Origin of the sequence: Pseudonocardia nigra (assembly GCF_019396355.1) — a bacterium.
GTDB classification, from domain to species: Bacteria; Actinomycetota; Actinomycetes; order Mycobacteriales; family Pseudonocardiaceae; genus Pseudonocardia; species Pseudonocardia nigra.
This window is the reverse complement of sequence record NZ_JAHKRK010000047.1, coordinates 1-42,870: the sequence shown is the minus strand read 5'-3', so window position 1 is coordinate 42,870 and position 42,870 is coordinate 1. Positions and strand designations below refer to the sequence as shown.

41 protein-coding genes and 1 pseudogene are annotated in these 42,870 nt (G+C 72.9%); 29 read left to right on the top strand and 13 right to left on the bottom strand.

Annotated elements, in window-relative coordinates; translation table 11 throughout:
- Positions 1-33 precede the first annotated feature (33 nt).
- Positions 34-2,466 (bottom strand): (Fe-S)-binding protein, encoded by a 2,433-nt coding sequence (locus KME75_RS14710; RefSeq protein ID WP_372452600.1) that lies wholly within the window; start codon positions 2,464-2,466, stop codon positions 34-36.
- A 455-nt stretch (positions 2,467-2,921) separates the two neighbouring features.
- Between KME75_RS14710 and KME75_RS14705 the strand changes: the two genes are divergently transcribed.
- From KME75_RS14705 to KME75_RS14645, 13 genes are all read left to right on the top strand, one after another.
- Positions 2,922-3,182: a hypothetical protein gene (locus KME75_RS14705; RefSeq protein ID WP_219415194.1), complete on the top strand. Its 261-nt coding sequence runs from the start codon at positions 2,922-2,924 to the stop codon at positions 3,180-3,182.
- 3 nt (positions 3,183-3,185) lie between these two features.
- Complete coding sequence (locus tag KME75_RS14700) at positions 3,186-3,662, top strand: hypothetical protein (RefSeq protein WP_219415193.1); 477 nt, start codon at positions 3,186-3,188, stop codon at positions 3,660-3,662.
- A complete protein-coding gene (locus KME75_RS14695) occupies positions 3,649-6,714 on the top strand; it encodes an ATP-binding protein (RefSeq protein WP_219415192.1) in 3,066 nt (1,021 codons plus the stop codon). Before KME75_RS14700 ends, KME75_RS14695 begins: the two co-directional genes overlap by 14 nt.
- Positions 6,714-8,633 carry a hypothetical protein gene (locus tag KME75_RS14690; RefSeq protein ID WP_219415191.1) on the top strand — a complete coding sequence of 640 codons (1,920 nt, stop codon included), beginning with the start codon at positions 6,714-6,716 and terminating at the stop codon, positions 8,631-8,633. The genes KME75_RS14695 and KME75_RS14690 overlap by 1 nt, the downstream gene beginning before the upstream one ends.
- Entirely contained in the window at positions 8,623-9,231 is a 609-nt protein-coding gene (locus tag KME75_RS14685; RefSeq protein WP_219415190.1) for a hypothetical protein, read from the top strand. Before KME75_RS14690 ends, KME75_RS14685 begins: the two co-directional genes overlap by 11 nt.
- A 5-nt stretch (positions 9,232-9,236) precedes the next feature.
- Entirely contained in the window at positions 9,237-10,253 is a 1,017-nt protein-coding gene (locus KME75_RS14680) for a C40 family peptidase (protein ID WP_219415189.1), read from the top strand.
- A 60-nt stretch (positions 10,254-10,313) separates the two neighbouring features.
- Positions 10,314-10,742 carry a hypothetical protein gene (locus KME75_RS14675; protein WP_219415188.1) on the top strand — a complete coding sequence of 143 codons (429 nt, stop codon included), beginning with the start codon at positions 10,314-10,316 and terminating at the stop codon, positions 10,740-10,742.
- A 314-nt stretch (positions 10,743-11,056) separates the two neighbouring features.
- Positions 11,057-12,916, top strand: a complete 1,860-nt coding sequence (gene dnaK / locus KME75_RS14670) for a molecular chaperone DnaK (RefSeq protein WP_219415187.1) — start codon at positions 11,057-11,059, stop codon at positions 12,914-12,916.
- A complete protein-coding gene (gene grpE / locus KME75_RS14665; RefSeq protein ID WP_219415186.1) occupies positions 12,913-13,593 on the top strand; it encodes a nucleotide exchange factor GrpE in 681 nt (226 codons plus the stop codon). Before dnaK ends, grpE begins: the two co-directional genes overlap by 4 nt.
- A 19-nt stretch (positions 13,594-13,612) precedes the next feature.
- Positions 13,613-14,812, top strand: coding sequence for a molecular chaperone DnaJ (gene dnaJ, locus KME75_RS14660; protein ID WP_219415185.1), 1,200 nt, complete (start codon positions 13,613-13,615; stop codon positions 14,810-14,812).
- A complete protein-coding gene (locus KME75_RS14655) occupies positions 14,809-15,246 on the top strand; it encodes a heat shock protein transcriptional repressor HspR (RefSeq protein ID WP_219415184.1) in 438 nt (145 codons plus the stop codon). The genes dnaJ and KME75_RS14655 overlap by 4 nt, the downstream gene beginning before the upstream one ends.
- A 49-nt stretch (positions 15,247-15,295) precedes the next feature.
- Positions 15,296-15,619 carry a hypothetical protein gene (locus KME75_RS14650; protein ID WP_219415183.1) on the top strand — a complete coding sequence of 108 codons (324 nt, stop codon included), beginning with the start codon at positions 15,296-15,298 and terminating at the stop codon, positions 15,617-15,619.
- Complete coding sequence (locus KME75_RS14645) at positions 15,616-16,050, top strand: type II toxin-antitoxin system VapC family toxin (protein WP_219415182.1); 435 nt, start codon at positions 15,616-15,618, stop codon at positions 16,048-16,050. Before KME75_RS14650 ends, KME75_RS14645 begins: the two co-directional genes overlap by 4 nt.
- A 301-nt stretch (positions 16,051-16,351) precedes the next feature.
- Here KME75_RS14645 and KME75_RS14640 read toward each other — a convergent pair whose 3' ends face one another.
- Positions 16,352-17,521 (bottom strand): globin domain-containing protein, encoded by a 1,170-nt coding sequence (locus KME75_RS14640; protein WP_219415181.1) that lies wholly within the window; start codon positions 17,519-17,521, stop codon positions 16,352-16,354.
- Between the two features lie 312 nt (positions 17,522-17,833).
- On the opposite strand from KME75_RS14640, the gene KME75_RS14635 reads away from it, so the two are divergent.
- From KME75_RS14635 to KME75_RS14610, 6 genes are all read left to right on the top strand, one after another.
- A complete protein-coding gene (locus tag KME75_RS14635) occupies positions 17,834-18,445 on the top strand; it encodes a pyridoxamine 5'-phosphate oxidase family protein (protein WP_308282784.1) in 612 nt (203 codons plus the stop codon).
- Positions 18,446-18,545: 100 nt separating this feature from the next.
- The gene (clpB, locus tag KME75_RS14630) at positions 18,546-21,158 is read left to right on the top strand and encodes an ATP-dependent chaperone ClpB (protein ID WP_219415179.1); all 2,613 of its coding nucleotides are present in this window, start codon (positions 18,546-18,548) and stop codon (positions 21,156-21,158) included.
- Positions 21,159-21,304: 146 nt separating this feature from the next.
- The gene (locus KME75_RS14625; protein WP_219415178.1) at positions 21,305-21,961 is read left to right on the top strand and encodes a TtfA family protein; all 657 of its coding nucleotides are present in this window, start codon (positions 21,305-21,307) and stop codon (positions 21,959-21,961) included.
- Positions 21,962-21,990: 29 nt separating this feature from the next.
- On the top strand, positions 21,991-22,758 hold the full coding sequence (locus tag KME75_RS14620) for an SDR family NAD(P)-dependent oxidoreductase (protein ID WP_219415177.1): 768 nt from the start codon (positions 21,991-21,993) through the stop codon (positions 22,756-22,758).
- Positions 22,759-22,789: 31 nt separating this feature from the next.
- Positions 22,790-23,359 (top strand): orotate phosphoribosyltransferase, encoded by a 570-nt coding sequence (gene pyrE / locus KME75_RS14615; RefSeq protein ID WP_219415176.1) that lies wholly within the window; start codon positions 22,790-22,792, stop codon positions 23,357-23,359.
- A gap of 14 nt (positions 23,360-23,373) precedes the next feature.
- Positions 23,374-24,048: a TrmH family RNA methyltransferase gene (locus KME75_RS14610; protein WP_308282783.1), complete on the top strand. Its 675-nt coding sequence runs from the start codon at positions 23,374-23,376 to the stop codon at positions 24,046-24,048.
- 9 nt (positions 24,049-24,057) lie between these two features.
- Here KME75_RS14610 and KME75_RS14605 read toward each other — a convergent pair whose 3' ends face one another.
- Both KME75_RS14605 and KME75_RS44915 read right to left on the bottom strand, forming a co-directional pair.
- Positions 24,058-24,504, bottom strand: coding sequence for a DUF4262 domain-containing protein (locus KME75_RS14605; RefSeq protein ID WP_219415175.1), 447 nt, complete (start codon positions 24,502-24,504; stop codon positions 24,058-24,060).
- A 314-nt stretch (positions 24,505-24,818) separates the two neighbouring features.
- The gene (locus KME75_RS44915; protein ID WP_281424522.1) at positions 24,819-24,947 is read right to left on the bottom strand and encodes a hypothetical protein; all 129 of its coding nucleotides are present in this window, start codon (positions 24,945-24,947) and stop codon (positions 24,819-24,821) included.
- Between the two features lie 681 nt (positions 24,948-25,628).
- Between KME75_RS44915 and KME75_RS14600 the strand changes: the two genes are divergently transcribed.
- From KME75_RS14600 to KME75_RS14590, 3 genes are all read left to right on the top strand, one after another.
- A complete protein-coding gene (locus KME75_RS14600) occupies positions 25,629-25,928 on the top strand; it encodes a hypothetical protein (RefSeq protein ID WP_219415174.1) in 300 nt (99 codons plus the stop codon).
- An 81-nt stretch (positions 25,929-26,009) separates the two neighbouring features.
- Positions 26,010-26,714 (top strand): HAD family hydrolase, encoded by a 705-nt coding sequence (locus KME75_RS14595; protein WP_219415173.1) that lies wholly within the window; start codon positions 26,010-26,012, stop codon positions 26,712-26,714.
- Positions 26,714-27,043, top strand: coding sequence for an NUDIX hydrolase (locus KME75_RS14590; RefSeq protein WP_219415172.1), 330 nt, complete (start codon positions 26,714-26,716; stop codon positions 27,041-27,043). The genes KME75_RS14595 and KME75_RS14590 overlap by 1 nt, the downstream gene beginning before the upstream one ends.
- A 318-nt stretch (positions 27,044-27,361) precedes the next feature.
- Here KME75_RS14590 and KME75_RS14585 read toward each other — a convergent pair whose 3' ends face one another.
- A complete protein-coding gene (locus KME75_RS14585; protein ID WP_219415171.1) occupies positions 27,362-28,000 on the bottom strand; it encodes a DJ-1/PfpI family protein in 639 nt (212 codons plus the stop codon).
- A gap of 1 nt (position 28,001) precedes the next feature.
- Positions 28,002-28,991, bottom strand: coding sequence for a GlxA family transcriptional regulator (locus tag KME75_RS14580; RefSeq protein ID WP_308282782.1), 990 nt, complete (start codon positions 28,989-28,991; stop codon positions 28,002-28,004).
- 79 nt (positions 28,992-29,070) lie between these two features.
- Here KME75_RS14580 and KME75_RS14575 point away from each other — a divergent pair, with 79 nt between their 5' ends.
- Entirely contained in the window at positions 29,071-30,141 is a 1,071-nt protein-coding gene (locus tag KME75_RS14575) for a glycoside hydrolase family 76 protein (protein WP_219415169.1), read from the top strand.
- Between the two features lie 6 nt (positions 30,142-30,147).
- Here KME75_RS14575 and KME75_RS14570 read toward each other — a convergent pair whose 3' ends face one another.
- From KME75_RS14570 to KME75_RS14560, 3 genes are read right to left on the bottom strand one after another with little or no spacing between them, the layout of a single operon-like run.
- Positions 30,148-30,792, bottom strand: a complete 645-nt coding sequence (locus KME75_RS14570; protein ID WP_308282781.1) for a DedA family protein — start codon at positions 30,790-30,792, stop codon at positions 30,148-30,150.
- Between the two features lie 28 nt (positions 30,793-30,820).
- Positions 30,821-31,060, bottom strand: coding sequence for a hypothetical protein (locus tag KME75_RS14565; protein WP_219415168.1), 240 nt, complete (start codon positions 31,058-31,060; stop codon positions 30,821-30,823).
- Positions 31,061-31,065: 5 nt separating this feature from the next.
- Positions 31,066-31,644, bottom strand: coding sequence for an RNA polymerase sigma factor (locus tag KME75_RS14560; protein ID WP_219415167.1), 579 nt, complete (start codon positions 31,642-31,644; stop codon positions 31,066-31,068).
- A 103-nt stretch (positions 31,645-31,747) separates the two neighbouring features.
- On the opposite strand from KME75_RS14560, the gene fbaA reads away from it, so the two are divergent.
- From fbaA to KME75_RS14545, 3 genes are all read left to right on the top strand, one after another.
- The gene (gene fbaA / locus KME75_RS14555; protein WP_219415166.1) at positions 31,748-32,779 is read left to right on the top strand and encodes a class II fructose-bisphosphate aldolase; all 1,032 of its coding nucleotides are present in this window, start codon (positions 31,748-31,750) and stop codon (positions 32,777-32,779) included.
- 66 nt (positions 32,780-32,845) lie between these two features.
- Positions 32,846-33,259: a DUF3151 domain-containing protein gene (locus tag KME75_RS14550; RefSeq protein ID WP_219415165.1), complete on the top strand. Its 414-nt coding sequence runs from the start codon at positions 32,846-32,848 to the stop codon at positions 33,257-33,259.
- Positions 33,260-33,272: 13 nt separating this feature from the next.
- Complete coding sequence (locus KME75_RS14545; protein WP_308282780.1) at positions 33,273-34,388, top strand: FUSC family protein; 1,116 nt, start codon at positions 33,273-33,275, stop codon at positions 34,386-34,388.
- Positions 34,389-34,570: 182 nt separating this feature from the next.
- Here the strand turns inward: KME75_RS14545 and KME75_RS14540 are convergent.
- A pseudogene (locus KME75_RS14540) lies at positions 34,571-36,176 on the bottom strand (ABC-F family ATP-binding cassette domain-containing protein).
- 169 nt (positions 36,177-36,345) lie between these two features.
- Here KME75_RS14540 and KME75_RS14535 point away from each other — a divergent pair.
- Positions 36,346-37,008 (top strand): lysophospholipid acyltransferase family protein, encoded by a 663-nt coding sequence (locus KME75_RS14535; RefSeq protein WP_219415164.1) that lies wholly within the window; start codon positions 36,346-36,348, stop codon positions 37,006-37,008.
- On the opposite strand, the gene KME75_RS14530 is transcribed toward KME75_RS14535, so the two are convergent.
- Complete coding sequence (locus tag KME75_RS14530; protein WP_308282779.1) at positions 36,904-38,292, bottom strand: reverse transcriptase family protein; 1,389 nt, start codon at positions 38,290-38,292, stop codon at positions 36,904-36,906. The two genes, KME75_RS14535 and KME75_RS14530, sit on opposite strands and share 105 nt — an antisense overlap.
- A gap of 222 nt (positions 38,293-38,514) precedes the next feature.
- Positions 38,515-39,321, bottom strand: a complete 807-nt coding sequence (locus tag KME75_RS14525) for a glycosyltransferase (protein WP_219415163.1) — start codon at positions 39,319-39,321, stop codon at positions 38,515-38,517.
- 556 nt (positions 39,322-39,877) lie between these two features.
- Here KME75_RS14525 and KME75_RS46750 point away from each other — a divergent pair.
- Positions 39,878-40,636, top strand: a complete 759-nt coding sequence (locus KME75_RS46750) for a TetR/AcrR family transcriptional regulator C-terminal domain-containing protein (protein ID WP_372452599.1) — start codon at positions 39,878-39,880, stop codon at positions 40,634-40,636.
- Between the two features lie 34 nt (positions 40,637-40,670).
- On the opposite strand, the gene KME75_RS14515 is transcribed toward KME75_RS46750, so the two are convergent.
- Positions 40,671-41,393, bottom strand: coding sequence for a hypothetical protein (locus KME75_RS14515; RefSeq protein WP_308282778.1), 723 nt, complete (start codon positions 41,391-41,393; stop codon positions 40,671-40,673).
- 80 nt (positions 41,394-41,473) lie between these two features.
- Here KME75_RS14515 and KME75_RS14510 point away from each other — a divergent pair, with 80 nt between their 5' ends.
- Positions 41,474-42,754: an adenylosuccinate synthase gene (locus KME75_RS14510; RefSeq protein ID WP_219415161.1), complete on the top strand. Its 1,281-nt coding sequence runs from the start codon at positions 41,474-41,476 to the stop codon at positions 42,752-42,754.
- Positions 42,755-42,870: the final 116 nt, after the last annotated feature.

Genomic DNA, 42,870 nt, shown 5'->3' with positions numbered 1-42,870 from the left:
CCGGCATCTGCCGGGCGGGCCTCTCGCATGTGATCACTCCCCCCCGAGGCGCTCGTCCTGCGAGGTGGCGCCGTCGGGCCGGGCGCCCTTCGGCTCGGCGCCGCCGGTGCTCGCGCCGCCGACGGAGACGTCGCCGGCGGGATCGGCGTTGGTCGCCGTCTCGTCACCGGGGCCGTTGTCCTGCGTGCCGCTGGTCGGGGTGGTGTCGGCGGTGTGCGGCGAGCCCGAGCCCACCGCGTCGACCTTGCCGTCCGCGGCGTGGCCGTTGCTCGCGGCATCGCCGCGGCGCACCGAGGCGAGGAGCATCTGGGACACGTCGAGGATCTCGACGTCCGTTCCCTTGTCCTCGCTCTGGCGCTGCGTCAGGCCGTCGGAGAACATCACGCGGCAGAACGGACAGCCGGTGGCGATCTTCTCCGCGCCGGTTCCGAGTGCCTCGTCGATGCGCTCGAGGTTGACCCGCTTGCCGATCTTCTCTTCCATCCACATCCGGGCGCCGCCGGCGCCGCAGCAGAAGGACCGGTCGGCGTGCCGGGGCATCTCGGTGAGCTTGACCCCGGCGGCTCCGACGAGCTCGCGCGGCTCCTCGTACACCTCGTTGTGCCGGCCCAGGTAGCACGGGTCGTGGTAGGTGACGTCGGTCATCGCGTCCGGCGCCGAGACCGGCACGAGCTTGCCCTCCCGCACCAGCTTGTTGAGCAGCTGCGTGTGGTGCACGACCTCGTAGTGCCCGTCGAGCTGCGGGTACTCCCGGCCCAGTGTGTTGAAACAGTGCGGGCAGGTCGTCACGATCTTGCGGGTGCCCGGTTCCCGGCCCTCGAAGACGGTGTTGAGGACCTCGACGTTCTGCTGCGCGAGCATCTGGAACAGGAACTCGTTGCCCGACCGGCGGGCGGGGTCGCCGTTGCAGGTCTCCTCGGACCCGAGGACGACGTAGCCCACGCCGGCGCGGTGCAGCAGCTCCGCGGTGGCTCGCACGGTCTTCTTGGCGTTGTCGTCGAATGCGCCGGCGCAGCCGATCCAGTACAGGTACTCGGTGTCGTCGGACAGCTCTCCGTCGTAGACCGGGACCTCGAAGTCGAGGCCCTTCGTCCAATCCAGGCGCTCCTTGGCGTTCTGGCCCCAGGGGTTGCCCTTGTTCTCCAGGTTCTTGAACAGCACCCCGAGCTCCGAGGGGAACTCCGACTCGATGAGCACCTGGTGGCGCCGCATGTCGACGATGTGGTCGACGTGCTCGATGTCCACCGGGCACTGCTCGACGCAGGCGCCGCAGGTGGTGCACGACCACAGGACGTCGGGGTCGATCACGCCACCCTGTTCGAGGGTGCCCACGAGCGGCCGGTTGGCCTGCTCGGGACCGGACCCGGTGATGCGTCCGAAGCCGGACTCCGGCACGTGGTGGCCGTTGCCGCCGGCCTGGTCGTGGGCGCCGGCCGAGGCGACGGCCGCCTGCTCGTCGGCCACCTGGCCGCCGGTGATGTACGGCGCCTTGGCGAGCAGGTGGTCGCGCAGGTCCATAATGACGAGCTTCGGGTTGAGCGGCTTTCCGGTGTTCCACGCCGGGCACTGGCTCTGGCAGCGACCGCACTCGGTGCAGGTCGCCATGTCGAGCATGCCCTTCCAGGTGAAGTCCTCGATCTTCCCCCGGCCGAACGCGGCGTCCTCCGGCGGATCCTCGAAGTCGATCGGCTTGCCCTCGTGCTCGATCGGGGGCAGCGGGCCGAGCGCCTTGGGCAGTCGCTTGGCCGAGACGTTGATCGGTGCCGTGAAGATGTGCAGGTGCTTGCTGTAGGCGATGATCACCGTGAACACGAGCATCACGCCGATGTGCAGCAGCAGCCCCAGTGTCTCGAGCACCTCCAGGGTGCCGACCGACAGCCCGTCGAGCAGGTTGCCCACGCCGATCGACGCCCACGCGCCGGACTCGTACGGGAACACGCCCAGCGCCGAACCCGCACCGCGGAACAGGAACATTGTCCACAGCACGTTGAAGATCATGAAGAGGATCAGCCACGCGCCGCCCGTGTGCGAGCCGTAGAAGCGCGAGGCGCGCGCCGCGCGCTCCGGCGCGTTGCGGATCCGGATCACGCTGAAGACGCCGAGCGAGATCAGTGCGAGCACGGCGATCGTGTCCTGCAGGAACCCGAGCACGGGCCAGCGGCCGATCAGCGGGATGTGGAAGTCGTGGTCGAACAGGGCGCCGTACGCCTCGAGGTAGACCGTGATGAGGATGACGAACGCCCAGAACGTGAAGAAGTGGGCGAGCCCGGGCACCGACCAGCGCAGTAGCTTGCGCTGCCCGAAGACCTCGACGAACTGCGCACGGATCCGCTCGCCCAGCCCCTCGGTCCGGTCGTTGGCCGGCTGCCCCGATTTGATCAGCTTGTACAGCCAGAAGGCGCGACGGCCGGTGACGGCTACGGCGACCGCCGTCATCCCCAGTCCGATGACCAGTCGTACAACCACGGGCATTCCTCCCAGGCCTGGTCCGCGAGTGGTGGGTCGCGGGCCGGTGTGGAGCAGGGTAGACCGACGTCCGCCTCGGCCGCCGAGCGTGTTCCGCCGGATCGGGTCGTGAAACTACTCGCCAGTAACAGCGGAGCGGGATGTGACCCTAACCCGCCGTCCGCGGTCTTGCCCTCGGGTGACGGAGGTGGTGTTCGCGTCTCGACCGGTACAGAAGAGCGCTCGAGGCGAGGATCGGAGTCGCGTGCGCCTCACTCCACCGGGCGTCGCTGGTGACTCGCCGTGTTGCGCCGTGTCTGCTGGGTGGGCGACCATCTATGTTGCAGCTTGGTTGGCAGCTGGTCAGCATGCTCTACTCGACGACGGATGGCCGAGGAGATGGGTCGGGTGTCTACCAGCCTGAGGGGGCGGTGTACGGCAACCTGGGTTGGCATACCCACGAGGAGGAGCCGTAAATGACCGCACCCGAGGTCCTCGCGCTGTATGCGCAGGGCCTGAGCACCGACGGTCTCCAGGGCTGGATCCAGGACAACGTCGTACCGCTCATCCTGCTGGGAATTGCGATCATCCTGCTGTGGATCGGCGGGCGGGGTGACAACGCGGGTGTCGCGCGCCGGAGTGTGGGCCTGATCGTCGGCCTGATCGCGCTGGGCATCGCGGTGTCCGGCAACGGCCCGGAGATCGGCAGCTTCCTGGCCAGTCTCATCACGGGGTGACGCGTGCTCGTCCGCACGGATGACGAGGTGTACCGGGTCGACTCCGTCTGGCTCGGTCCGCCGCGCGCCACGTTCCCGTGGCGCGCCCGGTATGTCAGCTATGGGCTCGGGCTCCTCGTCATGATTATGATCATGTTCGTGCAGCGCCGGCTCGGGATCGGCTTGGACTTCTTCTCCGTCGCGTGGGCCCTCGTGCTCACGGTCGTCGTCACGCGCTTCGTCGGCAACCGCATCGACTACGAGAGGCCGTTCGGGCAGGTCGTGGAGCTCTTCCGGCACGAGATCACCGGGCCGCGGGCGCGCACCGCGGTCGCCGGCGGGCAGGTCCGCTCGGGTCACGTCCGGGTCGGCCCCGTCGTGCGGGGTCGTGTGGGCCGCAAGGCGACCGCCCGGGGTCGGGGGCCCGCGATCACGCCCCGTCCGGCGCAGGCCGCGGCCGTCAGCGGGCGCCGAAAGGGGGCGTCGCGTGCCACGTGGTGACGCCGGCCGCGGCGCGGCGCCGTCATCGGACAAGCGCGGCAGGCGGCGTGGACGCGCGCTCGCGGGCGAGACCAACCTGCCGAAGTACGTCCCGGACATCGCGCTGCGCTCGATCGAAGGCCACCTGACCCGCACGGGCAGCCAGGTCGTGGCCTGGTACCGGCTCGCGGCGCAGGCCTGGAGCTTCCGCAGCGACTCCCAGCGGGAGGTGCTGATCCGGCAGATCGCCGCGCAGCTGGGCGAGCTGCAGGGGCGGTGGCTGCACCTGCGCGTCACCACCCGGCCCTACCCGGTCCACATGTGGGCGGAGTCGTTCGACCACAACGCGCTCGGCCGGATGCCCGACGTCGCTGGGGCCCTCGGGTGGGACGGGTTCCTGGAGGGCGAACAGCGCCACCTGATGGGCCTGTCGATGTCGGACAAGGAGGTCTTCCTCGGCATCGAGGTCTCCGGGCGCAAGATGCTCGACCGGTGGGTGGAGCGGGCGGCGCCGGTGCTCGGCAAGGTGGCCCCCGCCGCCGTCCGGGCCGAGCTGGCCGCGCTCTCCTCCGAGATCGGGCACCTCGACTCGCTCGTCGCGGGCAGTGGGCTGGACGCCGTGCCCGCCACGACCGACGACCTGGCGTGGTTGATGCACCGCTCGTGTGCACTCGGGCTGCCCGCCCCGCGCACGTTGACCGTCGTGCCCAGCGGTGTGCGCCGGTGGGAGGCGGAGGACCTCGCGGCGTTCACCGACGGCGTCGAGATGTACCAGGAGCCCTACGCCCCCACGGTCCGCGTGGTCGGGCGCCTGCGCGCGCAGACGGTCTCCCGGAACGTGGCCGTGCTGTCGGTCGGGTTGATGGACGGCCTGCGCATCCCCGAGGTCGACGACCCGTGGATGCAACACTCCGACCGACTGCCGTTCCCCGTGGAGTGGTCGGCCCGGATGTACATCCGTCGTCCCGAGGAGGTGGCCGGGGAGCTGCAGCGCCAGATGGGCAAGGTGCGCAGCCAGATCCGGCACTACACGCACGATCACGACCTCGACCCGCCGATGTCGCTGGCGCGGCAGGCCGAACGCGTCCTGGAGGTCGAGGACGAGCTGACCTCTGGGCTCACGCAGCTCAACACCCGGCTCTACGGCTGGTGGCGGATCGCGGTGTCCGGGAAGGACGAGGCGGAGGCGATCAGCCGGGCCCAGCAGGTGCTGGACGTCTACCGGCCGAAGGTGCAGATCGAGCACCCCGAGGCGCAGTACCGCTACGCCCGCGAGTTCATCCCGGGCGAGCCGCTGGCGTCCACGGCGTACCGGCGGCGCGGTTCGGTGACGTGGGCGGCGTCCGCGGTGCCCGCGGCCACGGCGTCCGTCGGAGACCGCCGCGGGATCATGCTCGGCGAGACCTGCACGGCCACCCGCAGGCCGGTGGCCTGGGACCCATGGCTCGCGCAGGAGGTCCGCCGGGCGTCCGGGCTCACCGCCGTCGTCGGCGGGCTGGGGTCCGGCAAGTCGTTCCTGACCGGCCTCATCGTCTACAAGACGCTGCGGGCAGGCGCCCGGTGGACCGTGCTGGACCCGTCCGGCCCGCTCGCCGAGCTCACGCGCCTGCCCGAGCTGGCCCCGTTCTCGCGGCACATCAACCTGCTGCGGGCCGATCCCGGGATCCTCAACCCGTACCGGGTGGTCGCCGAGCCGCGCCCGGAGCATTTCGCCGACGAGGACGACCCGGAGCGCGCGTGGCGCCGGGAGCGGTCCCTGGCGGGGGCCACCCGGCGCCGGCTCGTGCTCGACGTGCTCACCGGGCTCCTGCCCTACGACGTCTCCCGGATGCCGCACACCCGGATCGTGCTGCTGCGGGCCGTGCGCGAGGTCGGCGGTTCCGCCGACCGCCACCCCGGCCAGGTGATCGACGCGCTGCGCAGGCACGCGCGCGACGGTGAGGAGCACGCCGGGGTCGTCGCCGACTTCCTGGAGGAGCGCCGGGAGCTGCCCCAGGCCGCGCTGCTGTTCCCGGACGCCTCCCGGGACGACCCGTGGCAGGCCGACCGCGACTACCGCCTCACGGTGCTGACGATGCAGGGGATGACGTTGCCCCGCCCCGGCAGCCCGCGCGAGGAGTGGACCGACGGCGAGTCGCTGGCCGTCGAGCTGCTCAACCTGGCGTCCTGGCTCACCCAGCGCACGATCTACGACGCCGACCGCAACCTCCGCAAGGGTGTGGCGCTCGACGAGACGCACTTCCTCTCGCAGGTACCCACGGGCAAGGTTCTCATCGACCGGCTGGCCCGCGACTCGCGCAAGTTCAACGTCCGGGCGCTCTTCGCCTCGCAGCTGGCAGGCGACCTGCTGCGGGTGTCCGGGTTCGCGTCGCTGGTCAACGCCGTGTTCGTGGGGCGCACCGACGACGAGGAGGCGCAGCGCGACGCCCTGCGGTTGCTGAAGGTGCCCACCGGCGTGGGCTACGAGCAGATGCTGGGCACGCTGTCGCCGCGACCGCGCCACGACGACCGGCCCGACGACACCCCCCGGCAGTTCATCTTCGCCGACGGGCACGGAGGCGTCGAGAAGATCCGCATCGACCTCGAGGCCCCGCATCTCGAGCACGTGCAGGAAGCGCTCGACACCAACCCGGACGCCAGGCGCGTCGCGGTCCGCGGCGTACCGACGGCCGGTGCCCCTGCCGTCCGGGCCCCCGACGAGCCGATGCCGCGCATACCCGTCACGATGCCGCCCCACCGCGCCGCTGATCACGCCGGCTACGCCGGTGCCGTCCTCGACGAGGACCTCGACGAGTTCGCCGAGCTCGACGACCCGGACGTTCTCCTCGCCGCCCGCGGCGGGAACGGCGCGGCACCGGTGCACAACGCCCACGTCCGGGCCGGTCCGGCCGTGCCCGACGCGGTCGAGCTGCTGGACGACGAGGAGCTCGACCTGCTCGGCGACGTCGACACCGGCGTCGACCTCGACGACGACGCCGTTCCCTCCGGTCCGGGCGCCGAGGACCGATCGTCCGACCGCACCACCGACCGCACCGCAGACCGAGTGTACCGGGCGGGGGAGGCCGTGCGGTGATGCCCGGAGGCCTACCGGCGGCGGCCGGTCTGCTGTCGGCCGCCCTGCTGCTGGCCGTCGCGGTCGTGGTCGCCGTGCGGCGGCGCCGCGCGCGGGCCCTACCCGGGGAGAAGCCGCGGCGTCGGGTGGCGCTGCTCGTCGTGGCCGGGCTCGTCGGCGGCTCGGTGCTGATCGGGCAGCCCGCCTTCGCGCAGCCGTTCGACTGCAAGGAGTCCCCCGAGCCGGACCGGCCGGGCACCGGCCTCGTCGGCTCGCTGGATCCGCCCACGCTGAGCGCGGGCGAGCCCGGGAGCGTATACAACGAGGTCGGTTATGCAGGCCTCGTCTGGCACAACTACGACCTCGGGTGCGCCGGGTCGGCGCTGAACCCGGCGAGCACCACGGACACCTGGCTGGGGAACCAGGCCCTCAACGTGGCGAAGTTCATCGTGGGCGGCGTCAACTGGGCGCACTACCTGATCGCCGACGGTGGCGAGCTGCTCTCCCCGCTCGACGACCTGATCAGCGACGGCACCCGGGCGATGTACGACGCGGTGTTCACCACCTGGGTCGGCCCGGCGCTGCTCGTCCTCGCCGTCGTGCTCCTGGTGCTCGCCCTGCGCGGCGACCTCGCCCGGCAGACCCAGCGCGCCGGGTTCGCGGTGCTCGCGCTGGTGGTCGGGTCCGCGGCCTACCTCGCCCCCGTCGACTGGGCCAAGGCCGCCGACGGCCTGCTCCTGGGCGGTGTCACCGAGATGCAGGAGGGCTTCCTCGGCCAGGTCGGGCTCGGCAACCGGGACACGCTGCCGACGGTGCTCGTCGAGAACGTCATCTACCAGAACTGGCTGCGCGGCGAGTTCGGCTCGCCGGACGTGCCGCAGGCCCAGGAGCTGGGTCGTGACCTGCTCCGCGCCCAGACGTTCACCAAGCCGGAGGTGGCGGAGGGACGCGACACGCTCGAGCTGGCCGAGCAGAAGAAGGCCGAGTTCGCCGCGCTCGCCGACCGGATGGGCGACCGGTACCCCTACTTCCAGGGCGAGGCCGGCAGCCGGGTCGGCGCGGGGATCCTCGCGGTGGTGCAGGCGCTGTGCATCGCCCTGTTCCAGCTGCTGTCCAAGGTGCTCGTGCTGGTGGCGATGCTGCTGCTGCGGCTGCTCGTGATGACCGCGCCCGCCGTTGCCGTCGTCGCCATCCTCAAGCCGGACATCCTGCCCGCCCTGCTGCGGGTGGCGGGGGCCGCGATCGTCAACACCCTCGTCGTCGGTGCGCTCGCCGGGCTGCACGCGCTGTTGGTCGTGTCGCTGTTCCGCCCGGGAGCGGGAATCGACCTGTGGTTGGCGCTGCTCGTCACGGGGGTCGTCACCGTGGTGTTGTGGGCCGTGGCGCGGCCGTTCCGGCGGCTCGTCTCGATGGTGTCGCTCACCCGTGAGCAGTTCGGCGTGATCGTCCCGGGCATCGGCGGCGGACCGATGGCGGGGATGTGGCAGCGGGTGCGCGGGGCGCAGCCCGAGGACCGCCAGACCCGGTGGTGGGACGAACGGCGCGGTGCTACGGAGCAGGCCGGGTGGCCCGACGTCGCCCGCCCCGAGGCGGAGCCGGTCCGCCGGGTCGCCCCCGAACCCCCGGCCCGGCCGGGGCGGCGGCGCACCGAGGTCGAGGCACCCGCTCCGCCTGCGGTCGTGCCCGCGGCCCGCAGGCCCGCCCTGCCCAGCGGCCCGGAGGGCGTGGGCGTCGGTGCCGGTCCCCGGCCGAGTTGGGGCGATCCGAGCGAGGTCGACGAGCGCGTGATCTACCGGAGGCCGGACGCCGTGCCGCTGCGTCCCGGTGCGGCTCGCCCGGTGCAGGCTGAGCTCGTCGACGGCGTGGCGGTCTACCGCATCTACCGCCCGCGCTCCCCCCAGGTCGCCTACGGTCCGAGCGGGTCCGACGGTGCCGATTAGGTCCCCGCGCGGGCGGGCCGCCGCCTACCGCGCACTCTGGCAGTGGCCGTTGCGATCCCCGGCCCGCCTCGCCGTCACCTCGGTGGTCGTCGCCGCGCTGGCGGTCGGGGTGAGCTTCGCGGTCGCGGCCACGGCGAGCGACCGGGACGGCGGCACGACCGCCGCGTCACCCACGTCCACCGACCCGTCGGGGCGCTCCTCGCCCCGCTCATCGGGTCGGTCGGCCACGCCAACCCCGACGATGCTGCCGCCGGTGCCCGAGCTGGAGCCGACGACGCTGCCGCTGTCGCAGGCCCCCGCCGCGGCGCTGGACGTGGCGGCCCGCTGGGCGGCGGCATGGCTGCGTCCGGCGGAGGGCACGACCGCCCAGCAGTGGGTGGAGGGCCTGCGGCCGACCACCACCGAGGAGTACCTCGGGGTGCTCAGCGGCGTCGACCCGGGCAACATCCCGGCCACCCGGGTGACCGGTGAGCCGCGGCCGGTGCGGGTCGCCGCGAACTCCGTGCAGGTCGACGTGCCGACCGACGCGCTGACGCTGCGCGTGCTCGTGGTGCAGACCGAGGAAGGCTGGCGCGTCTCCGGCTACGACCGGGTGTGAGCGCGATGTTCCTCCTGCGACCGCTGCGCCTGCTGGTGCCCTTCATCGCGATCGGGGCGGCGCTGGCGCTCTTCCTCGGGCTCGGGTTCATCGCGTTCAACACCGGCGGCGATGGTGGCGGGCAGGCGACGACGCGCCAGGACTGTGACGCCGGGCTGCGCTCGCCCGCCGCGCCGTTCGCCCGTGGCCTGGCGAGCACGCGTGCCGGTGACCTCACCGAGGAGCAGCTCCGGAACGCCGCCACGATCATCGCCGTCGCGCGGGACATGGGTGCGCCCCCGCGTGCCTGGCTGGTCGCGCTCGCCACCGCGATGCAGGAGTCGACCCTGCGCAACATCCACTACGGCGACCGGGACTCGCTCGGGCTGTTCCAGCAGCGGCCGTCGCAGGGGTGGGGGTCGCCCGCCGAGGTCACCGACCCGGTGTACAGCACGCGGATCTTCATCGATCGGTTGCTGGAGGTCCCCGGCTGGGAGGACATGCCGGTGACGGTGGCCGCGCAGACCGTGCAGCGCTCGGCGTTCCCGGATGCGTACGCGAAGTGGGAGGGCCTCGCGGCGGAGCTCGTGCGGCAGCTCGCCGACGTGGCCGACCCCGCCGGGTGCGGCCGGGTGGCGGTGCTCGCCGACGACGTGGCCCGGACCGCGATCGAGTTCGCCCTCGGCGAGCTCGGCAAGCCCTACGTCTGGGGCGGGACGGGCCCCAACACCTACGACTGCTCGGGGCTGATGCTGCGCGCGTTCCAGGCCGCGGGGATCAACCTGCCGCGCGTGTCCCGCCAGCAGTTCTACGCGGGCGGGCTCGTCCCGATCGAGCAGGCACAGCCCGGTGACCTGCTGTTCTACGCCACCGACCCGTCGGATCCGGCCACGATCCACCACGTCACGCTGTACATGGGCGACGGGATGATGGTGGAGGCGCCCTACAGCGGGGAGTCGGTCCGGGTGCGTCCGGTGCCGTGGGACTATGAGGAGCTCGTGCCGCTTGCCACCCGTCCGGGCACCACGCCCAACCGGCTCTAGGTGCCCTGAGGAACCAGCCTCGCGATCGGCCTCCACGTACGAGCAGGAGTAGTACGCACTATGCGCCCCGAAGCCTCCGTCCCGGCGTCCACGACGCCGGTGCAGGACTACCTCGACCGGCCCGCTCGCGGGGCCACCGAGGACCACCTGGTGGTACCCCGGTCACTGGCCCAGTCGATGCCGTTGCGCTGGCAGCAGGTGTTCGTCGGGCTGCTCGCCGACCTGCACGACGCGTACGGGCACCTGCCGTGGCCGGAGTACCAGGTCGTGCCGAGCCGGTGGGAGCTGCTCGTCGACCTGGACGAGGACCAGCTGGCGTCGGCGGGGTACGTCGTGGAGCTCGGGCCGGACGGGGAGCTGGAGTACCGCGACGCGTCGGACAACGTCGTGGCCGACCCGGAGCACCAGCGGGTGCTGGCGCCGGTGGACGACCCGCTGCCGCCCGCGTCCGCAGGCCGGGTGGAGCCGCGGCCGGCCGCCCCGCTGTAGGCAGCGGCCCACTTCTCACCCGAGTGACGGCAAGGTGGCGTTGCTGCCACTGGACGGCAGCATCGCCACCTTGCCGGCATCACGTGACGAGCAGGTGGACGCGCCCTGCAGCGGTGCCGACGCTATGACGAAGACCACGCTCCACCGGTCGGTTCGACGGAGTTCCGGGAACACGATCGCCAGGTGGTGCGTTGGACCGGTCGAGCAAGTTGAGCGCGGCCGACTCAAGGGAGGCGCCACCTCCCGACACCGGCCGTGGCAGACTTGAGCGAACCGAACTCAAGCTACGCAGTACTACCTCGGAGGCAACCACCATGGCTCGTGCGGTCGGCATCGACCTCGGGACCACCAACTCCGTCGTGTCCGTCCTGGAGGGTGGCGAGCCGACGGTCATCGCCAACTCGGAGGGCGCGCGGACCACGCCGTCCGTCGTCGCGTTCGCCCGCAACGGCGAGGTGCTCGTCGGGCAGTCGGCGAAGAACCAGGCCGTCACCAACGTGGACCGCACCATCCGGTCGGTCAAGCGGCACATCGGCACCAACTGGAAGACCGGTGACGTCGACGGCAAGCAGTACTCCGCGCAGGAAATCAGCGCGCGCGTGCTGCAGAAGCTCAAGCGCGACGCGGAGTCCTACCTGGGCGAGGAGATCACCGACGCCGTAATCACCGTCCCCGCCTACTTCGAGGACGCGCAGCGCCAGGCCACCAAGGAGGCCGGCCAGATCGCGGGCCTCAACGTGCTCCGCATCGTCAACGAGCCCACCGCGGCCGCCCTGGCCTACGGGCTCGACAAGGGCGAGAAGGAGCAGACGATCCTCGTCTTCGACCTCGGCGGTGGCACGTTCGACGTGTCGCTGCTGGAGATCGGTGAGGGCGTCGTCGAGGTGAAGGCCACCAACGGCGACAACCACCTCGGTGGCGACGACTGGGACGAGCGGATCATCACCTGGCTCGTCGACAAGTTCAAGAACAGCCACGGCATCGACCTCACCAAGGACAAGATGGCGATGCAGCGGCTGCGTGAGGCCGCGGAGAAGGCGAAGATCGAGCTGTCGAGCTCGTCGAGCGCCACGATCAACCTGCCGTACATCACGGTCGACGCGGACAAGAACCCGCTGTTCCTCGACGAGACGCTCTCGCGTGCGGAGTTCCAGCGGATCACCTCCGACCTGCTCGACCGCACCCGTGCCCCGTTCAACCAGGTGATCAAGGACGCCGGCATCTCCGTCGGCCAGATCGACCACGTGGTGCTCGTCGGCGGCTCCACCCGCATGCCCGCCGTTACCGACCTGGTGAAGGAGCTCACCGGCGGCAAGGAGCCCAACAAGGGCGTCAACCCGGACGAGGTCGTCGCCGTCGGCGCGGCCCTGCAGGCCGGTGTGCTGCGCGGTGAGGTCAAGGACGTCCTGCTGCTCGACGTCACCCCGCTGTCCCTGGGCATCGAGACCAAGGGCGGCGTGATGACCAAGCTCATCGAGCGCAACACCACGATCCCCACCAAGCGGTCGGAGATCTTCACCACGGCCGACGACAACCAGCCGTCCGTGCAGATCCAGGTGTTCCAGGGCGAGCGCGAGATCGCGGCCTACAACAAGAAGCTCGGCATGTTCGAGCTGACCGGCCTGCCGCCCGCCCCGCGGGGTGTGCCGCAGATCGAGGTCGCCTTCGACATCGACGCCAACGGCATCGTGCACGTCTCGGCGAAGGACCTGGGCACCGGCAAGAGCCAGGCCATGACGATCACCGGTGGCTCCGCCCTCGGCAAGGACGAGATCGACCGGATGATGCGCGAGGCCGAGCAGCACGCCGAGGAGGACAAGAAGCGGCGTGAGGAGGCCGAGGTTCGCAACCAGGCCGAGACGCTCGTCTACCAGACGGAGAAGTTCGTCAAGGAGAACGACGAGAAGCTCCCGGCCGACGTGAAGGACAGCGTAAACGCCGCCCTCGGCGAGGCGCAGTCGGCGCTGAAGGGCACCGACATCGACGCGATCAAGTCGTCGATGGAGAAGCTCGCCACCGAGTCCCAGAAGATGGGGTCGGCGCTGTACCAGCAGCCGGGTGCCGAGGGCGCCACTCCGGGCGCCGACGCCGGCCAGCAGGCCCAGGGCGGCGACGCCGGTGCCGACGACGTCGTGGACGCCGAGATCGTCGACGAGGAGAAGGACAAGAAGTGACGAACCCGGACAACCACAGCGAGCGCACCGAGAACGGTGACGAGCGGGTCGTGGTCCGGGACCGGCGCCGGATCGACCCGGTGACCGGTGAGGTGCGCGCCCCGGCCGACGAGCCGGCCGGGGCCGCCCCCGCGGCCGAGGACACCGCTCCGGAGAACGGCGCGGAGTCCGTCGCGGCCGCCGAGCTCGCCGCCCAGGTGGCCGAGCGCACCGCCGACCTGCAGCGGGTCACCGCCGAGTACGCCAACTACCGGCGCCGGGTCGACCGCGACCGCGAGGCAGTGCTCGTCGGGGCGCGGGTGCAGTTCGTGTCCGACCTGCTCACCGTGCTCGACGACCTGGATCGCGCCGAGGCGCACGGCGACCTCACCGGCCCGTTCAAGTCGGTGGGCGACAAGTTGGTGGCCGTGGTGCAGAAGCTCGGCCTCGAAGCGTTCGGGTCCGACGGCGAGCCCTTCGACCCGTCTGTGCACGAGGCGGTGCAGCACGAGGCCGCCGAGGTCGACGGCCCCACCGTCACCGTGGTCTCCACGGTGCTGCGGCGCGGGTACCGCATCGCCGACCGGGTGCTCCGGCCGGCCATGGTGACGGTCACCGAGCGCGCCGACGACGGCACCGCCGCCGAACCGGCGGAGGCGGCCCCCATCACCGAATCCGATCCGGCCGAACGGCCCTGAGAAGACGCGAGGAGGCGGAGTGACCCAGCGGGACTGGATCGAGAAGGACTTCTACCGCAAGCTGGGCGTCGCCTCCGGCGCGTCGGCCGACGAGATCAAGAAGGCGTACCGGAAGCTCGCCCGCGAGCTGCACCCGGACGCCAACCCCGGCGACGCCAAGGCCGAGGCCCGATTCAAGGCCGTGTCCGAGGCGTACGGGGTGCTCTCGGACGAGAAGAAGCGCCGTGAGTACGACGAGACGCGCGCCCTGTTCGCAGGCGGCGGCGGGTTCGGCGGCGGCGCCGGCTTCCCGGGCGGCTTCGGCGCCGGTGCCGCCGGGCAGGGGTTCGACCTGAACGACCTGTTCGCGCGGGCCGGTGCCGGGGCGCCCGGCGCCGGTGGGGCCGGTGGGCTCGGCGACATCCTCGGCGGGATCTTCGGCAACCGCGCCGGGGCCGGGCCGACCACGGCCAACCGGGCGCAGCGCGGCGCCGACGTCGAGAGCGAACTGCGTATCGACTTCGTCGACGCCGTCCGCGGCGCCGAGGTGCAGCTGCGGCTCACCTCGCCCGGGCGCTGCGAGCGCTGCGGCGGCACCGGGGCGCGGCCGGGCAGCATGCCGCGGCAGTGCCCCACGTGCAACGGCGTCGGGCTGGTGAGCCGCAGCCAGGGCGCGTTCGCGTTCTCCGAGCCGTGCCGCGACTGCCGCGGCACGGGTCGGATCATCGACGACCCCTGCCCGGAGTGCGGCGGTGACGGCGTGAGCGCGCGCACCCGCGCGCTCACCGTGCGGGTCCCGGCGGGCGTCACCGACGGGCAGCAGGTGCGGCTCAAGGGGCAGGGCGAACCCGGCAGGGGCGGCGCCCCGGCGGGCGACCTCTACGTCAAGGTGCACGTCACCCCGCACCGGCTCTTCGGCCGGTCGGAGCGCAATCCCGACGACCTCACGCTGACCGTGCCGGTCACGTACCCCGAGCTGGTGCTCGGCAGCACGCTGACCGTCCCCACGCTCGACTCCACGGTGTCGCTGAAGATCCCGGCGGGCACCACGAGCGGCCGCACGTTCCGCGTGCGCGGCCGTGGTGTGCAGCGCCGGGGCAAGGCGGGCGACCTGCTCGTCACCGTCGAGGTGGCGGTGCCGGCCAAGCTGGACGACGCGGCCACGGAGGCACTGCAGGCGTACTCCGAGGCCACGAAGGAGTTCGACCCGAGGGCTGACCTGCTCAGGGGCGCGCGATGAATCCCGGCGGCCCGGCGCTGCCCCCGGGCACCAACCCGGACACGCCGATGTTCGTCATCTCGGTGGCGGCCGAGCTCGCCGGCCTGCACGCGCAGACGCTGCGCAGCTACGACCGGCTGGGGCTGGTGAGCCCCGGCCGGTCGGCAGGCGGCGGGCGCCGCTACTCCGCTCGGGACATCGCGCTGCTGCGCGAGGTGCAGCGGCTCTCCCAGGAGGAGGGCGTGAACCTGGCGGGTATCAAGCGGATCATCGAGCTGGAGCAGCTCGTCGACGAGCTCAGGTCGCGCCTGGACGAGATGGCGCAGGAGCTGCTCGCCGCCCGGGCCGCCGCGGAGCAGGCCGCGGCGTCCGTGCACGCGTCGTACCGGCGCGACCTGGTGCCGGTCGACCGGCGGCAGGCCCTGGTCGTGTGGCGGCCGAAGCGGAGCCGCTAGCCGACCGACAGCTGGTCGGTGTGACCGACGGCTGGGTAAACTGTGTGACATGAGTGCTGCTGGGCCAGTCCCCGCGCCGCGGAAACCGGAACGAGAGGTCGGTATCCGCGAGCTGCGCAACGCCGGAAAGGTCGTCGCGGAGCTGGCTGCCGCAGGCGCCATCGGTCGGGTGACGAGCGGTGGGCGCCTCGTCGGCTGGCTGCTTCCGGCAAGCCCGGACGAGCAGCTGGTCGAGGAGCTGACGGCCAGTGGCCGGTTGCAGCCTGCTGCCCGCCCTGGCGGCCTCGCCCACCGGCGGCCGCTACCCCGGCGGGCCGACGTTCCCCCGCTGAGCGAGACACTGGAGCGGCTTCGGGCCGAAGAGGGACGTTGATCTACCTCGATTCGTGCGTCCTCGTGAAGCTGATCCGTGCGGAGGCCGAATCGGAGGCACTCCAGGCCTGGCTCGACGAGCGGCCCGACGAGCTGCTGGTTACCTCGGAGCTGGCGCACGCGGAGGTGCTCCGCGTGGTGCGCCGTAACAATCATACCGATCAAGGTGCGCTGATCGACGCAGCGCAGCTCACAACGGATCTCGCGGAGGCCGCCTTCGTGCTGGACGGCCTGCAGCACATCACGGTCGATCGGGAACTTCTGGAACGCGCCGGGGCTGTCGAAGCGCCCATGCTGCGGACTCTGGACGCCATCCACCTCGTGTCAGCCCTGGAGCTCGCGAAACTGGATCCGGAAGTCGTCACCTACGATCGTCGCCTCGCGGAGATCGCCCGAACCGCAGGCCTCCGCGCCGTCGCCCCCGGCACCTGACTCTCTCCCGGGGACGGCGGGCGCGGCACACATGGTCCGTGGGCGGCACACAGCGCCGGCGGTGTGTGCGGATGCGAGACGGTATGTGCGGCGGTGGGGAGCCCGGCGTCGGTCGACGGCCAAGGTCGCGCCAGGCATTCGTGGACGCGAAGCGACAAGAAGCACCACAGCCGCTGCGGCCCGGGCACAACCCTGGCGGCGGCGACTCACTTATCGGGCCATGCCGACAGCATCAGCTCGAAGATCGTGCCTGTGGCCTGAATCGATGAGTGGCACTCGTAGGAGCAGCAGTAGACCGCGCTCAGTCCATCGTGAACGGGTCGTACTTGATGCGGTCGAGCGGCGTGCCCGCCACCAGCATCCGCGACACCGTGGCGCGGATCATCGCCGGCGAGCCGCAGACCAGCACGTCGTGGTCGGCCCACGCGCCGTACCGGGTGACGACGTCGGCGAGCGTGCCCCGCTCGGCGCCGGACGCCGCGTCCTCGTCCTCGACTACGGGGACGGCGTCGAGCCAGGTGTTGCTGTAGGAGAGCTTGCGCAGGGACCCGAAGTCGTACAGGTCGTCCCAGCTGCGGCCGCCGACGAACACCTGGGTGCGGGGCTGCTCCGGGCGCTGGGCGATGTCCTCGAGCAGCGCCTTGATGGGGGCCATGCCGGTGCCGCCGGTGACCATGAGCAGGTCGCGCCCCGACTCGGGGTCGACGTGCATGCGGCCCATCGGGGGCCCGATCCGCCAGGTGTCGCCCACGTGGGCGTGGGCGACGAGGGCTCGGCTGACCCAGCCGCTGTCGACGGCCCGCACGTGGAACTCGAGGATCCCATCGGGGCGCGGGGCGTTGGCGGGCGACAGGTAGCGCCACAGGCGAGGGCGCTGGGGGGTCTCGACGCTCAGGTACTGGCCCGCGCGGTACGGGATCGGCTCGCTCGTCTGCACCGTGATGATCGCGAGGTCCCACCCGATGCGCTTGTGGTCGACCACTCGGCCGAGCCAGGAGGCGGGGCCGCGTTCGGCGTCGGCCGCGACGTGCATGGCCTCGGCGACGACCCCGTAGGCCTGGGTCCAGGCCTTCTCGAGCTCCGGGGTCCACGTGTCCTCGGAGAACTCCTTGATCGCGGTGATCAACGCGGTGCCGACGGCGTCGTAGTGCTCGGTGAGGACGCCGAACTTGCGGTGGTCGCGGCCGAGCTGCTGGAGGAAGGGGACGAGCTCGTCCCACTCGTCGACCATCTGCGTGACGTGCACGAGGGCGCGCAGCAGGCGGCTGCGCTGCACCTCCATGTTGACCGGGAACAGCTCCCGCGTCTCGGGGGCGAGCCGGAAGAGCGTGCCGTAGAAGTACCGGCCCATGTCGTCGGCGCGGTGTTCCACTGCCGCCCAGCTCGAACGGAGGGTCTCGGCCAGCCCGGACTGCTCGCTGCGGGACGCACCGACGGGAAGACCGGCGGTGAGCAACTGTTCAGCGGTCATGGATGGCCGGCACTCCCTGCTCGTCGGACATTGCACCGATGGCGGGTCACCCGGTCGAGTGGACCGCGGACCCGCCGGGCCAGCGTAGCGCGACGAAACACCCTGATGACTGAACCAGCGGTGGGATGGCACGGTGGTGCGGTGGCTACCCGTAACCCGCCCCTCACCCGGGCGCTGACGACCGTTCGGCGCTCGCTGGCTCCGCAGGAGGCCGAGTGCGACGTCGTTCGGAGGCCCGGATCGGCTGGTGAGCACGCTCTGCAATGCGCTTACGGGACACAGGCGCGCGCCGACCGATTCTACACGGACCAGGTGCGGGACCGGCTGCTCCCCGCGATGGTCACGTTCGTCGAGCGGATGGAGATGGCGTTCGTCGCCACCGCCGATGCGAACGGGGAGTGTGATGCGTCACTGCGGGCGGGCCCTCCCGGGTTCCTCCAGGTGCTCGACGACCGCACGATCGCCTACCCCGAGTACCGCGGCAACGGCGTCCACGCGAGCCTGGGCAACATCACCGAGAACCCGCACGTCGGGATGCTGATGGTCGACTTCGTGCAGGATCTGATCGGCCTGCACGTCAACGGCATCGCGCGGATCGTCGAGGAGCCCGCGTTCCATCGGATGTTCCCGCGCGTCCCTCGGGACGACGAGCGCGGCAGGCGCGCCGAGCGCTGGGTGGTGATCGAGGTGGAGGAGGCCTACGTGCACTGCCGCAAGCACATCCCCCGGATGGAGCGGGTGACGGAGCGGCGGTCGTGGGGCACCGACGACCCGGGCCGCAAGGGCGGTGACTACTTCGGTGCCCGCGGCACCCCTGTGCGGTCGGCCGCCCGGCGCTCGTCGACCGGGCGCCGTTCGGTCTTCCCGAGCACCACGCACCTCAGCCGAGGCGTGGCCCGGTCGCTGCGGCGCCGCACCGAGTGACCGCGGCACGGACCTGAGCGGAACAGACTCAACTTTCCTGACGTTGGTCCTCTCGACCGGCACGCTGGTGCCCAGGCGACATCGCAGGAGGAACGCGGGGATGGACTCCTTCAACCCCACCACGAAGACACAGCAGGCCATCTCGGCCGCCGCGCAGGCGGCCGCGCTCGCCGGCAACCCCGACGTCGGTCCGACGCACCTGCTGGGGGCGCTGCTCGCGCAGGGCGACGGGATCGCCGCACCACTGCTGGCCGCCGTGGGCGCCGACGCCGCGGCCGTCCGCACCGAGCTCACCCAGCTCGGCGACCGGCTGCCCTCGGCCGCGGGCGCCACGGTGAGCGCGCCGCAGCTGTCCCGGGACTCGCTGGCCGCGATCACGGCGGCGCAGCAGCTCGCCACGGAGATGGGCGACGAGTACGTCTCCACCGAGCACCTGCTCGTCGGGCTCGCCTCTGCGCGCAGCCAGGTCGCCGACCTGTTGCGCAGGCACGGCGCAACGCCCGACGCGCTGCGCGACGCGTTCGCCAAGGTCCGCGGCTCGACCCGGGTGACGAGCCCGGATCCCGAAGGCACGTACCAGGCGCTGGAGAAGTTCGGCGTCGACCTCACCGAGCGGGCCCGCAAGGGCGAGCTCGACCCGGTGATCGGGCGCGACACCGAGATCCGCCGCGTCGTGCAGGTGCTGTCGCGGCGCACCAAGAACAACCCCGTGCTGATCGGCGAGCCGGGCGTGGGCAAGACCGCCATCGTCGAGGGCCTCGCCCAGCGGGTGGTGGCCGGTGACGTGCCGGAGTCGCTGCGCGGCAAGCGCGTCGTCTCGCTCGACCTCGGGTCGATGGTGGCGGGCGCGAAGTACCGCGGCGAGTTCGAGGAGCGGCTGAAGGCCGTCCTCAAGGAGATCACCGACTCGGCGGGCCAGATCATCACGTTCATCGACGAGCTGCACACGATCGTCGGGGCCGGCGCCACCGGCGAGGGCGCGATGGACGCCGGCAACATGATCAAGCCGATGCTCGCCCGCGGTGAGCTGCGGCTGGTCGGCGCCACCACGCTCGACGAGTACCGCCAGCGCATCGAGAAGGACCCGGCGCTGGAGCGCCGCTTCCAGCAGGTGCTGGTCGGCGAGCCGTCGGTGGAGGACACCGTCGGCATCCTGCGCGGGCTCAAGGAGCGCTACGAGGTGCACCACGGCGTGCGGATCACCGACGCCGCGCTGGTGGCCGCCGCTGCGCTCTCCGACCGCTACATCACCGCGCGCTTCCTGCCGGACAAGGCCATCGACCTGGTCGACGAGGCCGCGTCCCGGCTCCGCATGGAGATCGACTCCCGGCCGGTCGAGATCGACTCGGTCGAGCGGGCCGTGCGCCGGCTGGAGATCGAGGAGATGGCGCTCGCCAAGGAGGACGACGTGCCGTCGCGGGAGCGGCTCGAGGCGCTGCGGGCCGAGCTGGCCGAGAAGCGCGAGGAGCTCGCGGCGCTCACCGCCCGGTGGCAGAACGAGAAGGGGGCCATCGAGTCCGTGCGCGGGCTCAAGGAGCAGCTCGAGGCGCTGCGCGGAGAGTCCGAGCGCGCCGAGCGCGACGGCGACCTCGGCCGGGCCGCCGAGCTGCGCTACGGCAAGATCCCGCAGCTGGAGAAGCAGCTCGACGAGGCCACCGCGGCCACCACGAGCGCGGCCGAGGTGATGCTCAAGGAGGAGGTCGGCCCGGACGACGTGGCCGATGTGGTCTCCGCATGGACCGGCATCCCGGCAGGCCGCATGCTCGAGGGCGAGACGGCCAAGCTGTTGCGCATGGAGGACGAGCTGCGCAAGCGCGTGGTCGGCCAGGCGGAGGCGGTGCGCGCGGTCTCCGACGCCGTGCGTCGCGCGCGGGCGGGCATCGCCGACGAGGACCGACCCACCGGCTCCTTCCTGTTCCTCGGCCCCACGGGCGTGGGCAAGACGGAGCTGGCCAAGGCGCTCGCGGAGTTCCTGTTCGACGACGAGCGGGCGATGGTCCGCATCGACATGAGCGAGTACTCCGAGAAGCACTCGGTGGCCCGGCTCGTCGGGGCGCCGCCCGGCTACGTCGGCTACGACCAGGGCGGGCAGCTCACCGAGGCCGTGCGGCGCCGCCCGTACACGGTGGTGCTGTTCGACGAGGTGGAGAAGGCGCACCCGGACGTGTTCGACACGCTGCTGCAGGTGCTCGACGACGGTCGGCTGACCGACGGCCAGGGCCGCACGGTCGACTTCCGCAACACGATCCTGGTGCTCACCTCGAACCTGGGGTCGCAGGCGATCGCCGACCCGGGCCTGGACGACAGAGGCCGCCGCGACGCGGTGATGGCGGTCGTGCAGCGGCACTTCAAGCCGGAGTTCCTCAACCGGCTCGACGACGTCGTGGTCTTCCACGCACTGTCCACCGAGGAGCTCACCGCGATCGTCGACATCCAGCTCGACGTGCTGCGCCGCAGGCTCGCCAAGCGCAGGCTCATGCTCGAGGTGTCCGACGCCGGCCGCGAGTGGCTCGCGATGAACGGGTTCGACCCGGTCTACGGGGCGCGGCCCCTGCGCAGGCTGGTGCAGTCGGCCATCGGCGACCAGCTCGCCAGGGCGCTGCTCGCCGGGGACGTCCGCGAGGGCGACACGGTGCGCGTCGACCTCGACCCGACCGCCGAGGGCGGCACCGGCGGCCTGATCGTCGGCCGCGGCCTGCCGGTCACTGCCTGACGTCAGGAAACCGAGGTCAGGAAAGTCACGTTCCTGTCGTTGAACGTCAGGAACGTGGCTTTCCTGTCATTTCGGAAGCGGTGGCCACGGCTGGGTGATCGTGGCGTTCCCCCACTCGCCGTGAAATCGGGGCTACGCTCGCGGCCGTGGGCCTCTCGTCGACGGTGTGGTTCGTCATCGCCGTGATCGCGCTGCTGCTCGGCGCCGCGCTGCTGTTCGCCGATAACCGCGGCGGTGGCAGCGGGGTGAAGGAGCGGAAGCGGTGGGCCGCGCTGCGCGGCTGGGAGTACCTCGACACCGATCCGGTCCTGCCGAGCCGGTGGCGCTACGGGACCATCCACCAGGGCGGGCCCGGCGTGGCCCGGAACCTGATGAGCGGGCCGGTCCCCACCCCGGCGGGCCCCCGCCAGGCCTACGTCTTCGACCACGAGCAGGCGGGCAGGCTCAACTCCGTGCTCGTCGCGGTGCAGGTGCAGGAGCAGCTGCCGGCGGCCGTCGAGCTGCGGCTGCCGTCGGCCCCGCTGCCCGACGACGCCGGCCTCGACCTCCTGGAGCCGGTGGGCGAGCGGTACGCGTTCGTCTCCGATGCCGACACCGTGCGCCCGCTGCTGACCTCCCGCCTCGCGTCAGCGAGCGACGCGGTCGGCGACGACGTCGAGCTGCTGTGGGCCGAGGAGTCCTGGGTGCTGGCCACGGCACCGCTGGGCTCCGATCCGGAACGCGTGCAGGACCTGCTCGCCGATCTCGCCGAGGTGGCCACCGCACTGGAGCAGGGTCTGGGCGCCAAGTACCTCGGCAAGTGACCCGCGGTTGGTGCTCGTAGGGTCACGGCGTGCCCACCGCCCTGATCACCGGAGCCACGGCCGGGATCGGTGCCGCGTTCGCGGCCCGGCTCGCCCGCGACGGCCGTGACCTCGTGCTCGTCGCCCGCGACGTCGAACGCCTAGAGGCGGCCGCGGCCCGGCACCGGACCACGGGCGTCGGCGTCGTGGTGCTCGCGGCCGATCTGGCCGTCGCCGCGGACCGCGAGCGGGTGGCCGCCCGCCTGTCGGACGCCGCGGCGCCGGTCGACCTGCTGGTCAACAACGCCGGGCTCGGGTTGGCGCCCGACTTCCTCGAGCTCGAGGTGGACGCGCTCGCCCGTCAGCACGACGTCAACGTCACGGCTGTGCTGCGGCTGACCAGGGCCGTCCTGCCCGGCATGGTCGAGCGCGGCCGCGGGGCGGTGGTCAACGTGGCGAGCGTGGCGGCGTTCCTCGCCGGAGGATCCACCTACAACGCCGACAAGGCGTGGGTGACCACGTTCACCGAGGGAGTCGCCGGGTCGCTCGCGGGCACCGGTGTCCGCGCGCTCGTGCTGTGCCCCGGCTTCGTACGCACCGAGTTCCACGAGCGGGCGGGGATCGACGTCGGCGCGCGGCGGGGGCCGCTGTGGCTGGACGCCCACCGCGTGGTCGAGGAGTGCCTCGCCGACCTGGCGAAGGGCAAGGTCGTGTCGGTGCCGAGCCCGCAGTACAAGGCGATCGTCGCCCTGCTGGACCAGCTGCCCCGCCCCGTGCTGCGCCGGGTGCTGGCCAGGTTCGAGAGGGGCCGCGCATGAGTAGCCCGTGCGCGGTTGTCAGGATGACGGCATGAACCCCGACGCCGAGCGCGAGGAGCTCGCCGCACTGGTCCGCGAGCTGGGCGTGGTGCACGAGCGCGTCACCCTGTCCTCGGGTGCCGAGGCCGACTACTACGTCGACCTCCGCCGCGTCACGCTGGAGCACCGGGCCGCACCGCTGGTCGGACGCCTGCTGCGCACGCTCACCGCCGACTGGGACTACGCCGCCGTCGGGGGGCTCACCCTCGGCGCCGACCCGGTGGCCGACGCGGTGCTGCACGCCGCGGCCGCGGAGCGCGCCGCCGACCCGGACACGCCATCGGTCGACGCGTTCGTCGTCCGGAAGGCCACCAAGCAGCACGGGATGCAGCGGCTCATCGAGGGACCGGACGTCGCGGGCCGCCGGGTACTGGTCGTCGAGGACACCTCCACCACCGGCTCGTCGGTGCTCACCGCGGTGCGCGCGGTGCGGGAGGCGGGCGCCACCGTGGTCGGCGTCGCCACGGTCGTCGACCGCGACACGGGCGCCCGCGAGGCGATCGAGGCCGAGGACGTGCCGTACCGGGCGCTGCTCGAGCTGGCCGACCTCGGGCTCGCCTGACCCCTCGCACCGGTGTGACGGCATCCCCCGGCGACGACCCCGTCGGCCCGAGCGAATGGGCCGTGCCGGGGCAGGTCGGCGTGGGGCCGTGGCCGGGCGGGCCCGAGGCGTGGCCGCGGGACGAGCGGTACGACCCCGAGCTGCTCGAGCACGGCGACGCCCGCAACGTCGTGGACGCCTACCGGTACTGGCGGCGCGACGCGGTGGCCGCCGAGCTCGCCGCCAGGGCGCACCCGTTCCACGTGGCGATCGAGAACTTCGGGCACGACCACAACATCGGCACGGTGGTGCGCACGGCCAACGCGTTCGCCGCGGCGGGCGTGCACATCGTTGGGCGCCGGCGGTGGAACCGTCGGGGGGCGATGGTGACCGACCGCTACCTGCAGGTGCACCACCACGACACGGTGGCCGGCCTCGCCGCGTTCGCCGCCGAGCACGCGCTGACGGTGGTGGCCGTCGACAACACCCCGGGCGCCCAGCGGCTGGAGACCGTGGAGCTGCCGCGGCACTGCATGCTGCTGTTCGGGCAGGAGGGCCCCGGTGTCACCGGGGAAGGGCACGCCGCCGCGGCGCTGACGGTGTCGATCGCGCAGTTCGGCTCGACCCGGTCGATCAACGCCGGGGTGGCGGCCGGCATCGCGATGCACGCGTGGGTCCGGAGGCACGCGGACCTCTCCGGGGCCTGGTGAGCGGGGCCGTCAAGAGGAGCAGAAGGCACACGGGAGGTCCTCCCCCGGAGTGGGCACCAGCCCGTCCTCCGGGATCACCAACAGGGCGGGTACGGGTGGCCCACCGGGCAGCCGGTACAGGTCGTCGGCGCAGAGCAGCCAGTGCTCGGACTCCGGGAAGTCCAGCAGCCGCACGTCGCCGGAGCGCAGCCGGAGTAGCTCACCGTGGGCCAGGGTGTGCCCGGCCCTGACCAGCTCACCCAGATCGTTGAGGACCGTGGCGGCGGTGGCCTGCGAGGTGGCGAACAGGATGAGTTCGGGGTGCCCGAAGCCGGACAGCCCCACCGTATAGACGAACGGTGGATCCTCCTCGTCGCCGAGCACCGCCTGTAAGGCCCAGCCGTGGCGTCGGATCGTCTCCCGCTGCCACGCGTCGTACTGGTCGACCTGGTGGATGAAGTGCTCGGGTGTGTCCATGGGACGGAAGCTACGCCCGGGGTCCGACGATCCGGGGCGCTCGAAAATCGCCGCGAGAACGCGCAGCAGGTTCCTAGACTCCTGCCGTGCCCCGTGATCGGCAAACCCTCGTGTTCGACACCGACGACGCGGTGTGAACACTCGGGTGGGCGCGAAGGGCGGCACGGAGTCATGCCCGTTCTGCACAATGCTGATCTCTCGCGGGCCGGTCTACTCCGAGGCGGACTAGGCCGGTCTCGATACTGACTCGATCACGGCGTTCGGCCTAGTTGATCCGGTCGTGATCAAGTGTTCGAGCGCTGTTCGAGCGCCGACTAGTGCGGCCGCGAGCAGTCGAACGGGGCCATCGGGTAGGCGTAGACCTCTACCGGCCAGCCGTCGCGGATCGGGATCCCTCCGCCCGCGGGCGTGGTCGGGCACGTCGTCAGAACCCACCACGTCACCCGAGCTGCTTCCTCCCAACCGTCCCGGGTATCCCAGCACCGGCGGCGCTCTGCTGCTGCCGGATCAGTCGCTCGGCCGGTAGCGGCTGCTCGCTGCTCGGTGGTCCAGCGCAGCGCCTCGCGAGGATCGTCGGTGGTCCCGTCCGAGGCGGACCGGCGTAGTTGCTCGATCCGCTCGCCGTTGAACCGGCCCGGGGCGGTCGCGCCGTACTCCGACAGGCTCAGGTGTCAGTGCGTCACCGGCGGGGGACGCTCGCCAGGATGCTCGGTGGTGATCCGCTCGACCAGGTCCGGGATCTCGGACGGTTCCGGTACATACCCTGTCTGCTCGATCGTCACGGCGCCCACGCGCCGGACGCTAGCGGGACGTACCGACAGATCAGCACTCCATACGCTCGCGCTCGATCTCGCGAGCCTGCTCCGCCGTCCGGCGGATGTCGCACGGGAACCGCCGATACCCGCGCTGCGCTCCGAGCGCACACGCCCGGCAGTACCCACGACCGTCGTCCGTGTGCTCCCCGATCAGCGCCTCTGCGAGGCCGGCGTTCCTGACCATGAACTCGACAAGCGGGTTCATGCGTTGCTCGGTTCCTCGGTCACACCGGTCCCCTTCCGGATGATCCTGCCCTCGGAGATACAGGCTTTCCGACTCGGAAAGATCCGTCAACCTACCGTGGCCGGATGCCTCGCGACCCTGACGAGCTGAGCGAACTCGCTCGGCTGTTGTCGCGGGATCTCGGCGAGATGACCGACGACGAACTGATCGCCGCTGCGAAGGCGTCAGGGTCGGTGCACCGGTCCGGACCCGAGCGGACCGGGCGCCTGCTCGCGGAGCTGTACCGCCGGGACCGTCTGTCGTGGCCGAAGATCGCGGAGCTGACCGGGATCGGCCAGACCACCGCGTACAACTGGGCTCGGCCGCACCTACCGCCGGACGAAGGTGACGAGCGCTCGCCGCGCCAGGGACGGAGGAACGGATAGTCGGGGTGCCCGGCCGACGGGGGGCGGGCTTCCTCCGAAAGTCGTTCGTCGGGTCCGTGTCGGACGTGGCAGGTTCGCCCAATGCGCCTGGTCAAACCCCGTGATCGGCAAACCCTCGTGTTCGACGCCGACGACACGCTCTGGGAGAACAACGTCCTGTTCGAGCGAGTGATCGACGCGTACCTCGACTGGCTCGCCCACCCGACGCTCCACCGGGCGGCCACGCGTGCCGTGCTCGACGAGGTCGAGCGGGCGAACGTGGTCGTGCACGGCTACGGCAGCGTCGGCTTCCTGCACAGCCTGCGCGACTGCTTCGAGCGGCTCAGCGAGCGTCCGGCCACCGCCGCCGAGGCGAGGGAGATCGAGGAGCTCGCCGCGGCGCTCGTGTTCGGGGAGGTCGAGCTCGTGCCCGGGGTGGCCGAGACGCTCACCGAGCTCGGCGAGCGGCACGACCTGCTGCTGCTCACCAAGGGCGAACCCGCCGAGCAGCAGCGCAAGATCGACGCGTCGAACCTCGCCCACCACTTCCGCAGCGTGCACATCGTGGCCGAGAAGCGGGCGGGCACCTACCGCGAGCTCGTGGCCGACCAGGGCCTCATGGCGGCGTCGACCTGGGTGATCGGCAACTCCCCGCGCTCGGACATCCTCCCTGCCCGCGAGGCCGGGCTCGGGGCGGTGTTCATCCCGAACGCCCACACCTGGGTGCTCGAGCACGACGAGCTCGACCCCGCCGACGACGGCGTGCTGCACCTGGAGCGCTTCCCCGATCTAGTGGAGCACTTCTGATGCCGGTCGACCCGTTGGTCGCCCCCGCCGTGTCGTGCGTGTTCGTGTGCCACGACGGCGGCGGGCGCGTGCTGCTCGCGCGCCGCGGTACGGGCGCTCGGGACGAGCTCGGCACGTGGGACACCGGGGCGGGTGCTCTGGAGCACGGGGAGTCGTTCGACGCCGCCGTCCGCCGCGAGGTGCGGGAGGAGTACGCCACCGACGCCCTGGCGATCGAGACGATCGGCGTGCGGAACATCCTCCGCGGCGACCCCGTCGCGCACTGGGTCGCCGTGGTACACGCCGTCGAGGTCGACCCGGCGCGGGCCGCGATCGGGGAGCCGCAGTAAGGCCGCGCCCTGTGGATCAGGAACGCGCTCTTCGCGCCCAGATGGCCCCTGGCTGCGTTGTCGGCAGGCCCGGGTACGCCAGGTACGACGGCGCTCCCCTCACCCACCCCGCCGGCTCCGCCGGCTGCCGTCCCCCGGTCCTCCGCCTGCCAGGAGCCATCTGGATCACGAAGCCCATCGCCCCTGATCCACAGGGCACGCCCTAATTCGACGCCCTCGGCTGGTTCGCCCCCGACGCGCCGCCCGCGCCGCTGCACTCCCAGCTCCCCGCCACCCTGGCGCTGTTCCGGCAGTGGGCGGGCCGCCGCTGAGCTCGGTTCAGGCACGCACCTGCAGGTGCTCCGCCACCCGCTCCATCACGGTGGTGCTGACCTTGCTCGGGTGCCCGGCGTCGAACGGCGGCTGCGGGTCGTACTCGATGAAGACCTGCGCCGCCCGGGCCGCGACGTCGTCGACGAGCAGCTCCACCAGCCGGATGCCCATGTCGATGCCCGCCGACACCCCGGCCGCGGTGATCACGCGTTTGGGCAGGTGCTCCACCACCCGCTGGGTCACCGGCACGGCGCCGAGCGCCCGGAGGTAGTCCAGCACGCTCCAGTGGCCGGTGGCGGTCAGCCCGTCCAGCACTCCGGCGGCCGCGAGCACCAGGGACCCGCTGCAGACCGAGGTGGTGAAGCGGGTTCCGGCGTGCACACGGCGCACCCAGTCCAGGAAGGACTCGTCGCCGAGCAGCTCGCGGGTGCCGATCCCGCCCGGGACGAGGACGACGTCAGGGGCCTGCACCTCGTCGAACGTCGCGTCGACGGTGAGGCCGAGGAACCCGTTCTCGGTGCGGACCTCGCCGCGCCGCTCGCCGACGAATACGGGCTCGAGGGACGGCACGCGCTGCAGCACCTCGTACGGGCCGATCGCGTCGAGCGCGGTCAGGCGGGGGAACAGGGCGATGGCGACCTGCATGTCACGTCCTCTCGTCGGGTGCCACCGTGGCGAACCGCCGCCGGTAGTCGTCGGGGGCGACGCCGAGGCGCCGCAGGAAGGCCCGCCGCATCGTCTCGGCGGACCCGAAGCCGGCCCGGGTCGCTGCGGCGGACACGAGCACCGGTGCGGACTCCAGCAGCCGCCGTGCGGCGTCGACGCGGACCTGCTCGACGTACTCGCCGGGCGGCGCACCGAGCGCCTTCGTGAACTCGCGGCTGAAGTGCCGCTCGCTCATGCCGACCTGCGCGGCGAGCACCGGGACCCGCAGGTCGGCGGCGGGATCCGCGTGGATGAGGTCCTGCGCGGCACGGACGGCGGGCCGGCGCGCCGGGGGTGACCAGACCGGCCCGGCGAACTGGCTCTGTCCGCCGGGCCTGCGCAGGAACACCACGAGCTCACGGGCGATCCGCTGCGCGACCTCGGCCCCGTGGTCGGCCTCCACCAGGGCGAGCGCGAGGTCGATGCCCGCCGTCACGCCCGCGGACGTCCAGACCGCGTCCTGCCGCAGGTAGATCGGGTCGGTCCGCACGTCGACGGCCGGGTGGTGCTCGGCGAGCTCCCGGGCGTAGCGCCAGTGCGTGGTGGCCGAGCGCCCGTCGAGCAGCCCGGCGGCGGCGAGCGGGAACGCGCCCGTGCACACCGAGACCACGCGGGAGGAGCGGGCCGCGGCGCGGCGCAGCCAGCCGAGGAAGGCGTCGTCGCGCGCGGCCGTGCGCGCGCCGTTCCCGCCGGGGACCAGCAGCGTGCCGATGTCCCCCGACTCGGGCAGCGGCCCGTCGGGGAGCAGCCGCAGCCCGCTCTCGGCGGTGGCCGGACCGGGGTCGGCCGCGACCAGCGACACCCGGTAGCCCGCGCCGGTACCGCGAGCGGTGAGCAGGGCCGTGGCGCCCATCAGGACCTCGTGCGGGCCGGTGACGTCGAGGGGCTGGACGCCGTCGAACAGCGCGACGATCACCTGGTGTGCGGGCACGACGCCAGCGTGTCGCCGGTACGACCGTGGCGTCAACGACACGTGTCCCACGGATTCGGCCATCGGGCAGACTGGCCGGGTGGCTGCCGCGGAGGTCGACTGGTCGGAACGGGCGGGTGTCGCCGAACGGGCGGTCGTGCGCCGGCACCTCCGGCGCTTCGCCGGGGTGGTGCCCGGCACCCGGATCGGGCGCGTCCGCTGGCCGCGCCGGGTGCCCGCGCCGCTCGCGCCGTGGCACTACTGGTGGCAGGCGCACCTGCTGGACTGCCTGGCGGACGCGCAGCTGCGCTCGCCCTCCCAGCGACGGGCGAAGGCGATCGCGGCGATGGTGCGCAGCATCCGGCTGCGCAACGGGGGGTCCTGGCTCAACCGCTACTACGACGACATCGCCTGGCTCGGGCTGGCCGTACAGCGGGCGGGTGCGCTCGCCGGCCGCTGCGGGCCGTCGGCGCTCACCGCGATCACCCACCGGCTCGACGAGGGCTGGACGGAGGGCGGCGGAGGCGGCATCTGGTGGCGCCGCGACGACGACTTCAAAAACGCCCCGGCCAACGGGCCCGCCGCGATCCTGCTCGCCCGCGACGGGCAGCTCTCGTTCGCGGGGGCGATCACGGACTGGATGGCCGAGACGCTGCCGGACCCGGAGACGGGGCTGGTCCGCGACGGCGTCCGGGTCGGCCCGGACGGCGCCGTCCGCGCCGTCGAACCCTTCATCTACACCTACTGCCAAGGCGTCTACCTGGGGGCATGCGTCGAGCTGGCCGAGCGGGACGGCCACCAGCGCTGGGCCGACCGGGCCATCGGCGTCGTCGACGCCGTGACGCACCGGCTCGCGACCCCCGAGGGTGTGCTGCCGGGGTCCGGTGGCGGCGACGGCGGGCTGTTCGCGGGGATCGCCGCCCGCTACCTCGCCGACGCCGCGCTGCGCAGGCCGGAGCTCGCCGACGCGGCGTCCCGGGTGGTGCTGGCCTGCGCGACGGCGGCGTGGGACGGCCGCGCGGAGATCGGCGGGGGGCCGGTGTTCTCCGCCGACTGGCGCCAGTCCGCGTCCGAGCCCGGCCCCGGGCTCGCCGAGGCCGACCTGTCGGTGCAGCTGGGCGGATGGATGCTGTTGGAGGCCGCGGGCAGGATCCAGCGCGTCCCGCACTGACCCCGGTCAGGCCGGGCTGGCGCCCCGGTTGCGCCTGCTGCGCAGCACCTCCACGACGATCGGCAGCACGGAGACGGCGACGATGAGGATGAGCATCACCTCGACGTTCTCCCGCACGAACGCGAACTGGCCGAGGAAGAAGCCGAGCACCGTCACCCCGGCGGCCCACGCGACGCCGCCGGCCAGCGAGTAGGTGAAGTAGCGCCGGGTCTCCATCCGGCCGACGCCCGCCATCACCGTGATGAACGTGCGCACGATCGGCACGAAGCGGGCCAGCACGATCGCCCGGTTGCCGTACTTGTCGAAGAAGCCCTGCGTCTTCAGCACGTGCTCGGGCCTGAACAGCCGCGACTTCGGGCGGTCGAACACCACGGGGCCGGCGGCGTGGCCGATCCAGTAGCCCACCGCGTTACCCACGAACGCCGCGACCACCAGGATCACGCACACGAGCCACAGCGGGGCCTGGATCGCGCCCTGCGCGACGAACAGCCCCGCCGTGAACAGCAGCGAGTCGCCGGGCAGGAAGAACCCGAGCAGCAGGCCGCACTCGGCGAAGACGATCAGCGCGAGGCCCACCAGGGCCCACGGGCCGAGCCAGGAGATGATCGAGTCGGGCTGCAGCCACTCCGGGCCGAGTGCGAGCGTCGTCACGGGGCAGGACCGTACCGGCAGCTCGCGATCACCCGAGCGGCGGCAGCAGTCCGGGGGCGAGCAGCGACAGCAGCGCGAGCGCCACACCGAGGACGGCACCTGCGAGGAGGGCGATCAGCAGCGCCATCCGGGCGCTCATCCCGCTCTCTCGCTGCGCGGGCAGGGCGGGCGGGGCCTGCGGGCGCGCGACGCCGGGACGGCCGGCCCCGGACGCCCTGGCCTGCAGCGCCTCGGCGACCCGCCGCTCGGACTCGTCGCTCGTCGTCACGGACGTCATCGTGCCCCAGGCCGCATCACCCGCGCGACGGCGTCCAGGGCACGGCTGGCCGTGGACTTCACGGTGCCGCGGGAGATGCCCGTCGCGTCGGAGATCTCGGCCTCCGACAGGCCGCCGTAGTAGCGCAGCACCAGCACTTCCCGCTGGCGCGGGGGCAGGGTGGAGAGCGCGTCGACCACGGCCTGGTGCTCGGCGGAGAGCATGGCGAGCGACTCGGCCGAGCGCGCGTTGACCTGGTGCGGGGGGACGTAGTCGCGGGCGGTCCGCCTGCGCCGCAGCACCGAACGGGACCCGTTGACCACGGCGGCGCGCAGGTAGCCGACGGCCGCGGCCTCGTCGCGCAGCCCCGACCAGTGCCGGTGCAGCCCGGTGAACGCCTCCTGCACGACGTCCTCGGCGGTGCTCGGGTCGTCGACCAGCAGCACGGCCAGCCGCACGAGCCGCATCCGGTGGTCGCGGTAGAGGTCGGACAGGGTGCGCGGGGCGCTCGGATCGGGCGCCGCCTCGGGTCGCGTGTCGAGGCGTCGCAACCGCGTCAGCGTCACCTCGACGGCGTTCTCCGCACCGCTGACCATGCTGCAGAGCGTAGTGGTCACACCTTGTCCGCTGTGCGCAGACGTCACGGCCCGCAGTGCTGGATACTGCTCGCCGGACATCCGGACGTCGAGGAGGGCCACCGTGCCGATCGCCACCCCAGAGATCTACAACCAGATGCTGGACAACGCGAAGAGCGGCGAGTTCGCGTATCCGGCGATCAACGTGACGAGCACGGAGACGCTGAACGCAGCACTCCGCGGCTTCGCCGACGCCGAGAGCGACGGGATCATCCAGATCTCCACCGGCGGGGCCGAGTTCCTATCCGGGACGAAGGTCAAGGACATGGTCACCGGTGCCGTCGGGCTCGCGGAGTTCGCGCACGTGGTCGCGAAGAAGTACCCGGTCAACGTCGCGCTGCACACGGACCACTGCCCGAAGGACAAGCTGGACACCTACGTCCGGCCGCTGATCGCGATCAGCCAGGAGCGTGTGGACCGCGGCGAGAACCCGCTGTTCCAGTCGCACATGTGGGACGGCTCGGCCACCGAGCTGCACGAGAACCTGCAGATCGCCGCCGAGCTGCTCGACCAGGCCGTCAAGGCCAAGATCATCCTCGAGGTCGAGATCGGCGTCGTCGGCGGCGAGGAGGACGGCGTCGCCAACGACATCAACGACAAGCTCTACACGGCACCGGGCGACTACGAGGCCACGGTGGAGGCGCTGGGCGGCGGCGAGAAGGGCCGGTACCTGCTGGCGGCCACGTTCGGCAACGTGCACGGCGTCTACAAGCCGGGCAACGTCAAGCTGCGGCCGGAGATCCTCAAGCAGGGCCAGGAGGTGGCGACGGCCAAGCTGGGGCTGGCCGAGGGCTCGAAGCCGTTCGACCTGGTCTTCCACGGGGGCTCCGGCTCGCTGCTCGAGGAGATCCACGAGGCGCTCAGCTACGGCGTGGTGAAGATGAACGTCGACACCGACACGCAGTACGCGTTCACGCGCCCGATCGTCGGGCACATGTTCAGCAACTACGACGGCGTGCTGAAGGTGGACGGCGAGGTCGGCAACAAGAAGGTGTACGACCCCCGCTCGTACCTGAAGAAGGCCGAGGTCGGCATGGCCGAGCGGGTCACGCTCGCCTGCGAGAACCTGCGGTCGAACGGCACCACCCTGCGCTGACGCGCCCGTGAGTGGAAACGAGTGCTCCGGCACTCTTATCCACTCACGACCCGACGAAGGAGGCACATGAGTCTGCACGGCAACCTGCTCGGTCCGGAGCCGACCCTGCTGCCGGTCGACCCGGCCGCGGCCGACCTCGACCGCGGCACCGCGGCGCCCGACGTCGCCGCCGCGCACCCGACGTCCAGCCTGGCGTGGGCGGTGCTCGCCGAGCAGGCGCTCGAGGACGGCGAGACGATCGCCGGCTACGCGTACGCGCGCACCGGCTACCACCGAGGGCTGGACCAGCTGCGGCGTTCCGGCTGGAAGGGCTTCGGCCCGGTGCCGTGGTCGCACGAACCCAACCGCGGGTTCCTGCGCGCGCTCGCCGCGTTGCAGCGGGCCGCCGCCACGATCGGGGAGGCCGACGAGGCGGAGCGCTGCCGGGTGTTCCTCGCCGAGTCCGACCCCGCTGCGCCTGCCGCACTCGGCCTGGCCTGACCGGACACCAGCCGTGACGCGGCCGCAGGCGAAGAGGCAGACCGAGCGGCTGCGGGCACAGCTCCGGGCACGGAGTCGCCGTCTCGGGCTGTCCGCGCTCCCGATCGCGCAGTGTGCGGTGGCCGCGGGCCTCGCCTGGTTCGTGGCCACCGAACTGGTCGGGCACGCCCGGCCGTTCTTCGCCCCGATCGCCGCGGTGATCAGCCTCGGCCTGTCGCTGAGCAACAGGCTGCGGCGCGTCGCCGAGCTGGTGGTCGGGGTGAGCCTCGGCGTGCTCGTCGGCGACCTGCTGATCGCCTGGATCGGCAGTGGCCCGTGGCAGATCACCGTGGTCGTCGCGCTGGCGATGGCCGTCGCCGTGTTCGCCGACGGCGCCACCCTGCTGGTGGCGCAGGCCGGCGCGTCGGCGGTGCTGGTGGCGACGCTGCTGCCGCCCGGCGACGTGGGCGGCCTGGACCGCTGCGTCGACGCCCTGATCGGCGGCACGGTCGGCATGCTCGTCGCGGCCGTGCTGCCCACCGACCCCGTCGGGCCGGTCCGCCGGGAGGCCCGCGCGCTGCTCGACGAGCTCGCCGCCGTGCTCGCCCGCACCGGCGACGCCCTCCGCGAGCGCGACGCCGAAGCCGCCGCGGCCGCACTGAACCGGGCGAGGGCCAGCCAGCCGCTCATCGACGAGCTGCGGTCGGCCCTGCGCGGCGGGCAGGAGGTCACCCGGGTCTCGCCGCTGCTGCGCCGCCGCCGGCGGGTGCTGCGCCGCTTCGCGGAGCTGGCCGAACGGGCCGACTACGCGATGCGCAACGCCCGCGTCCTCGCCCGCCGCGCCTACACCGCGCTGTGCGACGACGAGCCCGCGGCGCCGGAGTTCGCCGACGTGCTGGGCGAGCTGGCCGGGGCGGTCCGGCAGCTGACCGAGCAGCTCGGCCGCGACGGCGAGCGGGAGCGTGCGCGGGAACCGGTGCTCGACGTCGTCCGGCACGCGGTGGTGCTGTCCACGGCGTGGACGCCGGGGCCGTCGGAGGTCGTGATGGTGGCGCAGCTGCGCTCGATCGCGCTGGACCTCCTGCAGGCCACGGGCATGACGCGGTCTGAGGCACTGGCCGAGATGCGCAGACCGCCGCCGGCGGAATGACGCCGCGGGCCGGGCCCCCGTATGCGCTCACACCCCGACTCGCGCACCCTCCACATCCCGACTCGCGCGCACCAGGACCGCGACTCGCGCGCACCAAGACCGCGACTCGCCGACGGCGCGGATCGGGCCCCGCGAGTCGGGCGGTTCGGGTGCGCGAGTCGGGGCGTCGATGCGCGCCTCGGTCAGGCAGACCGGCCCTCCGTCAACCGCAGCTCCCGGCCCGGCCAGCGGCGCCGCAGCCAGCGGTCGTGGCTCGCCACCACCACGGCGCCCGGGCTCGAGTCGAGCGCGTCCTCCAGCTCCTCGCAGAGTGCGGGTGAGAGGTGGTTGGTCGGCTCGTCGAGCAGGAGCAGCTGCGGGGCGTCGGCGACGAGCAGGGCGAGCTCGAGGCGCCGCCGCTGCCCCACCGACAGCTCGGCGACCGGGCGGTCGACGTCCCGCGGCGCGAGCAGCCCGAGCGTGGTGAGCGGCACTTCCGCCGCCCGCCGCGGTCCCAGCCGCTCCGCGTAGACGGTGCGGGCGGTGCGGGCGGGCCGGTCGATCGCGATGTCCTGGGCCAGCAGCCCGACGCGCAGGCCGCGGCGGCGATGCACGGTGCCGTCGGCCGGGGCCAGCCTGCCGGCCAACACCGCGAGCAGCGTCGATTTCCCGGCGCCGTTCGGGCCGGTGACCAGCAGCCGGTCGGTGGCGCCCAGGTCGAGGTGCTCCAGCGCCAGCCTGCCGGGCACCCGGACCCTCCGCAGCGCAGCGGCGGGCCCGCTTGCGGCGGTGCCGACGGTGGCAGTGAACCGCAGCGGCTCCGGCGGCTTGCGCACCTGGTCCGCGACCAGCTGGTCCAGCCGCTGCCGGGGGTTGCGCACCCGGCGCGCGCCTGGGTCTGCACGCGTCCGGCCTTGAAGTCGTACTGCATCTTCGCGTTGTCCCGGGGTGGACGGTCGTGCGCCACCTGCCGCGCGGCGACCCTCACGGCGTGCCGCAGCGCCTTCAGCTCCTCCTGCTCGGCCGTGTAGCGCTGCTCCCACCGCACCCGCTGGGCGCGCCGCGCGTCGAGGTAGTCGGTCCAGCCGCCGCCGTGGCGGGTCGGACCGTCGAGCGCGGGGTCGAGGTCGAGCACGTCGGTGCACACGGCGTCGAGGAACGCGCGGTCGTGGCTCGCCGCGACCACCACCCCCGGCAGCCGCCGGAGCTGGTTCTCCAGGAACGCGGCCGCCTCGTCGTCGAGGTGGTTGGTGGGCTCGTCCAGCAGCAGCGCACCGGGGCGCCGGACGAGCAGCGCGGCGAGCCCGAGCCTGCCGCGCTGCCCGCCCGACAGCGTGTCCAGCCGCCGAGCCCGTTCGACGGCGGCCAGGCCGAGCCCGGCCAGCACGAGGGCCGCGCGGCGGTCGGCGTCCCATGCGTCGTGATCGTGGCACCACTCCAGACACTCGCCGTACCGGCGCAGAACGTCGGGGTCGTCGGGCCGGATGGTGAGCTCGGCGGTCAGGGCATCAAAGGCGCGGATGCCCGCGCGCGCCTCCCGCAGCGCGTCGTCGAGCACCGCGGCGACGGTGGCATCGGGGGCGAAGGGCAGCTCCTGGTGGCCGAAGCCGAGGTCTGTGGGCCGGCCGATGCTTCCGGCGTCGGGCTCCTCGACGCCGGCGAGCAGGCGCAGCAGCGTCGACTTGCCGGCGCCGTTCTCGCCGATGAGGCCGAGCCGGCGCCCGGGGGCCACGGTGAGCGAGAGCCCGTCGAGGACGGTGCGGTCGGGTAGGACTTGACGAGATCGCGGACGAGCAGGGCTGTGGCCACGCACACCACCGGAAGGTCGGTCGGCGGCCCGCCGGGCAGAGACCTCGGGCGCGGGCGCAGAGCGTGCTCAGATCCACATGGCGAGGCGATCGTGCCGCCGTCCGGGTGATCGTGCAACGGGTTTTCGCCGCGGCGGGAACCACACCGGTGAAGCTGACGTTCCCTCCCCGTGCATCTGCTCGTCCGTTGGTTGCTCGCCCCGCTCGCTCGGCTCATCTACCGGCCCGTGGTGCTGGACGCGGACCGGGTACCACGGCACGGTCCGGTGATCCTCGCGGCCAACCACCGCGCCGCCATCGACACCGCCGTGATCGCGTTGGCCGCCGGGCGGCCGGTGTCGTTCCTCGGCAAGGCCGAGTACTTCATCGGACGGGGTGTGAAGGGCCGGGCGCTGGCGTCGTTCCTGTCGGCGCTCGGCTACGTGCCGGTGGACCGCGGCAACGCCAAGGCGGGGCTCGCCGCCCTGGAAGCCGCCCGCAAGGTGCTCGACGCCGGCGGCGCCTTCGCGATCTACCCCGAGGGCACCCGTTCGCTGGACGGGCGGCTGCACCGCGGGCACACCGGGGTGGCGGCGCTCGCCCTCGCCACGGGGGCACCGGTCGTGCCGGTCGGGATCATCGGCACCGAGTGGGTGCAGCCGGTCGGGGTGCGCTTCCCGCGGCGGCGCCGGGTCACGGTGCGGTTCGGCGCGCCGATCGACTTCAGCCGCTACGAGGGCCTGGAGAACTCAGGGGTGATCCGCCGGGCCGCAACCGACCAGGTCATGGACGCCATCGCGCGGCTGTCGCACCAGGAGTACGTCGACACCTACCATCAGCGCCCGGCTGCCTGACCGGCACGACCAGTCGATCTCCGAGAACAACGCCCGCAGGCGCGCCTCGCGGTTCGGGCTCCCCGCGGCGACCCAGGAGATCCGGCCGAGCAGGTGGTCGCGGAACGCCGGATGGCCGTCGCGGTTCTGCGCCTGCGGCCCCGTGCGCGCGCAGTTGTGCAGCAGCGCCCGCAGCGCGTCGTACTCCGCGCGTGGGGCGGCGGGCCGCGCGTTGACCACCAGGCCGGTCACCCGCTGCCGGTGGTGCGACGGCATCACCCTGGTCTTGTCGGTGCGCGCCCGGAAACCCTCCTCGCGGGCGATCGCGGTGACGCGCGCGGCGAGCCCGTGCACCGGGAGTTCCCCGGAGAACACCAGGTCGTCGGCGTACCGGCCGTAGCGTGCGCCGACCGCGGTGGAGAGCCCGGCGAGCCGCCGGTCCAGCCGGTGCGCGAGCAGGTTCGCGACTGCGGGCGAGGTGGGCGCGCCCTGCGGGAGATGCGGCCCGGCCAGCCGGTCCAGCAGCCGCCGCCGGGGTTCCCAGGCGTGCGGCTCCCCGGCCGGGGCGTGCCGCAGGACGTGCGCCGGCGTGGCCGTGACCAGCAGCCCGGCGAGCGCCGCGGCCACCGCGGGCGGGTACCCGGCCGTGCGCAGCAGCCCGGCGACCCGTGCCCCAGTGACGTGCCCGAAGAAGCCCTCCAGGTCAAGGCGGAGCACCATCGCCCGCCCCGCGTGCTCGGCGGCGAGCGTGTGCGGCGACCGGCCCCGGACGTAGCCGTGCGCGGCGTCGTGCACCGGTATCCGGGCCAGCACGTGCCGGGCGACGCGTCGCTGGAGCTCCTGCAGCCGCGGCCCGGGCGTCTCCAGCAAGCGTGGCACTCCGGAACGGGACGCCGTCCAGCGGCGCCGGTAGTGGTGCAGGGGGCCCTCCGGCGCGCGGCGCAGCCACCCGCCGGGGTCGGCGAACCAGTTGAGCTCGTCGTCGCGCAGGTTCAGGGCGTGGGACAGCGCGGCGAGATCGGTCCACGGGGCGACGGGCCAGCGCCACTGCGGCCGGGGCGGTGGGTCCGGGACGATCGGTCCGCGGCGCGGCAGCGCGGCCAGCAGGCGGGCGAGCTCGGCCGCGACCTGTGCAGGCGCGGCGGTGGGCGGCCGCGGCCACCGGGCCAGTAGCACCGCGACGGTGCGCCCGACCTCGTCCGGGCCGAGCCACCCGCGCAGCGGCGCGAGGCGCTCGGCGAGGTCGTCGCGGCGCCACGGCCCGTCCATGGCCGCGCTGACGACCTTGTGCGGCTCCGGCGCCACGTCAGACCCGCGACCGGCGTTGGGCGATGCAGCGGCGCCCGACGACCGGTGTTCCCGTCGGCCGCGCGCTACAGGCACTCTGTTCGTGCCCGGCGTGCGCGGGACGCCCTGCCGCGAAGAGGTGGTGCACCCCGGGGTTGCCCCGGAGCCGGCGTCCCTGCCGGGACGTGCCCGGCCGGGCGCTCGCCGTCTCGTCCGCGCGCCGTTGCATCGCGGCCGACGCTACCGCCCGGCACCGACGTCCGGGCACCGGTTCGGTGGAGTCCCGGTCGCATGAACCCGCCGATGCCCTGCCGTTGCCGTCGTCGTGGGCGGTGTCCGGGCAACCGCATCGCCTACTCGGACAGCCGTTCGAGCGTGGTGAGGAGCCCGGCGGCGCTGTTCTCGTCGGCGAGCCGGGCGGCGAGGTCGTGGGCCCGCCGCCCGGTACTCGTGGTTCTCGACGGCCGCGGAGACGGCGGCGGCCAGCCGGTCGGAGGTGAGCCGGGTGAACGGTATCGCCGCCGGACCGGCGCCCAGGGCTGCGATGCGAGCGGCCCAGAACGCCTGGTCGCTGTGGACGGGCACGGCGACGGCTGGGACGCCCGCAGCACGGAGGCCGGCCGCCGTGGTGCCGGCTCCGGCGTGGTGGACGACCACGGCTGCCTGCGGGAACAGCCAGTCGTGCGGGACGTCGCCGATGGCAAGGACGTCGTCGCCTAGGCGGGTGCCGCCGGAGCCCGCCTGGACGACCAGCCGGAGTCCCGCCTTCCGGGCGGCGGGCGCGATGACGGCGTCGACGACGTCGGGAGCCGTGCGGACGCTGCCGAACCCGACGACCATCGGCGGTGGTCCGGCGGCGAGGAACTCGACGAGCTCCGGTGGTGGTTCCCAGTGCCGAGGGCGCAGCGGCCACCAGAACTCGTCGAGGTGCAGCTCCGGTCGCCAGTCCCGGGGCCGCGGCAGGACCGCCGCGCTGATCCCGTGGTGCACGGGCCGGCCGGCGTCGCGCCGCCGGCGTTCGGCTGCGCGACGGCTCGCCGGGGGCAACCCCAGCTCCCGCCGACTCGCGCGCAGGCCGCGTCGGCCGGCGCGGGCACTGCGCGCATCGCGGTCCCGGCGAGCCGGTTGCCGAGCGCACCGAAGCTCCGCGTGCCCAGCACGACCTGTGGATAGGCGACGCTGGGTTCCATCGGTTGCAGCAGGGTCGTGACGGAGGGGACGCCCACGCCCTCGGCGATGTCGTGACCGAACGGTGCCACGGCGTTGGCGGGGCATCCAGGTACTCGGTGAGCATCTGCTGGTAGTCCCGCACGACGCGCACAGAGGTGCGGCGGCGGGAGTCGTCGCCGGTCTCGGCGATCAGCTGGGCGAGGTCGGCGGGGATGGGCGTGTGGTCGAAGCCCGCGTCCCGGATGAGGGGTGCGTAGCGGGCGTCGGCCACGACCGCCACCTCGTGCCCGCCCTCGGCACGCAACCGTGCCCCGAGGCCGACGAGCGGGGCGATGTCCCCCCTCGCGCCGGGTGCGACTACGAGCGCGCATCGCGCGACCCCGCTCGCCCGCCGCCGTGGCGTCTTCATGACCTGTGGCGAGATCACGCGGGCATGCCTCCTATCACTTCACCGCGAACGCGTACAGCGTTCGCGAACGCCGCCCCGACCGGTCGCTGGCTGGACGACCTCGTCGAGATGGGCCTGTGGGTCCGGGACGTGCACCGCAGGCATCCCTGGCTGGGCGATCTGCAGGGCAGCCGGGCCACGATGGGCCCCTGTGCGGTCGACGCGCTCGAACACGCGCTGACCGTCCTGGACGGCCACCCCGCCACCGATGGCGCGAAGCTCGAGGCCTTCGTACTGCTCCACGCCATCGTCGCGTCCTTCGCCGGGCAGGAGCGCTCCGGCACCCGGATGGAACGCAACACCCGTTATCTCGCCCACGTCGCCGCCGCCGGCAGCCACCCGCGCATCGCCGCCCTCGGACATCGCGCCCGCGGTCGACCTCGACGACGAGGACCCGTTGCCCGGGATCCTCGCGCGCTGCCTCAGCGGACTCCTGCCGGAGACGACGACGGAGGGCCCCGGAACGGGTGGATCTTGCGAGGCGAGGCACGTGTCTGGAGTGGACGGGACACTTGCTCGCCGCGACCGCCCACATCCTCGGGTGGGCGGGACACCACGCTGATCCGGCGGGCCCGCCACCGCCACCACGTCCCGCTCACCCGGGATCCCGGTGCCCGGGGCGGGGTGAACCCCTCGCGCACGGACTGTCGTTGCGCCGCCAAGCCCGAGTTCCAGTCGGGCGGCGACCGGTGGCGGGTGTTCACCGACCCGGCCGCGCACCCCTTCTGCCTGACCGCAGGCTGACATGGGAGGCGCCGCAGCCTTCGCAATCCCCGGCTCAGGGGCGGACCAGGAGCCAGTCGGCGGTGTGCCGGTACCACGCCCACCGGCGGACCTCCCGCGGGTGGGCGACGCCGTCGTACTCCACGGTGAACGGCTTGCCGCCGAGCTGCACGGCGCGGCCCACGGCGGAGCCGCGGCCCGACGGCGCGCGGGGCGGGACCGGGCGCAGCCGGCCATCGGGGCGGCGTCCGGTCCGGCCGGAGCGCACGGCCAGGCCGTGCGGGCCGGGCACGGCGACGAACCGGGGGGCGGTGCCGCGCAGCACGAGGTGCTCGTCGCAGTACGCCTCCCCGACGAGGCCGCGGACCTCGCCGCGCCCGAGGAGCACACCGCCCGAGTCATCCCGGACCAGTGGCATCGGCACGGCCGTCCCCGCGGTCGCGAGCGCCACGGCGGCGCGCCCGATCGGCAGCCCCCAGGCGGCCGCGACGGCGGACGAGCGGGTCGTGGGCAGGTACGCCACCTCGGTCGTCAGGCGTTCGGTGCGCAGCAGGCGCAGGACCACCGCGGCGAGGTCGGCGTTGGTGCCCGCGACCACGATCCGGCGGGGCTCGTGCTCGGCCAGCACCGGGTCGACGTCCGCGCGGGCCGGCCGCGCGGGAAGCACGACGGTGGGGACCTCGGACAGGCCGGGGTCGCGACGACTACCGTGGACAAGGAGCCGCCCCCGCTCGTCCGAGCAGGTCAGCAGCACCACGTGGGAACCGATCGAGCTCACCCCTCGATAAACGACGTGCCGGGCAGGAGTCCGGCACCTGACCGAGATTCCCCGAGCGACTTCGGGGAGTGGAGTTTCACATGCCGGCGATCGTGCTGATCGGCGCCCAGTGGGGCGACGAGGGCAAGGGCAAGGCCACCGACCTGCTCGGCGGCCAGGTGCAGTGGGTCGTGCGCTACCAGGGCGGCAACAATGCCGGCCACACGGTGGTGCTGCCCGACGGCCAGGACTTCGCGCTGCACCTCATCCCGTCCGGGATCCTCACGCCCGGCTGCAAGAACGTGATCGGCAACGGCGTGGTCGTGGACCCCGGCGTGCTGCTCGACGAGCTGTCCGGCCTGGAGGCGAGGGGCGTCGACACGAGCAGGCTGATGATCTCCGCGGACGCGCACCTGATCATGCCGTACCACGTGGCCATGGACAAGGTCACCGAGCGGTTCCTGGGCAAGGCCAAGATCGGCACCACCGGTCGTGGCATCGGCCCGGCCTACCAGGACAAGGTGGCGCGGGTCGGCGTGCGGGTGGCCGACGTGCTCGACGAGAAGATCCTCCACCAGAAGGTGGAGGCGGCGCTCGACCTCAAGAACCAGATCCTGGTCAAGGTCTACAACCGCCGCGCGCTCGACGTGGACGAGGTCGTCGACTCCGTGCTGGCCCACGGCCGCCGGTTCGCCGACCGGATCGCCGACACCCGGCTGCTGCTCAACCAGGCGCTCGAGGCGGGCGAGTCGGTCCTGATGGAGGGGTCGCAGGGCACCCTGCTCGACGTCGACCACGGCACCTATCCGTTCGTCACGAGCTCGAACCCGACGGCAGGCGGCGCCGCGGTCGGGTCCGGCATCGGTCCGAACAAGATCACCCGGGTGATCGGGATCCTCAAGGCCTACACCACGCGCGTCGGCTCCGGGCCGTTCCCCACCGAGCTGCTCGACGCCATGGGCGAGCACCTGCGCAAGGCCGGCGGCGAGGTGGGCGTGACCACCGGCAGGCCGCGGCGCTGCGGCTGGTTCGACGCCGTAATCGGCCGGTACGCCGCCCGGGTGAACGGGATCACCGACTTCTTCCTCACGAAGCTCGACGTGCTGTCCGGGCTCGAGACGGTGCCGATCTGCGTCGGCTACGAGGTCGACGGCAAGCGAGTCGACGACATGCCGATGACCCAGACCGACGTGCACCACGCCCAGGCGGTGTACGAGGAGCTACCGGGCTGGTTCGAGGACCTCTCGGCGTGCCGCACCTTCGACGAGCTCCCGGCCAACGCGCGGGCGTACGTGCAGCGGATCGAGGAGCTGACCGGCGCGCCGGTGAGCGCGATCGGGGTGGGCCCCGGCCGCGACCAGACGATCACGCGCGACGTCTGACCCCGGGCGCCGCGGGGCCCGCACCGCGGATGCGCAGAGCAGGAGCAGCGGGACGGCCACCAGCGCTGCGGCGGCCGCCGTGCCGGCCCCACCCCGCACCGGCGGGCGTCCCGCCC

What these genes read in the sequence shown, in the direction of transcription:
- KME75_RS14650 (WP_219415183.1), top strand. Translation starts at nt 15,296, where the DNA reads ATGAGTGCTGCTGGGCCAGTCCCCGCGCCGCGGAAACCGGAACGAGAG.
- KME75_RS14675 (WP_219415188.1), top strand. Translation starts at nt 10,314, where the DNA reads ATGCGCCCCGAAGCCTCCGTCCCGGCGTCCACGACGCCGGTGCAGGAC.
- KME75_RS14550 (WP_219415165.1), top strand. Translation starts at nt 32,846, where the DNA reads ATGAGTCTGCACGGCAACCTGCTCGGTCCGGAGCCGACCCTGCTGCCG.
- KME75_RS14655 (WP_219415184.1), top strand. Translation starts at nt 14,809, where the DNA reads ATGAATCCCGGCGGCCCGGCGCTGCCCCCGGGCACCAACCCGGACACG.
- KME75_RS14510 (WP_219415161.1), top strand. Translation starts at nt 41,474, where the DNA reads ATGCCGGCGATCGTGCTGATCGGCGCCCAGTGGGGCGACGAGGGCAAG.
- KME75_RS14595 (WP_219415173.1), top strand. Translation starts at nt 26,010, where the DNA reads ATGCGCCTGGTCAAACCCCGTGATCGGCAAACCCTCGTGTTCGACGCC.
- KME75_RS14705 (WP_219415194.1), top strand. Translation starts at nt 2,922, where the DNA reads ATGACCGCACCCGAGGTCCTCGCGCTGTATGCGCAGGGCCTGAGCACC.
- KME75_RS46750 (WP_372452599.1), top strand. Translation starts at nt 39,878, where the DNA reads ATGCCTCCTATCACTTCACCGCGAACGCGTACAGCGTTCGCGAACGCC.
- pyrE (WP_219415176.1), top strand. Translation starts at nt 22,790, where the DNA reads ATGAACCCCGACGCCGAGCGCGAGGAGCTCGCCGCACTGGTCCGCGAG.
- KME75_RS14680 (WP_219415189.1), top strand. Translation starts at nt 9,237, where the DNA reads ATGTTCCTCCTGCGACCGCTGCGCCTGCTGGTGCCCTTCATCGCGATC.
- KME75_RS14605 (WP_219415175.1), bottom strand. Translation starts at nt 24,504, where the DNA reads ATGGACACACCCGAGCACTTCATCCACCAGGTCGACCAGTACGACGCG.
- KME75_RS14560 (WP_219415167.1), bottom strand. Translation starts at nt 31,644, where the DNA reads ATGGTCAGCGGTGCGGAGAACGCCGTCGAGGTGACGCTGACGCGGTTG.
- KME75_RS14585 (WP_219415171.1), bottom strand. Translation starts at nt 28,000, where the DNA reads ATGCAGGTCGCCATCGCCCTGTTCCCCCGCCTGACCGCGCTCGACGCG.
- clpB (WP_219415179.1), top strand. Translation starts at nt 18,546, where the DNA reads ATGGACTCCTTCAACCCCACCACGAAGACACAGCAGGCCATCTCGGCC.
- KME75_RS14640 (WP_219415181.1), bottom strand. Translation starts at nt 17,521, where the DNA reads ATGACCGCTGAACAGTTGCTCACCGCCGGTCTTCCCGTCGGTGCGTCC.
- KME75_RS14600 (WP_219415174.1), top strand. Translation starts at nt 25,629, where the DNA reads ATGCCTCGCGACCCTGACGAGCTGAGCGAACTCGCTCGGCTGTTGTCG.
- KME75_RS14590 (WP_219415172.1), top strand. Translation starts at nt 26,714, where the DNA reads ATGCCGGTCGACCCGTTGGTCGCCCCCGCCGTGTCGTGCGTGTTCGTG.
- KME75_RS14690 (WP_219415191.1), top strand. Translation starts at nt 6,714, where the DNA reads ATGCCCGGAGGCCTACCGGCGGCGGCCGGTCTGCTGTCGGCCGCCCTG.
- dnaK (WP_219415187.1), top strand. Translation starts at nt 11,057, where the DNA reads ATGGCTCGTGCGGTCGGCATCGACCTCGGGACCACCAACTCCGTCGTG.